The organism is Streptomyces sp. NPDC002734 (genome assembly GCF_040295685.1).
Taxonomy (GTDB): Bacteria; Actinomycetota; Actinomycetes; order Streptomycetales; family Streptomycetaceae; genus Streptomyces.
In genome coordinates, this window is sequence record NZ_JBEOVU010000004.1 from 166,491 (window position 1) to 223,793 (window position 57,303).

Annotated in this window: 49 protein-coding genes and 1 tRNA gene (2 of these 50 running past the window's edge); 17 read left to right on the forward strand and 33 right to left on the reverse strand. The window is 72.5% G+C overall.

The window, feature by feature from the left end:
- Window positions 1-1,348 carry the 5' portion of an ABC transporter permease/substrate binding protein gene (locus ABT026_RS05710; protein ID WP_351112509.1) on the reverse strand. It extends 1,283 nt beyond the left edge of the window, so the window shows 1,348 of its 2,631 coding nt (coding positions 1-1,348); its start codon is at window positions 1,346-1,348; its stop codon lies beyond the left edge, outside the window.
- Entirely contained in the window at window positions 1,348-2,448 is a 1,101-nt protein-coding gene (locus ABT026_RS05715) for a quaternary amine ABC transporter ATP-binding protein (RefSeq protein ID WP_351112511.1), read from the reverse strand. Before ABT026_RS05715 ends, ABT026_RS05710 begins: the two co-directional genes overlap by 1 nt.
- Before the next feature lie 185 nt (window positions 2,449-2,633).
- On the opposite strand from ABT026_RS05715, the gene ABT026_RS05720 reads away from it, so the two are divergent.
- From ABT026_RS05720 to ABT026_RS05730, 3 genes are all read left to right on the forward strand, one after another.
- Window positions 2,634-3,554, forward strand: a complete 921-nt coding sequence (locus ABT026_RS05720) for a 5'-3' exonuclease (RefSeq protein WP_351112513.1) — start codon at window positions 2,634-2,636, stop codon at window positions 3,552-3,554.
- A gap of 130 nt (window positions 3,555-3,684) precedes the next feature.
- On the forward strand, window positions 3,685-4,617 hold the full coding sequence (locus ABT026_RS05725; protein ID WP_351112515.1) for a siderophore-interacting protein: 933 nt from the start codon (window positions 3,685-3,687) through the stop codon (window positions 4,615-4,617).
- 103 nt (window positions 4,618-4,720) lie between these two features.
- Window positions 4,721-5,686 (forward strand): pseudouridine synthase, encoded by a 966-nt coding sequence (locus tag ABT026_RS05730; protein WP_351112517.1) that lies wholly within the window; start codon window positions 4,721-4,723, stop codon window positions 5,684-5,686.
- Here ABT026_RS05730 and ABT026_RS05735 read toward each other — a convergent pair.
- The 11 genes from ABT026_RS05735 to ABT026_RS05785 form a co-directional block, all read right to left on the reverse strand.
- Window positions 5,668-8,475 carry a DEAD/DEAH box helicase gene (locus tag ABT026_RS05735; RefSeq protein ID WP_351112519.1) on the reverse strand — a complete coding sequence of 936 codons (2,808 nt, stop codon included), beginning with the start codon at window positions 8,473-8,475 and terminating at the stop codon, window positions 5,668-5,670. The genes ABT026_RS05730 and ABT026_RS05735 overlap by 19 nt on opposite strands.
- A gap of 140 nt (window positions 8,476-8,615) precedes the next feature.
- Complete coding sequence (locus ABT026_RS05740; RefSeq protein ID WP_351112521.1) at window positions 8,616-9,509, reverse strand: diacylglycerol kinase; 894 nt, start codon at window positions 9,507-9,509, stop codon at window positions 8,616-8,618.
- A 41-nt stretch (window positions 9,510-9,550) separates the two neighbouring features.
- Window positions 9,551-10,516, reverse strand: a complete 966-nt coding sequence (gene tatC / locus ABT026_RS05745) for a twin-arginine translocase subunit TatC (RefSeq protein WP_351112522.1) — start codon at window positions 10,514-10,516, stop codon at window positions 9,551-9,553.
- A 53-nt stretch (window positions 10,517-10,569) separates the two neighbouring features.
- On the reverse strand, window positions 10,570-10,851 hold the full coding sequence (gene tatA, locus ABT026_RS05750; protein ID WP_351112524.1) for a Sec-independent protein translocase subunit TatA: 282 nt from the start codon (window positions 10,849-10,851) through the stop codon (window positions 10,570-10,572).
- 283 nt (window positions 10,852-11,134) lie between these two features.
- Window positions 11,135-11,329, reverse strand: coding sequence for a hypothetical protein (locus tag ABT026_RS05755; protein WP_351112775.1), 195 nt, complete (start codon window positions 11,327-11,329; stop codon window positions 11,135-11,137).
- Between the two features lie 21 nt (window positions 11,330-11,350).
- Window positions 11,351-12,454, reverse strand: coding sequence for a helix-turn-helix transcriptional regulator (locus ABT026_RS05760; protein ID WP_351112527.1), 1,104 nt, complete (start codon window positions 12,452-12,454; stop codon window positions 11,351-11,353).
- Window positions 12,455-12,528: 74 nt separating this feature from the next.
- On the reverse strand, window positions 12,529-13,482 hold the full coding sequence (locus ABT026_RS05765; RefSeq protein WP_351112529.1) for a helix-turn-helix transcriptional regulator: 954 nt from the start codon (window positions 13,480-13,482) through the stop codon (window positions 12,529-12,531).
- A gap of 196 nt (window positions 13,483-13,678) precedes the next feature.
- Complete coding sequence (locus ABT026_RS05770) at window positions 13,679-14,050, reverse strand: FKBP-type peptidyl-prolyl cis-trans isomerase (RefSeq protein ID WP_351112531.1); 372 nt, start codon at window positions 14,048-14,050, stop codon at window positions 13,679-13,681.
- Between the two features lie 60 nt (window positions 14,051-14,110).
- Window positions 14,111-15,109, reverse strand: coding sequence for an FKBP-type peptidyl-prolyl cis-trans isomerase (locus ABT026_RS05775; protein WP_351112534.1), 999 nt, complete (start codon window positions 15,107-15,109; stop codon window positions 14,111-14,113).
- 161 nt (window positions 15,110-15,270) lie between these two features.
- A complete protein-coding gene (gene pafA / locus ABT026_RS05780; protein ID WP_351112536.1) occupies window positions 15,271-16,632 on the reverse strand; it encodes a Pup--protein ligase in 1,362 nt (453 codons plus the stop codon).
- Between the two features lie 9 nt (window positions 16,633-16,641).
- On the reverse strand, window positions 16,642-17,907 hold the full coding sequence (locus ABT026_RS05785) for an MFS transporter (protein ID WP_351112538.1): 1,266 nt from the start codon (window positions 17,905-17,907) through the stop codon (window positions 16,642-16,644).
- An 85-nt stretch (window positions 17,908-17,992) separates the two neighbouring features.
- Between ABT026_RS05785 and ABT026_RS05790 the strand changes: the two genes are divergently transcribed.
- Window positions 17,993-19,012 carry a LacI family DNA-binding transcriptional regulator gene (locus ABT026_RS05790; protein WP_351112540.1) on the forward strand — a complete coding sequence of 340 codons (1,020 nt, stop codon included), beginning with the start codon at window positions 17,993-17,995 and terminating at the stop codon, window positions 19,010-19,012.
- 77 nt (window positions 19,013-19,089) lie between these two features.
- On the opposite strand, the gene prcA is transcribed toward ABT026_RS05790, so the two are convergent.
- The 8 genes from prcA to ABT026_RS05830 form a co-directional block, all read right to left on the reverse strand.
- Window positions 19,090-19,857 carry a proteasome subunit alpha gene (prcA, locus tag ABT026_RS05795; RefSeq protein ID WP_351112542.1) on the reverse strand — a complete coding sequence of 256 codons (768 nt, stop codon included), beginning with the start codon at window positions 19,855-19,857 and terminating at the stop codon, window positions 19,090-19,092.
- A gap of 90 nt (window positions 19,858-19,947) precedes the next feature.
- Window positions 19,948-20,796, reverse strand: a complete 849-nt coding sequence (gene prcB / locus ABT026_RS05800) for a proteasome subunit beta (protein ID WP_351112544.1) — start codon at window positions 20,794-20,796, stop codon at window positions 19,948-19,950.
- A gap of 211 nt (window positions 20,797-21,007) precedes the next feature.
- The gene (locus ABT026_RS05805; protein ID WP_108956145.1) at window positions 21,008-21,226 is read right to left on the reverse strand and encodes a ubiquitin-like protein Pup; all 219 of its coding nucleotides are present in this window, start codon (window positions 21,224-21,226) and stop codon (window positions 21,008-21,010) included.
- A 148-nt stretch (window positions 21,227-21,374) separates the two neighbouring features.
- Window positions 21,375-22,889 carry a depupylase/deamidase Dop gene (gene dop / locus ABT026_RS05810; RefSeq protein WP_351112547.1) on the reverse strand — a complete coding sequence of 505 codons (1,515 nt, stop codon included), beginning with the start codon at window positions 22,887-22,889 and terminating at the stop codon, window positions 21,375-21,377.
- Window positions 22,890-23,153: 264 nt separating this feature from the next.
- Window positions 23,154-24,920: a proteasome ATPase gene (arc, locus tag ABT026_RS05815; RefSeq protein ID WP_351112549.1), complete on the reverse strand. Its 1,767-nt coding sequence runs from the start codon at window positions 24,918-24,920 to the stop codon at window positions 23,154-23,156.
- 204 nt (window positions 24,921-25,124) lie between these two features.
- Window positions 25,125-25,721 (reverse strand): hypothetical protein, encoded by a 597-nt coding sequence (locus tag ABT026_RS05820; protein WP_351112551.1) that lies wholly within the window; start codon window positions 25,719-25,721, stop codon window positions 25,125-25,127.
- A 279-nt stretch (window positions 25,722-26,000) separates the two neighbouring features.
- Window positions 26,001-26,900 carry a tRNA (adenine-N1)-methyltransferase gene (locus ABT026_RS05825; protein WP_351112553.1) on the reverse strand — a complete coding sequence of 300 codons (900 nt, stop codon included), beginning with the start codon at window positions 26,898-26,900 and terminating at the stop codon, window positions 26,001-26,003.
- Between the two features lie 90 nt (window positions 26,901-26,990).
- Complete coding sequence (locus ABT026_RS05830; RefSeq protein ID WP_351112555.1) at window positions 26,991-28,667, reverse strand: site-2 protease family protein; 1,677 nt, start codon at window positions 28,665-28,667, stop codon at window positions 26,991-26,993.
- Between the two features lie 192 nt (window positions 28,668-28,859).
- Between ABT026_RS05830 and ABT026_RS05835 the strand changes: the two genes are divergently transcribed.
- Entirely contained in the window at window positions 28,860-29,840 is a 981-nt protein-coding gene (locus tag ABT026_RS05835) for a RecB family exonuclease (RefSeq protein ID WP_351112558.1), read from the forward strand.
- A 54-nt stretch (window positions 29,841-29,894) separates the two neighbouring features.
- On the forward strand, window positions 29,895-30,566 hold the full coding sequence (locus ABT026_RS05840; protein ID WP_351112560.1) for a response regulator: 672 nt from the start codon (window positions 29,895-29,897) through the stop codon (window positions 30,564-30,566).
- A 123-nt stretch (window positions 30,567-30,689) separates the two neighbouring features.
- On the opposite strand, the gene ABT026_RS05845 is transcribed toward ABT026_RS05840, so the two are convergent.
- The 4 genes from ABT026_RS05845 to metH all read right to left on the reverse strand — a co-directional run bounded on the left by ABT026_RS05845 (window position 30,690) and on the right by metH (window position 38,834).
- Window positions 30,690-32,279 carry an ABC transporter substrate-binding protein gene (locus ABT026_RS05845; protein WP_351112562.1) on the reverse strand — a complete coding sequence of 530 codons (1,590 nt, stop codon included), beginning with the start codon at window positions 32,277-32,279 and terminating at the stop codon, window positions 30,690-30,692.
- Between the two features lie 109 nt (window positions 32,280-32,388).
- Window positions 32,389-33,996, reverse strand: coding sequence for an ABC transporter substrate-binding protein (locus tag ABT026_RS05850; RefSeq protein ID WP_351112564.1), 1,608 nt, complete (start codon window positions 33,994-33,996; stop codon window positions 32,389-32,391).
- Between the two features lie 454 nt (window positions 33,997-34,450).
- The gene (locus ABT026_RS05855; protein WP_351112566.1) at window positions 34,451-35,149 is read right to left on the reverse strand and encodes an HAD family hydrolase; all 699 of its coding nucleotides are present in this window, start codon (window positions 35,147-35,149) and stop codon (window positions 34,451-34,453) included.
- 169 nt (window positions 35,150-35,318) lie between these two features.
- Complete coding sequence (gene metH, locus ABT026_RS05860) at window positions 35,319-38,834, reverse strand: methionine synthase (protein WP_351112568.1); 3,516 nt, start codon at window positions 38,832-38,834, stop codon at window positions 35,319-35,321.
- A 242-nt stretch (window positions 38,835-39,076) separates the two neighbouring features.
- Between metH and ABT026_RS05865 the strand changes: the two genes are divergently transcribed.
- The 3 genes from ABT026_RS05865 (at window position 39,077) to ABT026_RS05875 (ending at window position 42,652) form a co-directional block, all read left to right on the forward strand.
- Window positions 39,077-39,883 carry an MIP/aquaporin family protein gene (locus ABT026_RS05865; RefSeq protein WP_351112570.1) on the forward strand — a complete coding sequence of 269 codons (807 nt, stop codon included), beginning with the start codon at window positions 39,077-39,079 and terminating at the stop codon, window positions 39,881-39,883.
- 95 nt (window positions 39,884-39,978) lie between these two features.
- A complete protein-coding gene (gene glpK, locus ABT026_RS05870; RefSeq protein WP_351112777.1) occupies window positions 39,979-41,511 on the forward strand; it encodes a glycerol kinase GlpK in 1,533 nt (510 codons plus the stop codon).
- A 187-nt stretch (window positions 41,512-41,698) separates the two neighbouring features.
- On the forward strand, window positions 41,699-42,652 hold the full coding sequence (locus ABT026_RS05875; RefSeq protein ID WP_351112572.1) for a PAC2 family protein: 954 nt from the start codon (window positions 41,699-41,701) through the stop codon (window positions 42,650-42,652).
- A gap of 90 nt (window positions 42,653-42,742) precedes the next feature.
- On the opposite strand, the gene mshC is transcribed toward ABT026_RS05875, so the two are convergent.
- The 4 genes from mshC to ABT026_RS05895 all read right to left on the reverse strand — a co-directional run bounded on the left by mshC (window position 42,743) and on the right by ABT026_RS05895 (window position 46,314).
- A complete protein-coding gene (gene mshC, locus ABT026_RS05880; protein ID WP_351112574.1) occupies window positions 42,743-43,972 on the reverse strand; it encodes a cysteine--1-D-myo-inosityl 2-amino-2-deoxy-alpha-D-glucopyranoside ligase in 1,230 nt (409 codons plus the stop codon).
- Between the two features lie 193 nt (window positions 43,973-44,165).
- Window positions 44,166-44,996: an SCO1664 family protein gene (locus ABT026_RS05885; RefSeq protein ID WP_351112576.1), complete on the reverse strand. Its 831-nt coding sequence runs from the start codon at window positions 44,994-44,996 to the stop codon at window positions 44,166-44,168.
- Complete coding sequence (locus ABT026_RS05890) at window positions 44,966-45,550, reverse strand: DUF3090 domain-containing protein (RefSeq protein ID WP_351112578.1); 585 nt, start codon at window positions 45,548-45,550, stop codon at window positions 44,966-44,968. Before ABT026_RS05890 ends, ABT026_RS05885 begins: the two co-directional genes overlap by 31 nt.
- Before the next feature lie 65 nt (window positions 45,551-45,615).
- Entirely contained in the window at window positions 45,616-46,314 is a 699-nt protein-coding gene (locus ABT026_RS05895; RefSeq protein ID WP_351112580.1) for a histidine phosphatase family protein, read from the reverse strand.
- Between the two features lie 76 nt (window positions 46,315-46,390).
- Here ABT026_RS05895 and corA point away from each other — a divergent pair, with 76 nt between their 5' ends.
- Window positions 46,391-47,392, forward strand: a complete 1,002-nt coding sequence (gene corA, locus ABT026_RS05900; RefSeq protein ID WP_351112582.1) for a magnesium/cobalt transporter CorA — start codon at window positions 46,391-46,393, stop codon at window positions 47,390-47,392.
- Window positions 47,393-47,452: 60 nt separating this feature from the next.
- On the opposite strand, the gene ABT026_RS05905 is transcribed toward corA, so the two are convergent.
- Window positions 47,453-47,540, reverse strand: a tRNA-Leu gene (locus ABT026_RS05905).
- Window positions 47,541-47,714: 174 nt separating this feature from the next.
- On the opposite strand from ABT026_RS05905, the gene ABT026_RS05910 reads away from it, so the two are divergent.
- From ABT026_RS05910 to ABT026_RS05920, 3 genes are all read left to right on the forward strand, one after another.
- A complete protein-coding gene (locus ABT026_RS05910; protein WP_351112584.1) occupies window positions 47,715-49,025 on the forward strand; it encodes a M20/M25/M40 family metallo-hydrolase in 1,311 nt (436 codons plus the stop codon).
- A gap of 135 nt (window positions 49,026-49,160) precedes the next feature.
- A complete protein-coding gene (gene chpH, locus ABT026_RS05915) occupies window positions 49,161-49,394 on the forward strand; it encodes a chaplin ChpH (protein ID WP_351112586.1) in 234 nt (77 codons plus the stop codon).
- Window positions 49,395-49,509: 115 nt separating this feature from the next.
- Entirely contained in the window at window positions 49,510-50,319 is an 810-nt protein-coding gene (locus tag ABT026_RS05920; RefSeq protein ID WP_351112588.1) for a chaplin, read from the forward strand.
- 74 nt (window positions 50,320-50,393) lie between these two features.
- On the opposite strand, the gene ABT026_RS05925 is transcribed toward ABT026_RS05920, so the two are convergent.
- Window positions 50,394-50,582, reverse strand: coding sequence for a DUF5703 family protein (locus ABT026_RS05925; protein WP_108956220.1), 189 nt, complete (start codon window positions 50,580-50,582; stop codon window positions 50,394-50,396).
- A gap of 47 nt (window positions 50,583-50,629) precedes the next feature.
- On the opposite strand from ABT026_RS05925, the gene ABT026_RS05930 reads away from it, so the two are divergent.
- Entirely contained in the window at window positions 50,630-51,265 is a 636-nt protein-coding gene (locus ABT026_RS05930; protein ID WP_351112590.1) for a hypothetical protein, read from the forward strand.
- Between the two features lie 175 nt (window positions 51,266-51,440).
- On the opposite strand, the gene ABT026_RS05935 is transcribed toward ABT026_RS05930, so the two are convergent.
- Both ABT026_RS05935 and ABT026_RS05940 read right to left on the reverse strand, forming a co-directional pair.
- Window positions 51,441-53,777 (reverse strand): helix-hairpin-helix domain-containing protein, encoded by a 2,337-nt coding sequence (locus tag ABT026_RS05935; RefSeq protein ID WP_351112592.1) that lies wholly within the window; start codon window positions 53,775-53,777, stop codon window positions 51,441-51,443.
- Window positions 53,774-54,757 (reverse strand): aldo/keto reductase, encoded by a 984-nt coding sequence (locus tag ABT026_RS05940; RefSeq protein ID WP_351112594.1) that lies wholly within the window; start codon window positions 54,755-54,757, stop codon window positions 53,774-53,776. The genes ABT026_RS05935 and ABT026_RS05940 overlap by 4 nt, the downstream gene beginning before the upstream one ends.
- Window positions 54,758-54,940: 183 nt before the next feature.
- Between ABT026_RS05940 and ABT026_RS05945 the strand changes: the two genes are divergently transcribed.
- The 3 genes from ABT026_RS05945 to ABT026_RS05955 form a co-directional block, all read left to right on the forward strand.
- Window positions 54,941-55,996 (forward strand): LLM class F420-dependent oxidoreductase, encoded by a 1,056-nt coding sequence (locus ABT026_RS05945; RefSeq protein ID WP_351112596.1) that lies wholly within the window; start codon window positions 54,941-54,943, stop codon window positions 55,994-55,996.
- 242 nt (window positions 55,997-56,238) lie between these two features.
- The gene (locus ABT026_RS05950) at window positions 56,239-57,033 is read left to right on the forward strand and encodes a ferritin-like domain-containing protein (protein ID WP_351112598.1); all 795 of its coding nucleotides are present in this window, start codon (window positions 56,239-56,241) and stop codon (window positions 57,031-57,033) included.
- Window positions 57,034-57,114: 81 nt separating this feature from the next.
- Window positions 57,115-57,303, forward strand: partial view of a YchJ family protein gene (locus tag ABT026_RS05955; RefSeq protein WP_351112600.1) — the start only. The gene runs 198 nt beyond the window's last position; 189 of the gene's 387 nt are visible here — the first part of the coding sequence; it begins with the start codon at window positions 57,115-57,117; its stop codon lies off the right edge, out of view.

Here is a 57,303-nt window from a genome sequence, read left to right on the forward strand (position 1 = left end):
CGCCGAACTCGTCGGCGCGGCCCTTGAGATCGGCCATCGAGTCGATGCCGTCCATGTACGCGGGGACGGCCAGCTCCAGCGAGGTGGGCCCGTACCAGGCGCCCAGGTTCTCCACCTTGCCGCCGTGCTTCTTCAGGAAGGGGCCGGAGGTGGTGGGCAGCCAGGCGTCGGTCTGGAAGTCGATGTCGCCGTTCGCGAGCGCGGTGTACAGCGGCGCCACCTCGTACTGCTGCACCTCGACGTCGAAGCCGCGCTGCTCCAGCACGTTCTTCCAGACGAAGGTGGAGGCGACGGCCTCCTCCCAGGTGACGTAGCCGATGGTGACCTTCTTGCCCTTGCCGACGTCCGCGGCGTCGCCGACGGCGGTGGCGGGCGCGGTGCCCGTCCCGCCGACCGCGCCGAGCAGGCCCGCGGTGAGCGCCAGCGCGACCACGCCGGCGCCCGCGACGACCGGCCGGGGCCGGTAGGACAGCACCCGCGACAGCCCGGTGGCGCGCACGGCCGCGGCCGCGCGGCGGCCCAGCGGCGACAGCTCACGGCCCAGCGCGGAGGTCATCCGGTCGAGGTACACGGCGAGGATCACGATCGACAGGCCGGCCTCCGCGCCGAGCCCGACGTCGAGCTGCCCGATGGCCTCGTTGACCGCGCCGCCGAGGCCGCCGGTGCCGACCATGCCGGCGATGGCCGCCATGGACAGGCCCAGCATGATGACCTGGTTGACGCCCGCCATGACGGTGGGCAGCGCCAGCGGCAGCTGGACGCGCAGCAGCGTGTTGCGGCGGGTGGTGCCGAACGCCTCGGCCGCCTCGACCAGTTCGGGGTCGACCTGGCGGATGCCCAGCTCGGTGAGGCGGACGGCGGGGGCCACCGCGAAGATGAGGGTGGCGACGATGCCCGCGGGGGCGCCGGTGCCGAAGAAGATGATGGCCGGGATCAGGTAGACCATGGCCGGCAGGGTCTGCATGAAGTCCAGCACCGGGCGCACCGCGGCGCTCACCCGGTCCGAGCGGGCCGCCCAGATGCCGACCGGCACGCCCACGGCGAGCGCGATGACGGTCGCCACCAGCAGCAGCGCGAGCGTGGACATGGAGTCGGACCACAGGCCGAGCGCGTCCACGAACGCGAAGCCGAGGAAGCTGAGCAGGCCGGCCGACAGGCCGCGCAGCCGCCAGGCGACGACCGCCAGGATGCCGGTCATCAGCAGCGGCTCCGGCGCCTGCAGGACGGCGTCCAGCCCGTCCCAGGCGCCTTCGAAGACGGTCTTGCAGAGGTCGAAGAACCAGGCGAGGTGGGCGCGGAGCCATTCGACCCCGCTGTTGACCCACTCGCCGAAGGTGATGCGGGGCATCAGGCCGCCACCTCCCCGGCGCCGGCGGCCGGCCGGCCGCAGTCGGCGCTCCGCCGGGTTCCCTCGGCGTCGTCGGGGTCGACGTCGCCGATCACCGCGACCAGCCGCTCCTGCGAGACGGTGCCGACCAGGTCGCCCGCGGCGTCCACGACGGCGACGGGGTGGCCGGTGCGTGCGCCCAAGGCGCACAGCTCGTCGAACGGCGTGTCCGGGCCGGCGGCGGGGCAGTCGCAGGCGGGCTTGCCGCCGCCGGTGGCGGGGTCCATCACGGAGGCCGCGGTCAGCACCTTGGAGCGGTCGACGTCCCGGATGAAGGAGGCGACGTACTCGCCCTCGGGGCGGACCAGGATGTCCTCCGCGGTGCCGATCTGCACGATCTCGCCGTCGCGCATGACGGCGATGCGGTCGCCGAGGCGCATGGCCTCGTTGAGGTCGTGGGTGATGAAGACGATGGTCTTGTGCAGGGTCTTCTGCAGTTCGAGCAGCTGGTCCTGCATCTCGCGGCGGATCAGCGGGTCGAGGGCGCTGAAGGACTCGTCCATCAGCAGCAGGTCGGCGTCGGTGGCCAGGGCGCGGGCGAGGCCGACGCGTTGGCGCATGCCGCCGGACAGCTCGTCGGGCCAGGACTTCTCCCAGCCCTCCAGGCCGCACAGGGCGAGCGACTCGGTGGCGCGCTTCTCCCGTTCGGCGCGCGGGACGCCCTGGACCTCGAGGCCGTAGGCGGCGTTCTGCAGCACGGTGCGGTGCGGGAAGAGCGCGAAGTGCTGGAAGACCATGCTGATGCGCCGTGAGCGCAGGGTGCGCAGCTCGGCGGCGGAGAGCGCGGACAGGTCCTGCCCGTCGAAGCTGACGCTGCCGGCGGTGGGCTCGAGCAGCCCGTTGAGCATGCGCAGCAGCGTGGACTTGCCGGACCCGGACAGGCCCATGACCACGAAGATCTCGCCCGGCTCCACCGTGAAGGAGGCGTCGACGACGGCGGCGGTGATGCCGTCGGCCCTCAGTTCCTCGCGGTCGGCGCCCGCACGCAGCCGCTCCACCGCCTGCTCGGGTCTTCTTCCGAACACCTTGTAGACGTTCTCGGCCCGCAACCTGGATGACACCGTTCAGCCTCTCGTCCTGCCGTCCGTACCTCCGGGCCGTTGGCAACTGCAACGGCCCGGACAAGACCCGTGCCTGCCCGGACCCCACGGGGGCAAACACCTGTTCAGGCCGCCTACACGGCACGCTCACATTCGTGTCCCGTCCGAGACACGCCTCAACCACCGGTACGGCAAGATGGCGAACCGTGACCGGACGACTGATGCTTCTCGACACCGCCTCCCTCTACTTCCGCGCGTACTTCGGCGTGCCCGAATCGGTGAAGGCGCCGGACGGCATGCCGGTGAACGCGGTGCGCGGGCTGCTGGACTTCATCGACCGGCTGGTCAAGGACCACCGGCCCGACGCGCTGGTGGCCTGCATGGACGCGGACTGGCGGCCGGCCTGGCGGGTGGAGCTGATCCCCTCCTACAAGGCGCACCGGGTGGCCGAGGAGCGCGAGGGCGGCCCGGACGCCGAGGAGGTGCCGGACACCCTCTCCCCGCAGGTCCCGGTGATCGAGGCCGTGCTGGACGCCCTCGGCATCGCCCGGGTGGGGGTGGCGGGGTACGAGGCGGACGACGTGATCGGCACCTTCACGGCGCGCGCGAGCGGGCCGGTGGACATCGTCACCGGCGACCGCGACCTGTTCCAGCTCGTCGACGACGCGCGCGGGGTGCGGGTGCTCTATCCGGTGAAGGGCGTCGGCAACCCGCAGATCATGGACGAGGCGGCCCTGCGCGAGAAGTACGGGGTGGACGGCCGCGGCTACGTGGACCTGGCGCTGCTGCGCGGCGACCCGAGCGACGGCCTGCCCGGCGTTCCCGGCGTCGGCGAGAAGACCGCCGCCAAGCTGCTGGACCGGTTCGGGGACCTGGCGGGGATCATGGCCGCGGTGGACGACCCGGCCTCCGGCCTCACCCCGGCGCAGCGCCGTCGCCTGGACGAGTCGCGGCCGTACGTGGCGGTGGCGCCGAAGGTGGTGCGGGTGGCCTCCGACGTGCCGCTGCCCGAGGTCGACCCGACGCTGCCGAAGGGCCCGCGGGATCCGGAGATGGTCGAGGCGCTGGGCGCACGATGGAACCTGGGCGGCTCGCTCCAGCGGCTGCTGCTCACCCTGGAGGCGTGAGGGGCGCGGTCGGGGGCGGCGGGAGCGCCGTGCTCGAAGAACGCCAGCGACTTTCTCGCCACATCGGACCGTGACCACTGATTCGGTGTTAGCTTAGGGGAGCCTAAGCTAACTCGCAGGGAGGCCAGTCATGGCAGCGCGCCCCGTCCGCAAGTCTCCGCCCAAGCCGCATCTCGGGCGGGTGATCCGCACCCAGCGGCTCACGCCGCACATGCAGCGGGTGGTCTTCGGCGGCGAGGGGCTGTCCGCCTTCGAGGCGGGGACGCGTACGGACCACTACGTGAAGCTGGTGTTCCCGGCCGACGGCGTCGAGTACCCCGAGCCGTTCAGCATGGCCCAGGTCCGCGAGGAGTTCCTCCGGGAGCAGTGGCCGGTCACCCGCACCTACACGGTCCGCGCCTGGGACCCGGAACTGCGCGAGCTGACCGTCGACTTCGTGGTCCACGGCGACGAGGGCCTGGCCGGTCCCTGGGCCCTGGCCGCCCGTCCGGGCGACACGATGCTGATGCTGGGCCCCGGTGGCGCCTACGCCCCCGATCCCACGGCGGACTGGCACCTGCTGGTCGGCGACGAGAGTGCCCTGCCGGCCGTCGCGGCGGCCCTGGAGTCGCTGCCCGAGGGGGCGGAGGTCCGCGCGTTCCTCGAGGTCTCCGGACCGGAGGACGAGCAGAAGATCGACACCGACGCGGAGATCGTCTGGCTGCACCGGGGTGACGCCCCGGTGGGCTCGCTGCTGGTCGCGGCCGTGGCGTCCATGGAGTGGCCGGAGGGCCGCCCGCACGCCTTCGTGCACGGCGAGGCGGCCTTCGTGCGCGACCTGCGGCGGATGCTGCGCGTCGAGCGGCAGATCCCCCGTGAGGACCTCTCGGTGTCCGGCTACTGGCGGATCGGGCACACCGAGGACCGCTGGCAGGCCGCCAAGCCCGAGTGGAACGCCGCGGTCGAGGCCGAGCAGGAGGGTGACGCCCCCGCGGGCACGCCCGCCGCCCGCGCAGCAGCCGAGCCCGCCGACGCCGCCTCCGGGCAGGCCTCCGCCCGGGTCCTCTCCCCCGCCGCAGCCTGACGGCCCCGATCACCGTGACCGGCCCGGCCACCGCTCGACCGGTGCCGGGCCGGCGCACGATCGCCGCCTGACGGCCGGCCCCGCACCGGACGGCACCTCACCCATGGCCCGCAGAAGCTCCGCCCCGCCCTCCCCGCTGCCGCAGCGCGACGGGGTCGATCCGGTGCGCGTCCGCCTGCCCGCGGGCGGCCCCGGCTCCACGGTGGGCGAGCACCTGCGGCTACGGCTGGCGGCGGGGCCCGGGGTGATCGACGCGATGTTCGCCGAGGGGGCGATCGTCGGCGCGGACGGGCGTCCGGTGGATCCGTCCACCCCCTACCGGGCCGGTCTGCACGTCTGGTTCCACCGGGAGCCGCCGCCCGAGGAACCGGTGCCGTTCCCGGTAAAGGTGGTCTACCGCGACGAGCACGTCGTGGTCGCCGACAAGCCGCACTTCCTGGCGACGACGCCGCGCGGCGCCCATGTCGCCGAGACCGCGCTGGCCCGGCTGCGGCGCGACCTGGGCATCCCCACGCTGACCGCTGCGCACCGGCTGGACCGGCTGACCGCGGGCCTGGTGCTCTTCACCGTGCGGCCCGGGGAACGCGGCGCCTACCAGGCGCTGTTCCGCGACCGGCGGATCGCCAAGGAGTACGAGGCGATCGCTCCGTTTGATCCCTCGCTGGAGCTGCCCCGGGTGGTGCGCAGCCGTCTGGTGAAGGAGCGCGGCTCGCTGACCGCCCGGGAGGTCGAGGGCGAGCCGAACGCGGTGAGCCGGGTGGAGCTGGTGGAGCGGCGCGGGAGCCTGGGCCGGTACCGGCTGCTGCCGGAGACGGGGCAGACCCACCAGCTGCGCGTCCACCTGTGCGCGCTGGGGGTGCCGATCCTCTGGGACCCGCTGTACCCCGTGGTGGCTCCGGAGGCCGCCCGCGGCGACTTCTCCCGGCCGCTGCAGCTGCTGGCCCGCGAGCTGCGCTTCACCGACCCGGTGACAGGGCTGCGCCACGTGTTCCGCAGCGGGCGCGAGCTGGAGGGCCTGCCCTCGCAGCCCGCGCCCCCGGGGCGGGGCGGTCAGCCCACCGAGGAGTAGGCGACCACGCCGCGCAGCAGCGCGTCGACGGCTCTGCGGGCCGTCCTCGGCACGGTCGACCCCTCGGAGGGGGCCGCCGCGGCGATCTGGCCGAGCACGTCGATGACCTGCTTGCACCAGCGCACGAAGTCGCCGGCCGGCATCTCCGCCTCGCGCAGCACCTCGTCCAGCCCCTTGTCGGAGGCCCACATGTAGGCCGCCCAGGCGAAGCCGAGGTCCGGCTGGCGCTGGCCCACGCCCTCGGTCTGCCGGATGCGGAAGTCCTCCTCCAGGGCGTCGAGCCGGCCCCAGATGCGGACCGTCTCGTCCAGCGCGGCCTTGGCCTTGCCGCTGGGCACCTTGGGCGCCATGGCGTCGTCACCGGCGCGGGACTCGTAGACCAGCGCGGAGACGCAGGCCGCGAGCTCGGCCGGCTGGAGCCCCTCCCAGACGCCGGCCCGCAGGCACTCGCTGGAGAGCAGGTCCAGCTCGCCGTACAGGCGCGCCAGCCTCCTGCCGTGCTCGGTGACCTCGTTGCCGCGCAGGTAGTCCAGCTCGGTCAGCAGGGCGACGATCCGGTCGAAGGTGCGGGCGATGGTGTTGGTCCGGCCCTCGATCCGCCGCTCGAGCTGGGAGGTGTCGCGCATCAGCCGGTGGTACCGCTCGGCCCACCGGGCGTGGTCCTCGCGGTCGTCACAGCCGTGGCAGGGGTGCGCCCGCAGGGCGGTGCGCAGCCGCTTGATCTCGCGGTCGTCGGCGGCCTCGGCGCGGCGCTTGCGGTGCCGCTCGGGCGCGATGTGGCCGGCCTTGGTGCGCAGCGCGGAGGCCAGGTCACGGCGCGACTGCGGGGAGCGGGCGTTGAACGACCGGGGGATGCGCATCCGGTCCAGCGCCTCCACCGGGACCGGGAAGTCCATCTCCGCCAGCCGCTTGACCTGGCGTTCGGCGGTGAGCACCAGCGGGCGCGGCCCGTCGTGCCGGTCGATCCCGCGGTGGCCGTCGGTCCGCCCGGCGGGCAGGCCCGGGTCGAGGACGAGGGCGAGTCCGGCGTACTTGCCGGTGGGCACGTGGATGATGTCGCCGGGCTTCAGCTTCTCCAGGGAGGCGGCCGCCTCGGCGCGGCGCACGTGGGCGCCCTGCCGGGCCAGCTCGTTCTCCCGGTCCTTCAGCTCGCGGCGCAGCCGGGCGTACTCGTCGAAGTCGCCCAGGTGGCAGGTCATGGCCTCCTTGTAGCCGGAGAGGCCCTCCTCGTTCTTCTGCACCTGCCGGGAGATCCCGACCACCGACTTGTCGGCCTGGAACTGGGCGAAGGAGGTCTCCAGCAGCTCGCGCGAGCGGTGCCGCCCGAACTGCTCGACCAGGTTGACGGCCATGTTGTACGAGGGCTTGAAGCTGGAGCGCAGCGGATAGGTGCGGGTGCCCGCGAGACCGGCCAGGTGCTCGGGGTTCATCGCGCGCTGCCACAGGACCACGGCGTGGCCCTCGACGTCGATGCCGCGACGGCCGGCCCGGCCGGTGAGCTGGGTGTACTCGCCGGGGGTGATGTCGGCGTGGGTCTCGCCGTTCCACTTGACCAGCTTCTCCAGCACCACGGAACGGGCGGGCATGTTGATGCCCAGCGCCAGCGTCTCGGTGGCGAAGACCGCCTTGACCAGGCCGCGGACGAAGAGCTCCTCGACGACCTCCTTGAAGCTCGGCAGCATGCCGGCGTGGTGGGCGGCGATGCCGCGCTCGAGGCCTTCCAGCCACTCGTAGTAGCCGAGGACGTGCAGGTCCTCGGCCGGGATGGAGGCGGTGCGCTCCTCGACCAGGTCGCGGACCTTCTGGCGGGCCTCGTCGTCGTTGAGCCGCAGCCCGGCGTAGAGGCACTGCTGGACGGCGGCCTCGCAGCCGGCCCGGCTGAAGATGAAGGTGATCGCGGGGAGCAGGCCTTCGGCGTCCAGGCGCTCGATGACCTCCGCCCGGCTGGGCGTCCAGACGCGGGAGCGTGAACGCCGCTCGCGCTCCCGGTCGGCCTCGCGCATCATCTTGCCGCGGCGGCGCTCCTGGTAGGACGGGCGGGCGGCCTCCAGCCGGGCCATCCGGGTCAGGTCCGGGTTGACGGCCTTGCGGCTGCCCTCGGCCTCCTCGAACAGGTCGTACATCCGGCGGCCGGCCAGCACGTGCTGGAACAGCGGCACGGGGCGGTGCTCGGAGACGATCACCTGGGTGTCGCCGCGCACGGTGTCCAGCCAGTCGCCGAACTCCTCGGCGTTGGAGACGGTCGCGGAGAGGGAGACCAGGGTGACGGACTCCGGGAGGTGGATGATCACTTCCTCCCAGACCGCGCCGCGGAAGCGGTCGGAGAGGTAGTGCACCTCGTCCATCACCACGTAGCCGAGGCCGAGCAGGGTCTGCGACCCGGCGTACAGCATGTTCCGCAGCACCTCGGTGGTCATCACGACCACCGGGGCGTCGGAGTTCACGCTGTTGTCACCGGTGAGCAGGCCGACCTTGTCGGCGCCGTAGCGGCGGCACAGGTCGGAGTACTTCTGGTTGGAGAGCGCCTTGATGGGCGTGGTGTAGAAACACTTCTTGCCCTGTTCCAGGGCGAGGTGGACGGCGAACTCGCCGACGATCGTCTTGCCGGAGCCGGTGGGGGCCGCGACCAGCACGCCCTTGCCGGCCTCCAGCGCCGTGCAGGCCTCTATCTGGAACGGGTCGAGGCCGAAGTCGTACATCTCGCGGAACGCGCCGAGTGCCGTGGCTTGCTCCGAGGCGCGCCTGCGGGCTGCCGCGTACCGCTCGGCGGGAGAGAGATCCTCTGTCATCGTACGTTCGAGCGTACCCGTCGGCGCCGACAACCGAACGATCTTTTGCGGGGCCCTTCGGCGACCCGGCGCGCGCGGCGCGTCATGTCCGGCCTTCGGCGGCCGCCGCCCGCACGGCCGCCGCCCGCCTCGGGCAGGCGTCAGGCGGCTCCCGCCACCCGCACCGCGCCGGGGACGCACTCCGCGGTGATCGGCAGCGGGCCGAGCCGCTCGCCGTCGACGTAGGCGGTCAGCCCCGGCGCCGTCAACTCGACCCGCGAGGCGCGGTAGGTGGTGACGACGGGGTGGTCGACGTGCGTCCCCTTGTAGACGCGGGGGAAGACCTTGAGCAGTGTGGTGCGGCTGCAGCCGCCGACGACGGTGACGTCGAAGAGCCCGTCGCGCAGGTCGGCGCCGGGGCAGATGCGCATGCCGCCGCCGTAGGAGGAGCCGTTGCCGACGGCGACCAGGGTCGCCTCGACGTCGCGCGTCGCGCCCCCGTCAAGGGTGAGCCGGTAGGGCAGCGGCTTGAAGGCGGCGAGTTCGGCGACGATCGCCAGGTCGTAGCGGAAACGGCCGACCGGAAGCCTCATCCGGTTGCCGCGGTCGTTGACCCGCGAGTCGAACCCGGTGGCGATCACGGTGCCGAACCAGCGTCCGTTCACCCGGCCCAGGTCGACCGCGGTGAACCGGGACTCCTTCAGCGCGCCGGCGATCCGCCGCGCCGCTGCCGCCGGGTCGCGCAGCGGGAGGCCGAGGGCGCCCGCGAAGTCGTTGCCGGTGCCGACCGCCACCACGCCGAGGGGGGTGTCGGTGCCGGCCACGGCCTGCAGGGCGAGGTGGACCAGCCCGTCGCCGCCGACGGCCACCAGGGCGCCCGTGCCGCCGGCCACGGCCTCGCGGGCCCGGGCCAGCGCGTCGTCGGCGTCGAGGCCGACGATGGTGCGGACGGAGAATCCCGCGTCCCGGAACGCCGACGCGGCCGGCTGCGCCGCGTGGGCGCCCCGGCCGCGTCCCGCGGTGGGGTTGACGAAGAGCACTATCTCGCTGGTCACGGCGGCACCTTACGAGGTCCGCGTACCGGAGGGGAGCCCGGTCAGGTCACGTCGTCGTAACCGTTGATCCGGTCGGGCCGGTCCGTGCGCCCGCCGTCGGCCTGCTCGGGGAGCATCGGCGCCGCGGCGACCGGTTCCACCGCCTCGACCGGCTCGGGCGTCAGGTCCAGCTCGGAGGCCTCGTCGTCCGCCGGTCCCAGCGCGTCGCGGCGCGTGCGGCGCCGGTCGTTGACCAGGGCGATCCCGGACGCGGCGAAGTACAGGACCCAGATGGGACCCGCGAGCGCCAGCATGGAGATCGGGTCGGTGCTGGGCGTGGCGATCGCCGCGAAGAGCGTGATGCCGAGGATCATGCCCCGCCACCAGCCGGCGATCTTCTTGCCGGAGAGCACCCCGCCGAAGTTGAGCATCACCAGCAGGAGCGGCAGCTCGAAGGAGAGGCCGAACACGATGACCATGCGCATGATCAGCTGGAGGAGGTCGTCCAGCGGCAGCTGGTTGTCGCTGCCGATGATCGAGAACTCCAGCATGACCGACGCCATCTTGGGCAGCGACCAGTAGGCGAAGTAGCCGCCCATGGTGAAGAGCGGGAACCCGGCCGCCACGAAGGCGTACGCGTACCGCTTCTCGTGGCGGTGCAGGCCCGGGGCGAGGAAGCCCCAGAGCTGGTACAGCCACACCGGCGAGGCGAGCACCACACCGGACGTCAGGGCGACCGTGAGGGCGAGCGTGAACGGGCTCAGCAGACCGTTCTGCACGATCCGCGCGCACGTCGTCTCGTTGGTGTTCTCCGCGAGCTCCGCGAAGCTGTAGTCGCAGCCGACCGCGTCGAGGACAGGATCCGTGAAGAACTGGATGATGTCCTTGTAGAAGAAGGCGGCGACGACCGTGGCGACGACGATGGCCAGCAGGGACTTGACGAGCCGGTTGCGCAGCTCACGGAGGTGTTCCGCGAGGGGCATCCGCCCCTCGGGGTCCCTCTCCTGTTTGCGGGCAGACTTGAGCAACCCACGTCCTCATCTCGTGCGGCGGACCGGAGCCTCGGGCTCCGGTCCGGACGTCAGCGCTTGGTCGTGTCGGTCGGCTCGGCCACCGGACGCGAGCTGGTCACGTCACCGGGGGCGGCCTGGATGACACGCGGCGCCGGCTCCTCGGAGGCGGGCGGACCTGCGGGGGCCGCCTCGTCCTTCTTGCCCTCTTCCTTCATCGCCTTGGCCTCGCTCTTGAGGATGCGGGCGGACTTGCCGAGGGACCGAGCCATGTCCGGCAGCTTCTTGGCGCCGAACAGCAGCAGGATGACGACGAGGATCAGAATGATCTCGGTAGGTCCGAGCCGTCCCATAAGTCTTTACCTTCTCACCGAGGCCAGTGGGGGTGTGTGGCTTTCGGGGCGGACGCGCGTCCTGCCTCCGTAAGCGATCGTAACGTCCGGGCATGAACGACAGGCGTCCCGCGGACGTACTCCCGGTCACACGAGCCGATGCCTCGTTCCCCGGCCCGCGAAGATGCAGCGTACCTGGCGCCGCCCCCGCTCGAACAGGGTCGGTCAGGTCGGTCACACCGGGTTTCCGGACCGTCGGCGCTCACCGGGACGGGGGTTCCCACAGGTGAGCGCCGCGACCGGTTCACAGGTTCCCGGCCGCCCGGGCGGTGCGTTCCGCGGCCTGTTCGAGGTCCGCCGAGGCCAGGGCGATCCGGCGGGCCGAGGCCTCGACCTGCGTCCCCAGCCGCCGGGCCTCGACGAACACCCGTACGGCCAGCACGCCGAGCACGGCGGTGCCGAGGAAACCGAGGGCGACGGCGAGCATCGCCCAGAACATCGCACCGGACATGGCAGGAGCCTACGCGCCCGCCGGCGCGGCGCCCGCACCGGCGGGGTCGGCCGGTGCGGCAGGACCACCGGCAACGGCGGAACCGGCCGCGCCCAGCGCCTGCGCGGCGTCGAACAGGCCCTCGCCGCCGCCCTCGCCGTAGGCGGCCAGCGCCTCGCCGGCCGCGCGACGCGCGCTCTCCGCGAGCTCCACCGGGGCGACGATCCGCCCGTCGGGGCCCAGCCGCAGCGCCAGGCGGCGCAGCGACTCGGGCGCGGGGGTGCGGATGGTGACCCGCAGCCCGCCGTCGGGCAGCTCCTCGGCGGCCTCGTGCGGGTAGTACTCGGCGACCCAGCGGCCGGCCGGGCCGACCTCGACCACGACCTCCGGGTCGTCGGCGGAGGGCTGGACCAGTCCGGCGGACAGGTCGCGCGGCTCGATCCGCGGCGGCTCGGAGGGCTCGTCGAGGATGCGGATCTCGGCGACCCGGTCCAGCCGGAAGGTGCGGCGCGCCTCGGAGCGGCGGCACCACGCCTCGACGTAGGTGTGGCCGACGCTGACCAGGCGGATCGGGTCGATCTCCCGCTCGCTGACCTCGTCGCGGGCGGGCGACCAGTAGCGGATCCACAGCCGGCGGCCCTCGGAGATGGCCCGGTCGACGTCGGCGAAGACGCCGCCCTCGGACTCGAAGGTCACCGACAGGCGGGAGCTGGCCTCAGCGCTCTCGCCGGCGGCTGCCTCCACCTTGGCGGTGGCGCGCAGCAGTGCCTGCCGGTCGCCCTCCCGCAGACCGGGCAGGGTGGCGACGGCGCGCGCGGCGACCAGCAGGGCGGTGGCCTCGTCGGAGGCGAGCCGCAGGGGCTGCGCGGCCTCGGCGCCCAGCGCGGCCGGGTTGTGCCACCAGATGCGCTCGCCGTCGGTGTCGATGTCGAGCAGGTCGCCGCCGCGGAAGCTGGTGCCGCACATGGGCAGCAGCTCGAGGTCGGCGATCAGCTCGTCCCCGCTGACGCCGAAGGCGCGGGCCACGTCGGCGACCCGGGCGCCGGGGCGCTCGCGCAGGTAGGTGACCAGGGAGAGCATCCGGCGGGTCTGGTCGATGGCGTTGGCGGGACGGTTCCCCCGGCTGGTCGTCATGCTCGCCTTCCCCTCGTCGATACGGCCCGCGTCGATGTCGTCGATGTCTGCGTCTCGCTCATCGCCGGCGCCCCTCAGCCCTTGGCCACGGCGCGCAGCCGGTCGATCACGTCGGCCCGCAGCTCGGCCGGCTCCAGGGCCACCACGTCGGGCCCGAACTCGACCAGCAGGGCGTCGAGGCCGTGACCGTACGGGATCTCGACCTCGTCCCAGTCGCCGTCGAGCGGGCGGACGGCGGTGGCGCGGGCGCGCAGCGGGTAGCCGCAGCCGGCCCGGAGCCGGATCAGCGCGGAGCGCTCGGCGCTCTCCCCCGCCCAGCGGGCCACCGTCTCGCGGACGCGGACGACGTCGGGGACCTCGGCGGTGAACGCTCCGGCGCGGGTGCGGACCTTGCCGGTGATGCGGGAGAGGCGGAAGACCCGCTCGGCGCCGCGGTCGCGGTCCCAGCCGGCCAGGTACCAGTGGCCGCGCCAGCATTCGAGCGCCCAGGGCTCGACCTGACGTGGCTCGGGGGCCGCGGCGGTGGCCTTGCGGTAGTCGAAGACGACCGGGCGGCGGTCGCGGCAGGCCAGCATCAGCGGCTCGAAGGCGGCCTCGTGGACGGGGATGCGCGGCTCGAGGGCGCCGTGGGCGGCGTACGGGTCGACGTCCTCGGGCAGTCCGGCGGCGCGCAGCTTCTGCAGGGCGCCGCTGGCCGCGCCGGCGAGCCGGGCCTGCTGCCAGACGCTGGCGGCCAGGCCGAGGGCGGCGGCCTCCTCGGCGTCCAGTGTGATCGGCGGCAGCTGGTTGGAGTCGTGGCGGGCGAGGTAGCCGACCTCGCCGTCGAGGTTCTCGACGGTCTCGATGACCAGTCCGAGCTCCCGCAGGTCGTCCTTGTCCCGCTCGAACATCCGGTTGAACGACTCGTCGGTGGTGGCCTCCATGTAGGCCTCCAGGGACGCGCGCAGTTCACGCTTGCTGAGCGGGCGCCGGGTGCCCAGCAGGCACAGTGCCAGGTTCATCAGCCGCTCTGCCTTGGCAATCGCCATCGACGACCTACGCCCTCTCCCTCGTCACTTCAGACGGACGACCGTACCGCTCCGGAGGGCCGGTGGGGAAATTCCGCGGGCCTGCGGAAGGGCCCGCGGAATCGGCACAGGGTCCGCGCCCTGACGGACGCGGACCCTGCGGAACCCACTGTGATCGTTTCCGATCACGCACCGACCGCCCGAGGGCGGCCGCGGATCAGACCGAGACCAGGTCGCAGACGAAGATCAGCGTCTCGCCGGGGCCGATGGCGCGGCCCGCGCCGCGGTCGCCGTACGCCAGGTGCGGCGGGATGATCAGCTGGCGGCGGCCGCCGACCTTCATGCCCTGCACGCCCTTGTCCCAGCCGCTGATGACCTGACCGATGCCGAGCTGGAAGCGCAGCGGGGTGCCGCGGTTCCAGGAGGAGTCGAACTCCTCGCCGGAGGAGAAGGACACGCCGACGTAGTGGACGGAGACGACGTCGCCCGCCTTGGCCTCCTCGCCGTCGCCCTCCCAGATGTCCTTGATCTCGAGGTCCGCCGGCGGCTCGCCGCCCGGGAAGTCGACCTCGGGCTTCTCGATGCTCACGAATCTGTCTCCTGCTGATGGACGAAAAGATGCAACCGGATCAGTCTCCCATCCCGGGCGTCACATCTTCGCCAGCAGGTCCACGGTGAAGACGAGCGTCGAGTCCTTCTTGATGGGGCTGCCCTGCGGCGGGTTGTCGCCGTAGCCGAGGTCCGGCGGGATGACGATCAGGACGCGGCTGCCGACCTTCTTGCCGGCCAGGCCCTGCGCCCAGCCGGGCACGACCTGCTGAAGCGAGAACGAGGTCAGCTCGCCGCGGCTGTAGGTGGAGTCGAACTCCTTGCCGTCGGCCCACAGCACGCCCTTGTACTGGACGAGGACGGTGCTGTCCTGGGCCACCTCGGGGCCGTCGCCCTCGAGGACGTACTCGGAGACCAGCTTCTTCGGCGGGTCGCTCTTGGGAACCTCGAGCGAGGGGGCCTTGCCGTCGGTGTTGGTGCCGACCTTCGGCAGCGCGGCGTCGGAGGAGGCCACCTTCTTCCCGTCGGCGGAGCTGCGGGAGTTGAAGGTGTTCTCGATGTCCACCACGAACACCAGGGTGTCGTCGCCCTTGATGCCGGCCTGCTCGTTGCCCTGCTCCCCGTAGCCCCAGGTGGGCGGGACGGCCATCATCACGCGGCTGCCGGTCTTCTTGCCGGCCAGCCCGTAACGCCAGCCGTCGATGATGCCGCCCTGCGCGAGCTGGATGAGGATCGGCGTCCTGCGGTCGTAGGAGTTGTCGAAGACCTTGGCGTCGTCCCAGGTCTGGCCGAGGTACTGCGCCTGGATGAAGTCCTTCTCGGCGACCGTGCGGCCGTTGCCGGCGATCAGCGTGCGCACGGCGAGGTCCTTCGACGGCTCCCCGTTGCCCTTGGCCACCGTCGGCTTCTCCCCGAAGGCCGTGCCGCTGGTGATCTTCGGGAGCGGACCGTCGACGATCTTCGGCGACGGCGCCGGGGTGGGGGACTGCGGGGACGGCTTGCCGGACGGGTCCGCCTCCTTGTCCGACGAGTCGGAGCCACAGGCGGAGAGGGTGGCCAGTCCCGCGGGAACGGCCAGGAGGAGTGAGCGTCGGCGCACGATGGGGGCCTCTATCGATCGATCTTCGAGTTGGCTTCGCGCGTCACTCTACGGCGTTCGGGCCCCACGGCCCCCGAACGAGCACGCGGGGGCCGCGGATCGGATCCGCGGCCCCCGCGTGCGGTGCGGCCGTCGCTCGCCGGTGCGGCCGCACCCGGCGCTCACATGCCGGCGATCAGCTTCTCCACCCGGTCGTCGACCGAGCGGAACGGGTCCTTGCACAGGACCGTCCGCTGGGCCTGGTCGTTGAGCTTGAGGTGGACCCAGTCCACCGTGAAGTCGCGGCGCTGTTCCTGGGCCCGCTTGATGAAGTCACCGCGCAGCCGGGCCCGCGTGGTCTGCGGCGGCACCGACTTGCCCTCGAAGATCTTGACGTCGTTGCAGATCCGCTTGGCCTGGCCGTTGCGCTCCAGCAGGTAGTAGAGGCCGCGGCGGCGGTGGATGTCGTGGTAGGCGAGGTCTATCTGGGCGACCCGCGGGTTCGACATGGTCATGTTGTGCTTGGCGCGGTAGCGCTCCAGCAGCTTGTACTTGATCACCCAGTCGATCTCGGTGGCGACCCGGTCCAGGTCCTCCTCCTCGATCGCGTCCAGGGTGCGGCCCCACAGCTCCAGGACCTGCTCGACGACGCCGGTGCGGATGCCCCGCCGGTCGACGAACTCGCAGGCCTTCTCGTAGTACTCGCGCTGCACCTCGAGGGCCGAGGCCTCCCGGCCGCTGGCCAGGCGCACCTTGCGGCGGCCGGTGAGGTCGTGGCTGACCTCGCGGATGGCCCGGATCGGGTTCTCCAGGGTGAGGTCGCGCATGACCGTGCCGGCCTCGATCATGCGCAGCACCAGGTCGGTGGCCCCGACCTTGAGCAGCATGGTCGTCTCCGACATGTTGGAGTCGCCGACGATCACGTGGAGCCGGCGGTAGCGCTCGGCGTCCGCGTGCGGCTCGTCCCGGGTGTTGATGATGGGCCTCGAGCGGGTGGTCGCCGAGGAGACGCCCTCCCAGATGTGCTCGGCGCGCTGGCTGACGCAGTACACCGCGCCGCGCGGGGTCTGGAGGACCTTGCCCGCGCCGCAGAGCAGCTGCCGGGTGACCAGGAACGGGATGAGGATGTCCGCCAGCCGGGAGAACTCGCCGTGCCGGGCCACCAGATAGTTCTCGTGGCAGCCGTACGAGTTGCCGGCCGAATCGGTGTTGTTCTTGAAGAGATAGACGTCGCCCGCGATTCCCTCCTCGTGCAGGCGGCGTTCCGCGTCGACGAGAAGTCCTTCGAGAATGCGCTCGCCGGCCTTGTCGTGGGTGACGAGCTCCGTCACGTTGTCGCATTCGGGTGTTGCGTATTCCGGATGCGAACCCACGTCGAGATAGAGGCGGGCGCCGTTTCGCAGAAACACGTTGCTGCTGCGGCCCCATGACACGACACGCCGGAAGAGGTACCGCGCCACCTCGTCAGGCGACAGACGGCGCTGTCCCCTGAACGTGCACGTGACGCCGTACTCGTTCTCCAGCCCGAAAATGCGGCGGTCCATGTCTGAACATTACGCCCGATCACCCGAGCTGAAACGGGGTTCGACGGTCCGATTCGGATCATTTTCCGATCCGGCGGCGACTCTCCCGAGATTTCGCGGCCTGGCGAGGACGCCGCGGGAGGCGAGCAGGACCACCAGCGACACCGTTCCGGCGACGGCCGGGACGGCGAAACCGGCGCGGGTGCCCAGCCTCTCCAGGACCGGTCCGGCCACGCCGGTGCCGACCGAGGAGCCGACGGTGAAGGTGGTGACCAGCCAGGAGAACGCCTCGGTGACCGTGCCGCGCGGGGCGTGCCGGTCCACCAGGACGAAGGCGCAGGCGATGGTGGGCGCCAGGAACACGCCGGCCAGCGCGGCCAGCAGGGTCATCGGCGTGGGGCCGGGCATGGCGATCAGCGGGGCGTAGCCGAGGGCGAGGGCGGCCACCAGGCCCTTCAGGCGGCGCTCGGGGGCCCCGGCCCACTCACGGGCGCCGTAGAGCCCGCCTCCGACCAGCGCGCCGAAGCCGAGGGCGGCGAGCAGGACGGCGTACACGACGTCGCCGTCGGGTCCGGTGCGGTCGGCGTAGGCGGCCGCGGCGACGGTGATGGAGCCCAGGGCGATGCCGACGAAGAACAGCGCGCCCAGCAGGACCAGCAGCCCGCCCGAGCGCAGGGCGCCCAGCCAGTGCGCCTCACGGGGTGCGGACCGCCAGGCCCGCGAGGGCGGCGAGAGGACCACGGACAGGGCGCCGAGCACGCCGATCGCGTTCAGCGCCAGCAGCGCGGCCATCGGCGACCACACGGCCACGAAGAGGGAGACCAGCAGGGGGCCGACGGTGAACATCACCTCCTGGGCCACCGCGTCCATGGCGTAGGCGGTGTGGATCTGGTCGTCGCGGCGCAGCACGGAGGGCCACAGCGCGCGCAGCCCGCCCTCGAGCGGCGGGGTGAACAGGCCGGCGCCGGCCGTGGCCAGGTAGGCGACGGGCAGCGGGTCGAGGCCGGTGACGGCGAAGACGGCCATCGACGCGGCGGCCAGCACGGCGGCGGGCAACTGTACCCGCGGCTGGCCGTGCAGGTCGACCAGGCGGCCGAGCACCGGCTGGCCGACCGCGTTGGCGAGGCCGTACACGGCGGCCAGCACGCCGGCCAGGCTGTAGGAGCCGCCCTCGGCCCGGACGAACAGGACGATGGCGATGGCCGAGGTGGCGTTGGGCAGCCGGCCCACCAGGGTTCCGGTCAGCAGACGCGCGGCATGCCGGGCCTTGAGGATCTCCAGGTACCGCGAAAACATGCAGCGCCCTCCGTTTTACGTATAACTTGGATGTCATACGTAGCATGTTCGACGTCCTGTAGTCCAGACCGGAGAAGCGCCGACGATGCCCTCACCAGGCAAGACCCGCCCCACGAGCCGGGACGTGGCCCGAGTCGCCGGCGTCTCGCAGGCCTCCGTCTCCCTCGTCCTGGGCGACAAGTGGCACGGCCGGATCTCCGCGCCCACCGCGGAGCGGGTCCGCGAGGCGGCCCGCACCCTCGGCTACCGGCCCAACCTGGCGGCGCGCAACCTGCGCACCGGCAGCGCCCGGACGGTCCTGCTGGTGGTCCCCTCGCTGACCACGCACTTCTTCGCGGGGGTGCACACCGGCGCCGCCCGGGTGGCCGCCGCGCACGGGTTCTCCATCGTGCTGTACCCGTCCCCGGCCGGCGTGGGCACGGCGCGCGACCCCTTCGCCTCGGCCCCGGCGGCGCTGGACGGCGTGCTGGCCTCCTCCATGGCCGCCCCGGCGCTCACCGTGCTGCGCGGCGACCGGCTGCCGCTGGTGATGCTGGACAGCGAGCCCGACGCCGCCCCGGGCACCGCGACGGTCAACCTGGACATCGCCGACGGCGTCCGCCAGGTGGCCGACCACCTGCTGGGCCTGGGCCACCGGCGCATCCTGCACCTGCGGGCCGACGTGCCCTCCTGGACCTTCGCGCAGCGGGCCCACGCGCTCCGGGAGCGGCTCGCCGCCGTGCCGGGCGCCACGCTGGTGACCGCGGCCTCCTCGATCACCGCCGACCACGGCCGCGCCGCCGTGGAGAGCGCGCTGACCGCCCCCGGGCCCCGGCCGACCGCGGTGGTCTGCGACGACGACATGCTCGCGGTGGGCGCCTACAAGGCGGCCCGCCGGCTGGGACTGCGGGTGCCGCGCGACCTCTCGGTCACCGGGGTGGACGACCAGGTGCTCGCCAGGGCGCTGGAACCGGAGCTCACCACCGTGCGGCTGGACGCGGAGCTGACCGGCGAGCGCGGCATGGAGGCCCTGCTGTCGGTGATCGAGGGCCGCGCCCCGGTGACCCACGACATCCCGGTGGAGCTGGTCGTCCGCGGCTCGACGGCGCCCCCGCCCCGGACATGACGGTGCCGCGCGGTCACGGCGCACTGCCGTCACCACGCGGCACGGTCACATCCTCCGGCCGGGCCACCCGGACCGGGTCACTCCTCGGAGGCGTCCTCCGGGTCCTCGCTCTTCCCGGCGTCCGTCGCCGTGGTGCCGCCCTCGCCGGCGCCGGTGAGCAGCCGCTCCAGGCGCGGTCCGGTGATCCGGCGGAACTTCCTGCGCTGCGGCCGGGTGCGGTCCAGCACGGCCACCTCGAGGCGCTCGGCGGGGATCTCCCGCTCCGAGCCGCTGGTGTCCCGGGAGAGGGCCTGCACGGCCAGCTTGAGCGCCTCGGCGAGAGTCATGCCCTCCCGGTGGCGCTGGTCCAGGTAGGAGCTGATCTGCTCGGCGTTGCCGCCGACCGCGACCGAGCCGTGCTCGTCCACGATCGAGCCGTCGTGCGGCAGCCGGTAGATCTGGTCGCCCTCGGGGACCTCCCCGACCTCGGCCACCACCAGCTCGACCTCGTAGGGCTTCTCCCCCGCGCTGGAGAAGATGGTGCCCAGCGTCTGCGCGTACACGTTGGCCAGGCCGCGCGCGGTCACGTCGCCCCGGTCGTAGGTGTAGCCGCGCAGGTCCGCGTAGCGGACGCCGCCGATGCGGAGGTTCTCGTACTCGTTGTACTTGCCCGCCGCGGCGAAACCGATCCGGTCGTAGATCTCGCTGAACTTGTGCAGCGCGCGGGACGGGTTCTCACCGACGAAGACGATGCCGTCGGCGTACTGCAGCACGACCAGACTGCGGCCGCGCGCGATGCCCTTGCGGGCGTATTCCGCCCGGTCCGCCATCGCCTGCTGGGGTGAGACATAGAACGGCGTCGACACCGGTTATCCGTCCCTTTCCGTCGATTCCGTCGAAGAGTCTGTAGGGGTCACAGGGCTCGTCCTGATGGTCCGTGGGTTCGCGACGGGCCGTCAGAGCAGCGCGGCGCGGGGGCCGTCGGGCTCCTCGAGCCGGCGGTCCAGGACCGCGCGGGCGATGCCCGAGGACTCCTGGTCCGTCAGACGACGGAACCCGTCCTCGGTGATCACCGTGACGATCGGGAAGATCCGGCGGGCCATGTCGGGGCCGCCGGTCGCCGAGTCGTCGTCGGCCGCGTCGTACAGGGCCTGGACGACCAGGGTGGTGGCCTGTTCCTCCGTCAGGTCCTCGCGGTAGAGCTTCTTCATCGAGCCGCGCGCGAACAGCGAGCCGGAGCCGGTGGCCGCGAAGCCCGCCTGCTCGTCGGAGCGGCCGCCCGTGACGTCGTACGAGAAGATCCGGCCCTTGCGGCGGTCGAGGTCGTACCCCGCGAACAGCGGCACCACGGCCAGGCCCTGCATGGCCATGCCGAGGTTGGAACGGATCATCGTCGACAGCCGGTTGGCCTTGCCCTCCAGCGAGAGCTGGGCGCCCTCGACCTTCTCGAAGTGCTCCAGCTCCAGCTGGAACAGCTTCACCATCTCCACGGCGAGACCGGCGGTGCCGGCGATGCCCACCGCGGAGTACTCGTCGGCCGGGAACACCTTCTCGATGTCGCGCTGCGCGATCACGTTGCCCATGGTGGCGCGCCGGTCACCGGCCAGCACGACGCCGCCGGGGAACGTCGCGGCCACGATGGTGGTGCCGTGCGGCGCCTCGATCACGCCCTGGGTGGGCGGCAACTGCCGCATCCCGGGCAGCATGTCCGGCTGGTGTCCCGCCAGGAAGTCCATGAAGGAGGAGGATCCCGGAGTCAGGAAGGCGGCCGGCAGTCGCCCGGTGTCACGAGTGTTGGCTTCCACGCAATTCCTTCCGAAGAACACGGCTTCAGAACGCGGCTTCCGCGCCGCGGTCGCCTCACACCTGCGCGGTCGGCAAGCTGAAGCACAGTTGTGTCACGGACCCTACCCGCACGGCGGCGATGATCCACCTCCGAACGGCGAAGCACGGGGGCCACCCAGGAGCAGTCCCCGTGCTTCGGCACTGTGCCTTCGCTTCGAAGGCCTGGCGGCCTTACTGGCCGCCCTTCTGGACGAACGAACGCACGAATTCCTCGGCATTGGACTCGAGCACGTCGTCGATCTCGTCGAGGACGGAGTCGACGTCGTCGCTCAGCGCCTCCTGCCGTTCCTTCAGGTCCTCGCTCGCCTGCGCGTCCTGCGCCTGCTCGTCGACCTCCTCGGTCGATCGCGTGGCCTTCTGCTGTCCGCCGCCGGTGTCCTTGGTCGCCATAACCCTCACCCCGCTCGGTTCGACGTTCTCGATCAGACCCTACAAGCAGGGTCCGACATCGACCCCACAGTTCCCACACACGGAGAAACCATCCCGATGATTCCCCCTCGGGACCCCTCCCACCCCGAAAACGGGGGTGGAAGATCACTCAGTTGTTGCCGCTCAGCACCTTGACCAGGTCCTCGGCCGTCCGGCAGCGGTCCAGGAGCTCCTTGACGTGCGCCCGGGTGCCGCGCAGCGGCTCCAGGGTGGGCACCCGTTGCAGCGAGTCACGGCCCGGCAGGTCGAAGATCACCGAGTCCCAGGAGGCGGCCGCCACGTCGTCCGCGTACTGCTCCAGGCAGCGGCCGCGGAAGTAGGCCCTGGTGTCCTCAGGGGGCTGCGTGACGGCCCTGAGGACCTCCTGCTCGTCGAGCAGCCGCTTCATCCGGCCGCGGGCCGCCAGACGGTTGTACAGGCCCTTGTCGGGCCGCACGTCGGCGTACTGCAGGTCGACCAGGTGGAGCCGGGGGGCGTCCCAGTCCAGGGAGTCCCTGCGGCGGTAGCCCTCCATGAGCTCCCGCTTGGCTACCCAGTCCAGCTCGCCGGCCAGGCTCATCGGGTCCCGCTCGAGCCGCCCCAGGACGTCCTCCCAGCGGGTGAGCACGTCCTTGGTCTGGTCGTCGGCATCGGCCCCGAAACGTTCCTCGACGTACTTGCGGGCCAGCTCGTAGTACTCCATCTGGAGCTGCACCGCGGTCAGCCTGCGCCCGCTGCGCAACTCGACCAGCCGCTTGAGCGAGGGGTCGTGCGAGACCTGGTGCAGGGTGCGCACCGGCTGGTCCACGGCCAGGTCGACGGCGATGAAGCCGTCCTCGATCATGGACAGGACCAGGGAGGTGGTGCCGAGCTTGAGGTAGGTGGAGATCTCGGACAGGTTGGCGTCGCCGATGATCACGTGCAGGCGGCGGTACCTCTCCGCGTCCGCGTGCGGCTCGTCGCGGGTGTTGATGATGGGCCGCTTGAGGGTGGTCTCCAGCCCCACCTCGACCTCGAAGTAGTCCGCCCGCTGGCTCAGCTGGAAGCCGTGCTCGTTGCCGTCCTGGCCGATGCCGACCCGGCCGGCGCCCGCGAAGACCTGGCGGGAGACGAAGAAGGGCGTCAGGTGGCGCACGATGTCCGAGAAGGCGGTCTCCCGCTTCATCAGGTAGTTCTCGTGCGTCCCGTAGGAGGCGCCCTTGTTGTCGGTGTTGTTCTTGTAGAGGTGGATGGGCTGCGCGCCGGGCAGCTGGGCGGCCCGCTCGGCCGCCTCGGCCATGATCCGCTCGCCGGCCTTGTCCCACAGCACGGCGTCCAGCGGGTTGGTGACCTCCGGGGAGCTGTACTCGGGGTGGGCGTGGTCCACGTAGAGCCGGGCGCCGTTGGTCAGGATCACGTTGGCGAGGCCGATGTCCTCGTCGGTGAGCTGGCTGGAGTCGGCGACCTCCCGCGCCAGGTCGAAGCCTCGCGCGTCCCGCAGCGGGTTCTCCTCCTCGAAGTCCCAGCGGGCCCGGCGGGCCCGGTGCATCGCCGCCGCGTAGGCGTTGACGATCTGGGACGAGGTGAGCATGGCATTGGCGTTGGGGTGGCCGGGAACGGAGATCCCGTACTCCGTCTCGATCCCCATCACTCGCCGTACGGTCATGCGGCCCTCCTTGCCCGGCGGCGCCCTCGGTCGGGGGCGGCCCTGAAGTACCACCCGTGCTCCGGCGCAGGTCGCGTTCCGGTCGGCCCGCTGCGGCGGAGCGGCGGTACCGGAAAGCCTAGAACGCCACCGCGCCGGCGGGGAGATCATTTGCCTCTTCGCCACGCCCGCCGCGCCCGGCCGGGCGAGTGCCCGGCGGGACGCGGCGGGAGTGAAAGGCGGCCGCGGACGCCCCTACGGGCACCCGCGGCCGCCCCCTTCTCGCTACAGGTACTGACCGGTGTTGGCCACCGTGTCGATGGACCGTCCGGTGTCCGCGCCCTGCTTCCCGGTGATCAGGGTGCGGATGTACACGATCCGCTCGCCCTTCTTGCCGGAGATCCGGGCCCAGTCGTCCGGGTTGGTCGTGTTGGGCAGGTCCTCGTTCTCCTTGAACTCGTCCACGCACGCCTGGAGGAGGTGGGAGACCCGAAGGCCCTTCTGGTTCTTGTCCAGGAAGTCCTTGATCGCCATCTTCTTGGCCCGGCCCACGATGTTCTCGATCATGGCTCCGGAGTTGAAGTCCTTGAAGTACAGGACCTCCTTGTCGCCGTTGGCGTAGGTGACCTCCAGGAAGCGGTTCTCCTCGGACTCCGCGTACATGTGCTCCACCGCGGACTGGATCATGGCCTGGACCGTGGCGGACCTGTCGCTGCCGTGCTCGGTCAGGTCGTCCCCGTGCAGCGGCAGGCGCTCGGTGAGGTACTTGCCGAAGATGTCCTTGGCCGCCTCGGCGTCCGGACGCTCGATCTTGATCTTCACGTCGAGCCGGCCGGGACGCAGGATGGCCGGGTCGATCATGTCCTCGCGGTTGGAGGCGCCGATCACGACCACGTTCTGCAGGCCCTCGACGCCGTCGATCTCGGCGAGGAGCTGCGGGACGATGGTGTTCTCCACGTCCGAGCTGACGCCGGAACCACGGGTGCGGAAGAGGGACTCCATCTCGTCGAAGAAGACGATGACGGGCGTGCCCTCGCTGGCCTTCTCCCGGGCCCGCTGGAAGACCAGGCGGATCTGCCGCTCGGTCTCGCCGACGTACTTGTTGAGCAGCTCGGGGCCCTTGATGTTGAGGAAGAAGCTCTTGCCCGCCGCCTGGCCGGTGACCTCGGCGACCTTCTTGGCCAGCGAGTTCGCCACCGCCTTGGCGATGAGCGTCTTGCCGCATCCGGGCGGGCCGTAGAGCAGGACGCCCTTGGGCGGGCGCAGCTCGTGCTCCTTGAACAGGTCGGGGTAGAGGTAGGGGAGCTCGACCGCGTCCCGGATCGCCTCGATCTGGCCGCCGAGGCCGCCGATCTGGTCGTAGCCGATGTCGGGGACCTCTTCGAGGACCAGCTCCTCGACCTCGCTCTTGGGCACGACCTCGTAGACGTACCCGGAGCGGGGCTCGAGCAGCAGGGCGTCGCCGGCCCGGATGGTGACGTCGAGCAGCGGTTCGGCGAGCCGGACCACCTTCTCCTCGTCGGTGTGCCCGATCACCAGGGCCCGCTCGCCGTCCTCCAGGACCTCCTTGAGGGTGACGATCTCGCCGACGCGCTCGAACTGCATGGCCTCGACCACGTTGAGCGCCTCGTTGAGCATCACCTCCTGGCCGCGCCGGAGTTCTTCGAGGTCGATGCTGGGACTGACGTTCACCCGGAGCTTGCGGCCGCCGGTGAAGATGTCGGCGGTGCCGTCCTCGTTCGCCGCGAGGAACACTCCGAACCCGGCCGGCGGCTGCGCGAGCCGGTCGACCTCCTCCTTGAGGGCCACGATCTGGTCGCGGGCCTCACGAAGGGTGCCGGCCAGCCGCTCGTTCTGCGCGGACACGCCGGCCAGATTGGTCTGCAGCTCGACGATCCGCTCTTCGAGAAGCCTCGTGTGTCGCGGAGAGTCGGCGAGCTTGCGTCGCAGGACGGCGATCTCCTGCTCAAGGTAGGCGATCTGCCCGGCCGGGTCCTCGGACCCTCGACCCGGGCGGATGCCGCGGTTCATGTCGTCGTCGTGGGCTGCCACGGTCCTCACCTCCTCCAAGGGGAGCTGGACGCTTCCAGACCCTACCTGGGCGGGTGTCGATTGAAACCCTAGATCACAAACACCGTCGTAAGGTGTCCGATCTTCACCCTTGCGCTCTCCCTCACTGCCAGGGAGATACCCAAGGAACACGGATCGAAAGCAGTGAACATCAACGGCTGTGACCGGGCGGCGGACCGGCGGGGCTCAGACCTGTTCGGTCGCCTCCGGCGACCCGCGGTGGAACGCGCCGTCGGCCCAGCGCCAGTTGACGTCCTCCTCGACGTCCGGGCAGCAACTGGGCACCTCCGCCGAGGAGTACCCGAGCGCGGTGGCCTCGACCTGTCCGTCCCGCACCGTGAGGGCGGTGACGGTGCGGCGCTCCTTGGGCTCCACCAGCGTGGCGACCAGCCGCGGCTTGCCGGTGTCGGCCGCACGGGTGATGACGTAGACGGCGTCGGGCGGCGTCCCCATCGCGCTGTCGCAGTGCACCGCGGCGACGGTCTCCGGGCTGCCGTCGCCGTCGAGGTCGCCGGCCGCCTTCCGGGCCACCACGGGCTCGGCGACCTCGCCGCACTCGAGCGGGAAGGACACGGCGTCCGCGTCGGGCGCGGGGCGGGCCGGGGCGGCGGGCGCGGCGGCCACCGCCTTGCCGTCCCGGGGCTGCGCCGCGGTGGCGTGGCCGGGCTGCACCAGGGAGGACAGGGCCATCACGCCGGCCACGGCGGTGGCCGTGGCGAGCCAGTGGATGGGGCGGGGGGAGGCGTGCGCGTGTGCCAGTTCCGGGACGTCGGGATGCTGCACGAGTGGGTGTCTCCCGTGAGGGACGGTGCCGGTGGGATGGCTTGCATCGTGCCACACGTCACAGCCGCGCGGAACCGCGGGGGCGCCGTGTGCGCAGGTCTTCCACGGGGCGGCCACCCCGCGTCGACGTGCGGCGACGCACGACGGCGCCGCTCGGGGGGCCGCCAACAGCAGGGCGCACCTGTCGGGTTGCCGTGCGGGGCGCGGCAACCCGACAGGTGCGCCGGGGAGTTGCGGGGGCGTGCGGGCGAGGCCCGTGCGCCGGGGTGGGAGGTACGGCTAGCGGGAGCCGCCGTCGGCGTTGGGGCCGGCGTAGTCCTCGCCGTAGGCGCCCTTGGCGGGGCGGCGGCGGCGCATGGGCGGCTCGACGCCGTCCGCGAGTCGGCGGGCGGTGAGCAGGAAGCCGGTGTGGCCGATCATCCGGTGGTCCGGGCGGACCGCGAGGCCCTCGATGTGCCAGTTGCGGATCATCGACTCCCAGGCGGTCGGCTCGTTGAAGCAGCCGATCTCACGGATGGACTCGACGGTGCGGGCCAGCTGGGTGGTGGTGGCCACGTAGCAGCAGAGGATGCCGCCGGGGACGAGCGCCTTGGAGACGGCCTCCAGGCACTCCCAGGGGGCCAGCATGTCGAGGATGACCCGGTCGACCTCGGTGTCGCTGAGGTTGTCCTGGAGGTCGCCCACGGTGAGCTGCCAGGCGGGGTGCTCGCCTCCGAAGTAGCGCTCCACGTTCTGCTTCGCGATCTCGGCGAAGTCCTCGCGGCGCTCGTAGGAGTGGAGCATGCCCTGGTCGCCGATGGCGCGCAGCAGGAAGGAGCTGAGCGATCCCGAGCCGACGCCGGCCTCCACGACGCGGGCGCCGGGGAAGATGTCGGCGAAGGCGAGAATCTGCCCCGCGTCCTTGGGGTAGACCACGGCGGCGCCGCGGGGCATGGACAGGACGTAGTCGGGGAGCAGGGGGCGCAGCGCCAGATAGGCGACGTTCCCCGTGGTGCGGACAACGCTGCCCTCGGGGGCGCCGATCAGCTCGTCGTGCGGGAAGGAACCCTTGTGGGTGTGGAAGTTCTTTCCCGCTTCCAGCGTGAACGTGTAGTGGCGGCCCTTGGGGTCGGTCAGCTGAACCTGGTCCCCGACCTTGAAGGGCCCGCGCCTGCGGGCGGCACCGGTCGGTTCGGACATGTGACCAGCCTACCGGTCCGTGAAGGGTGTCCCGACCGGCCCGGTCGGCCGCGGCGGGACGGGCCGGTCGGCCGCGGCGGGACGGGCCGGTCAGCCGCGGCGGGCCATCGCCTTCACGAAGGCGTTCTCGACGTCGGCGGCGGACAGGACGCCGTAGATCGCGCCGGACTCCTCCACCACCAGGTACTCGGTGGCGGGGGCGGCGCGCAGGGTCTCCAGCAGCTCCTCGCCGCCCAGCTCGGCGGAGACCCGCATGCCCTCGGTGAGGTCGGTGGCCAGGGTGCTCACCGCGACCCAGGGGCGCCGGTGCTCGGGGACGCCGGCGATGCCGGTCTCGCGCACCAGGGACAGCGGCTCGCCCGCGGCGTCCACCACGACCAGGGCCCGGGCGCCGGCCTCGTTGGCGCGGCGCAGCGCCTCGGAGACGGGGGTGTCCGGCTGCACGGGGACGGCCCGGCGGGTCAGCGTGCGGGCGCGCAGCTCGGGCAGGCGCTCGCGCAGCCGGGCCATGCGCAGGCTGTTGCCCGCGCCGGTCCACATGATCGCGGCGACGATGGCGGCGAGCAGCGCGTCCAGGACGGTGTCCATGCCGTCGGTCTCGGCCTGGCCGACGGCGCCGGAACGGGTGAGCAGCGGGAAGCCGATGAGCACGGCGACGGCCAGCGCCCGGCCGGCCCAGGCCGCGGCGACGGTGCCGGCCATGGGCCTGCCGGTGATCTTCCAGACCACGGCGCGGAGCATCCGGCCGCCGTCCAGGGGCAGGCCGGGGAGCAGGTTGAAGGCGGCCACGATCAGGTTGGAGATCATCAGGCCGGCCAGCAGCACGCCGGGCACGGTGCCGGGCTCCACGGCGAACAGGGACAGGTAGAAGACGCCGGCCAGCACCAGGGAGAGCAGCGGGCCGACGAAGGCCAGCACGAACTCGCGGCCGGGGGTCTCGGACTCCTTGCCGATGTCGGAGTAACCGCCGAAGAACTGGAGCTGGATGCGGCGCACCGGCAGCTGGAAGCGGAGGGCGGCGACGGTGTGCGCCAGCTCGTGCACCAGCACGGAGGCGTAGAGGGCGACGGCGAAGAACAGCGAGACCAGGTACCGGGCGGCGCCGAGGTCGGGGAGGATCCGTTCGAGCTGGTTGCCGAAGACCCAGGTGATCAGCGCGGCGACGAGGAACCAGCTGGGCGAGACGTACACGGGTACGCCGAACGGGCGCCCCATCAGCAGTCCGCCGCGGGTCTCCTTCTCGTGGTCGTCCGGTCCGCCCTGCCGGCCCGCTCCCTCGGGGGCGGGGCCGTGGCCCTGGGCGAGCGTGCGGCCCGAGGGAGTGACCGGAGCCTCCGTGGGCGGCTCCTCCACCTTCGGCACCGCCCGCTCCTCCTCGCCGGACCGTTCCTTCCCGTCCGGGGTCACAGGCTCGGACTCGGCGTCGCGGGGCTGCGCGGGCTCGGCATCGCCCGACCCGGGTTCCTCGGGCCGGACATCTCCGGGGTCGGCCGGGGGCTGTTCCGGTGACGGATGCCCGGCGCCACCGGGCGTGTCCGCGCCGCCAGGCGTGTCCGCTCCGCCGGGCGTGTCCGCGCCACCGGGCGTGTCCGCGCCGCCGTCGGAGCCGTCGCGCTGCGCGGAGCCCTCCGCCTCACCCGTGTCCCGCGCGGTCGCGCCGGCGTCGGGCTCCTCGGGCAGCGGCGTGGGGGCGGGCTTCGCGGGCGGGACGGGCGGCGTGGCGTCGCCCTCGGGCCGCGGATCCTCGCTCGCGCCGCTCTGCTCCACGCCGTCAGTCCCCTCGATCGAAAAAGCGTCGCCCTCCACGCGCCCGCGTGCGGTGGAGCGGCTCGAGGTCGATGGTATGCGGCGGAGCCCGCTTCGCACGCCTTGGCACCCCCCTGAGCCTTTCCCCCTGTGACCGTGCCCATGTCCGTTCCGTGCCCCCGCTGTCCGCGCGGGGCCGTAAGGTCTGAGGCCATGGAGACCAGCACCGCCGACCCCGCCGGGACCCCGGACGACACCCCGGACGCCGCACCGGCGGCCACCCCGGACGCCGCGGCGGGGGCCGCCCCGGGGAACACGCCGGGCGCCGCCCCGGACGCCCCGGCCGGCCCCCGCGCCCCCGCGCCCCCGCGGTCGCTGTCCCCCTCGCGCGCCGCGGACTTCATGCGGTGCCCGCTGCTCTACCGCTTCCGGGTGATCGACCGGCTGCCGGAGAAGCCCAGCGAGGCGGCCACCCGCGGCACGCTGGTGCACGCGGTGCTGGAGCGCCTCTTCGACGCGCCCGCCGCCGAGCGGACCGCGCCCCGCGCCCGTGACCTGCTGCCCGGACAGTGGCAGCGGCTGCGCGAGAGCCGCCCCGAGGTCGCCGAGCTGTTCGCCGACGACCCCGACGGCGTCCGCCTCGCCCGCTGGCTGGAGGAGGCCGAGCGGCTGGTGGAGCGCTGGTTCACGCTGGAGGACCCGACCCGTCTGGAGCCGGTGGAGCGCGAGTTCACGGTGGAGACGGAGCTGGAGTCCGGTCTGCGGCTGCGCGGCATCATCGACCGGGTCGACGTGGCGCCCACCGGCGAGGTGCGGATCGTCGACTACAAGACCGGCAAGGCCCCCCGCCCGCAGTACGCGGAGGAGGCCCTGTTCCAGATGAAGTTCTACGCCCTGGTGGTGTGGCGGCTGAAGCGGGTGCTGCCGCGCCGGCTCCAGCTGGTCTACCTCGGCAGCGGCGACGTGGTGACGTACGACCCGGCCCCCGAGGATCTGCGGCGGGTGGAGCGCAAGCTGCTCGCGCTGTGGGAGGCGATCGCGCAGGCGACCGCGACCGGTGACTGGCGGCCGCGCCGCGGGAAACTGTGCGACTGGTGCGACCACCAGGCGCACTGCCCCGAGTTCGGCGGCACTCCCCCGCCGTACCCGCTGCCGGTCACCCTGCCCGCGCCCCGGCCGGGCACGGCAGAATGAGCCGGGCCGGCCGCCGGGGGACGCGCGCCGGGCGATGAACGAGGGAGATCTCAGGTGGCGATCCGTGTCCTGCTGGTGGACGACCAGCCTCTGCTGCGCACCGGCTTCCGGATGATCCTGGAGGCCGAACAGGACATCGCCGTCGTCGGCGAGGCCGGTGACGGCCGGCAGGCGGTGGAGCAGGTCCGGGCGCTGCAGCCGGACGTGGTGCTGATGGACATCCGGATGCCGCGGATGGACGGCGTGGAGGCGACCCGCCGCATCACCGGACCGGAGCGGGACGGGCCGGCCAGGGTGCTGGTGCTGACCACCTTCGACCTGGACGAGTACGTGGTGGAGGCGCTGCGCGCGGGCGCCGGCGGCTTCCTGCTGAAGGACGCCCCGGCACACGAACTGGTGCAGGCGATCCGGGTGGTGGCAGCGGGCGAGGCGATGCTGGCGCCGAGCGTCACCCGGCGGCTGCTCGACAAGTACGCCACCCATCTGCCGTCCGGCGAGGAGACCGTGCCGGACGCGCTGCGCACGCTGACCGAGCGCGAGGTGGAGGTGCTGAAGCTGGTGGCGCGCGGGCTGTCCAACGCGGAGATCGCCGCGGACCTGTTCGTCGGCGAGACCACGGTGAAGACCCACGTCGGCCACGTGCTGACCAAGCTGGGGCTGCGGGACCGGGTGCAGGCGGCGGTCTACGCGTACGAGAGCGGCCTGGTGCGTCCCGGCGGCCGCTGAACCGGCCGGGACCGCACGCGGGGCCCGCACGACGACGCACGACGACGGCGCCCCCGCCGCCCGGGAGACCGGGTGGCGGGGGCGCCGTCGTACCACGTGCCGCTTACCGCGTGCCGCGTGCGGTCAGCTGCCGTCCTTGCTGATCTCCCAGAACCGGAAGACCGTCGAGGCGTCCAGGCACTTCTCCAGGCCGTACACGCCGTCGCGGACGACCGCGTACTGCTTGGCCTGCCAGATCGGCAGGAGCGGAAGCTCCTCGGCGACGATGTCCTGGAGCTCCCCGTAGTCGCGGGTGGTGGAGGCCCGCTCCCGCTGGGCGCCGGTCGACGGGATCAGGTCCTCGGTGATGGTCTTGTTCTCGTAGTTGTTGCTGAGGACGTTGCCCTCGCCGAAGAACGGGGCGGTGAAGTTCTCCGGGTCCGGGTAGTCCGGCACCCAGCCCTTGACGTACACGCCGTACTTGCCGTCGGCGATGTCCTTCTCGTACCTGTCGAACTTCACCGACTTCACGTCGGCCTGGAACAGCCCGCTGTCGTTGAGCTGCTTGGCGATCGCCTCGAACTCCTGGTCCGTGGACGGGCCGTAGCGGTCCGGGGTGGACCACAGCGTCAGCTTCACCTTGCTGGTGACGCCCGCCTCGGTCAGCGCCTGCCGGGCGGCGGCCTTGGAGGGCTTGCCGCCGTAGGTGTCGAAGAAGGCGGTGTTGTGGCCGTTGATGCCCGCCGGGACGATCGAGTAGAGCGGCGTGGCCGTCTGCTCGTAGACCTGGTCGATCAGGGCCTCGCGGTCGAGCAGGTAGGCGATGGCCTTGCGGACGCCCGGGTTGCCGACGACCGGGTCCTTGACGTTGAAGACCAGGTGCTGGACCTCGGCGCTGGATCCCTCGAGGACCGATATCTCCTCGTGGCGGTCGGCGCTCTCCTCGATGTCCGCGATGTCGCCGGCGGACAGGCCTCGGTAGGCCACGTCCACCTCGCCCTTGGTCAGGGCGTCCTTCAGGTGCGTGCGGTCGCCGTGGAAGAGCTTGAGGGTGACGCCCTCGTTGCGCGTCTGCGCGGTGCCCTTGTACCCCTCGTTGAGGGAGAAGACGGCCTCGTCGTCGTCGAAGGAGTCGAGCCGGTAGGGGCCCGAGCCGACGGCCTTGCCGTCCTCACGCAGCTTGTCGGCCGGGTACTCGCCCCGCGGGACGATCGATCCGGCGCCCGAGGCGATCTTGCTGGGGAAGGTCGCGTCCGGGAACTTCAGGCGGAAGACCACCTTCGTCTCCTCCGGCGCCTCGACCTCGTCCAGCGAGGCGAACATGACGGCGGGGCCGGACGGGTCGTCGATCTTCAGCATGCGGTCGAAGGTGAACTTCACGTCCTCGGACGTGAACGGGTCGCCGTTGCTGAACTCCAGGCCCTCACGCAGGGTGCACTGGAAGACCTGCGCCTTCTGGTCGGCGAAGTGACACTCCTCCGCCGCCTCCGGCTCCGGCTCGATGGCGCCGCGAGGGAAGGAGAGGAGCGACTGGAAGACGTTGTTGAACAACAGCCAGGAACCCGGGTCGTAGCCCGAGGCCGGGTCGGTGGCGAGCACGTCGTCGGTCATGCCGACGACGACCTCGGAGTCGGTGCTCTGCGCCGACTCCTCCCCCGTACCGCAGCCCGCGAGCAGGACCGCCGCCAGTGCGGCCGACGCGGGCCTCACCGGCCACCGATGATGTCTCTTCACGTGATGTGCCTTGTCGTGCGTTCGGAACGGAAACCGGGCTCGGCCGAGCCCGTCCGCGGTGCGGAGGGACGACTCCCGCCGGTCCTCGTGGGGCCGACGGGAGGGTGGATCACTGGGAGCCGACGCCTCGGCTCAGTTCCCACAACTGGAGGTTGGAGGAACTGTTGAGCGCGTAGGCCGTGCCGGTGACACCGTCGCGGGCGGCGATGTACTGCTTGCCCTGCCACAGCGGCAGCACCGGGACGTCCTCGGCGACGATCTCCTGCATCTCGGTCAGGCTCAGCACGGCGTCGGCCCGGTCGCGCTCGCGGCGCGACTGGGGGATCAGCACCTGCTGGGCCTTGCGGTTGGAGTAGGGGGAACCGAGGAAGTTCTTCTTCTCGAGGAACGGGGCGAGGTAGTTGTCCGCGTCCGGGAAGTCGGGGAACCAGCCCATGCCCCAGACCTCGTACCGGCCCTTCATGGACGCGGGGCGGAACTCCTTCCACTGCGCGCCCTTGGGCTCGCCGACCTTGAACAGTCCGCTGTCGCGGAGCTGTTCGGCCAGCACCTCGAACTCCTTCGCCGTGGCGGAGCCGTAGTGGTCCACCGTGTAGTGGAGGTCGATCGGCACCGGGGTGCTGATGCCGGCCTCGGCGAGGATCTTGGCGGCCTTGGCGGCGCTGGGCTCGCCGTACTTGTTGAAGAAGCTGTTGGAGTGCCCGGTGAGGGTGGCCGGCACCAGCGAGTAGAGCGGCTCGGCCTGGGCTCCGTACACCCGGGCGACCAGCTCGCTGCGGTCCACGACCTGGGCGACCGCCTGGCGGACCGCCTTGTTCTGGACGGCCGGGGCGTCGGTGTCGAAGGCCAGGTAGCGGATGTCGAGCCCGGACATCTCGACGAGCTCGATGCCGTCGTCCTTCGTGGCGTCCAGCTTCGTTACCTGCTGGGGCGTCAGGGTGCGGGACATGACGTCGATCTCGCCGTCCGCCATCGCGGCGTTCATCGCCTCGGCGTCGGCGAAGGCGATCAGCTCCGCCTCCTCGTTGGCCACCTCGAGGGAGCCCCGGTAGTCCGGGTTGCGGGTGAAGACCGCCTTCGTCAGGGCGCCGTCCTCGACCGTCGACTCGAGGGTGTACGGGCCGGAGCCGCTGACGCCGAAGCCCTCGCGGAGCTCGGAGGCGGGGTACTCGTCCGGGTCGACGATGGAGGCGACCGGCGTGGAGAGCTTGTACGGGAAGGTGGCGTCGGCGGCCTTCAGGTGGAAGACCACCTCGCGGTCGCCCCGGGTCTCCACGGCGTCCACGCCGTTCAGCAGACCGGCCACGCCGCTGTCCGAGTCGATCCGCAGCACCCGCTCGACGGAGTACTTCACGTCCTCGGCGGTGACGGTGTCCCCGTCGGCGAACCGCAGGCCCTTGCGCAGGGTGCAGGAGTAGCGCTCGTTGCCGGTGTCGGTGAAGCGGCAGTTCTCGGCGGCCTCGGGCTGCGGGTCGCCGCCGCCCCTCGGCTGCACCAGGAGGGTCTGCAGCGACTGGCGCAGGACGTTCCAGGAGCCGACGTCGTAGGCGTAGGCGGGGTCGAGCGGTGCGGGGGCGTCCGCCGATGAGGCGACCTGGTCCGTGGTGCCGACTCTGACCGGCGCGCCGTCCGAACCGCTGTCGGATCCGCCGCAGGCGGCCATCAGCGGAGCGACCAGACCGATCACGGCCGGCAGCACCAGAGTCTTGCGGTTCATGCTCGGACGTCTCCAGGCTGTCTATTTCCGCGGGTCCCGCCGGCCGGGGGTGTGGCGCGTCGGGCCGCGGGAGGGGGGAATGTTTCTCGCGGCCGACATTAGCCGCCGCCGCCCGGGCCCTTCGAAGCGACCGGTTCCGAATTGCCGTCACGCTTCGGAACCGGCCGTGGACGCTGCGGCAAGCGCCCCGGGGAAGGATTCGTGCGGCAGTTCCCCAAATCGGGCGCGAACACCCCGCGCGGGCAGGCATATCGAGCCCATCTGTCCGGATCACCGCAGGTGCCCGACCACCTCGACGTGGCGAAGGTCACAGGAATGAACGACGGAAAAGAGGGCCTTCCGCGAAGGCGTCACCGCTTTCCGGTATTCCGCGGAAGCGACGCCCGTCATTGCCCCGCCGAAGGAGGGTGAACAATTGGTGGACGGGCTGCGCCTATTCCGTGGGAGCGGTCCTTCAGCAGGGGCGGATCAGCGAGCGCAGGAATCCCAGGTCGACTTCTTCCAGCGACTTCACGACGGTGCGCCGCGGTCCCGGGCGCATGGCGGCGACGGAGGGCACCGCGACCACCTGGCAGCCCGCCGCCTCCGCGGCGGCGACCCCGGTGGCGGTGTCCTCGACGACCGCGCAGCGGGCCGGATCGGCGGCCAGTCCGGCCGCGGCCCGCAGGTACGGGTCGGGGTGCGGCTTGGTGCGCGGCACCTCGTCGCCGGCCACGGTGAGGCGGAAGTGGTGGGCGCCCAGCGCGGTGAGCACACGGTCGATGACGCGGCGGTGGGAGGCGGAGACCAGTGCGGTCGGGACGTCGTGGGCGTGCAGTTCGGCGAGCAGGCGGGCCGCGCCGGGCATCAGCGGCAGGTGCTCCTCGATGCGCGCCTCGAAGCCCTGGTTGAGCAGCACGGACAGCTCCTCCAGCCCGATGGTCGCGCCGGTGGCCTGGATGAGGAAGCCGGCGCTGCGGCTCATCGGCCCGCCGACCACCACCTCACGCCAGGACTCGTCCAGCCGGTGCCCCAGCGCTCCGAAGACCTCTCTCTCCACGTCCCACCAGAAACCCTCCGTGTCGACGAGGGTGCCGTCCATGTCGAGCAGTACCGCCTGGAGGCCCGACTCCTCGGCCGTCCGGGTCGTGGTGGCGGGGACCGTACTGGTCATCCGTGGGGACCTCCTCGCGAAAGAGCCTGCTGCGGGCGGGGGGGGGGGCCGACAGGCCGGCCGCCCTCCCCGGGAGGGGAGAGGCGACCGGCCTGCGGCGGATCGACCAGTGTACGACCGGTTCGCGCCGTTCGCCCGCCGGAAACGGCGGCGCGACGGCGCGAGCGGCTCAGCGGGCGTTGAAGTACTTCGCCTCGGGGTGGTGGATGACGATGGCGTCGGTGGACTGCTCCGGGTGGAGCTGGAACTCCTCGGAGAGGTGGACGCCGATGCGCTCCGGCTTCAGCAGCTCCGCGATCTTGGCCCGGTCCTCCAGGTCGGGGCAGGCCCCGTAGCCGAGGGAGAAGCGGGCGCCGCGGTACTTCAGCTCGAACATGCCGCTCATCTCGTCCGGGTCCTCACCGGCGTAGCCGAGCTCGGAGCGGACCCGGGCGTGCCAGTACTCGGCGAGCGCCTCGGCGAGCTGCACGGACAGACCGTGCAGCTCCAGGTACTCGCGGTAGGAGTCGGCGGCGAACAGGCGGGCGGTCTCCTCGCCGATCCGCGAGCCGACGGTGACGACCTGAAGGCCGACCACGTCCGTCTCGCCGGACTCCTGGGGGCGGAAGAAGTCCGCCAGGCAGAGCCGGCGGCCGCGGCGCTGGCGGGGGAAGGTGAAGCGGGTGCGCTCGCCGCCGTCCTCGTCCAGCAGGATCAGGTCGTCGCCCTTGGAGACGCAGGGGAAGTAGCCGTACACGACGGCGGCCTCCAGCAGGTTCTCCGTCTGGAGCCGGTCCAGCAGGCCGCGCAGCCGCGGCCGGCCCTCGGTCTCGACGAGCTCCTCGTAGGAGGGGCCGTCGCCGGTGCGGGCCTGCTTCAGGCCCCACTGGCCCTTGAACAGGGCGCCCTCGTCGAGCCAGGAGGCGTACTCCTTGAGCTGGATGCCCTTGACCACGCGGGTGCCCCGGAAGGGCGGGGTCGGGACGGGGTTGTCGGTGGCCACGTCGGAGCGCACCGGTCCCTCGTCCTGGCGCTCCTCCACCTGGAGGGCGGGGGCCGCCTTCACCCGGCGCTGGCGCAGCTCGGGGAGCTTGGCGCCGGGCACGCCGCGCTTGATCCCGATCAGCGCGTCCATCAGGCGCAGGCCCTCGAAGGCGTCCCGGGCGTAGCGGACCTCGCCCTGGTAGATCTCGTGCAGGTCCTGCTCGACGTAGGCGCGGGTGAGGGCGGCACCGCCGAGGATCACCGGGAAGCGGGCGGCCAGCTCGCGCTGGTTCAGCTCCTCCAGGTTCTCCTTCATGATCACCGTGGACTTCACCAGCAGACCGGACATGCCGATGACGTCGGCCTTGTGCTCCTCGGCCGCGTCCAGGATCGCCGAGACCGGCTGCTTGATGCCGAGGTTGACGACGTTGTAGCCGTTGTTGGAGAGGATGATGTCGACCAGGTTCTTGCCGATGTCGTGCACGTCGCCGCGGACGGTGGCCAGCACGATGGTGCCCTTGCCCGCCTCGTCCGTCTTCTCCATGTGCGGCTCCAGGTGCGCCACAGCGGTCTTCATGACCTCGGCGGACTGGAGGACGAACGGCAGCTGCATCTGGCCGGAGCCGAACAGCTCGCCGACCACCTTCATGCCGTCCAGCAGGGTGTCGTTGACGATGTCGAGGGCCTTGCGGGTGGTCAGCGCCTCGTCGAGGTCGGCCTCCAGGCCGTTCTTCTCGCCGTCGATGATCCGCCGCTTGAGCCGCTCGTCCAGCGGCAGCGCGGCCAGTTCCTCGGCCCTGCCCGCCTTGAGCGACTTGGCGGTGGCGCCCTCGAAGAGCTGCATCAGCTTCTGCAGCGGGTCGTAGCCCTCGCTGCGGCGGTCGTACACCAGGTCCAGGGCGGTGGCGACCTCCTCCTCGCTGAACCGGGCGATCGGGAGGATCTTGCTGGCGTGCACGATCGCCGAGTCCAGGCCCGCCTTGACGCACTCGTCCAGGAAGACGGAGTTCAGCAGGATCCGGGCGGCCGGGTTGAGGCCGAAGGAGATGTTGGACAGGCCGAGGGTGGTCTGCACGTCCGGGCGGCGGCGCTTGAGCTCGCGGATCGCCTCGATGGTGGCGACGCCGTCCTTACGGGACTCCTCCTGGCCGGTACAGATGGTGAAGGTCAGGCAGTCGACCAGGATGTCCGACTCGTGGATGCCGTAGTGGGCGGTCAGGTCGTCGATCAGCCGCTCGGCGATCTCGACCTTCTTCTCCACGGTGCGGGCCTGGCCCTCCTCGTCGATGGTCAGCGCGATCAGCGCGGCGCCGTGCTCCCGGGCCAGCTCGGTGACTTTGGCGAACCGCGACTCGGGTCCGGCCCCGTCCTCGTAGTTGACGGAGTTCAGCACGGCACGGCCGCCGAGCTTCTCCAGACCGGCCCGCAGCACGTCCACCTCGGTGGAGTCCAGCACGATCGGCAGGGTGGAGGCGGTCGCGAACCGGCCCGCCAGCTCGGCCATGTCGGCGACGCCGTCGCGGCCCACGTAGTCCACGCACAGGTCGAGCATGTGCGCGCCCTCGCGGATCTGCTCACGGGCCATCTCGACGCAGTCGTCCCAGCGGCCCTCCAGCATGGCCTCGCGGAACTTCTTGGAGCCGTTGGCGTTGGTGCGCTCGCCGATGGCGAGGTACGAGGTGTCCTGACGGAACGGCACCGTCTGGTAGAGCGAGGCGGCGCCTGCCTCGGGGCGCGGGTCACGCTCGACCGGGGCGGCGTCCTGGACGCGCTCGACCAGCTGCCGCAGGTGTTCCGGCGTGGTGCCGCAGCAGCCGCCGACCAGGGAGAGGCCGTAGTCGCGGACGAAGTCCTGCTGGGCGTCGGCCAGGCCCTCGGCGTCCAGCGGGAAGTGCGCGCCGTCCTTGGTGAGGACGGGCAGGCCGGCGTTGGGCATGCACAGCAGCGGGATGCGGGAGTGGCGGGCCAGGTAGCGCAGGTGCTCGGTCATCTCGGCGGGGCCGGTCGAGCAGTTCAGGCCGATCATGTCGATGCCGAGCGGCTCCAACGCGGTGAGCGCGGCGCCGATCTCGGAGCCGAGCAGCATGGTGCCGGTGGTCTCGAACGCCATCGACACCATCAGCGGCACCTGGACGCCGGTGGCCTCCATGGCGCGGCGGGCGCCCACGACGGCGGCCTTGGTCTGCAGCAGGTCCTGGGTGGTCTCCACGATCAGCGCGTCGGCGCCGCCGCCGAGCAGGCCCTCGGCGTTGGCCTGGAAGCCGTCGCGGACGACGCCGTAGCCGATGTGGCCCAGGGTGGGCAGCTTGGTGCCGGGGCCCATGGAGCCCAGCACCCAGCGCTGCCGGCCGGTGCGCGCGGTGAAGTCGTCGGCCGCCTCACGGGCGATGCGGGCGCCCGCCTCGGACAGCTCGTGGATCCGGTCGGCGATCTCGTACTCGGCGGCGGCCGAGTGGTTGGCGCCGAAGGTGTTGGTCTCGACGCAGTCGACGCCCACCTCGAGGTAGGCGTCGTGGACCGAACGGACGATGTCGGGGCGGGTGACGTTCAGGATCTCGTTGCAGCCCTCGAGGTCCTGGAAGTCCTCCAGGGTCGGGTCCTGCGCCTGGAGCATCGTGCCCATCGCCCCGTCGGCGACCACCACGCGGGTGGCCAGGGCCTCTCGGAGGGCGGACACGCGGGCACGGGCGTCTGCTGTGGACGGGGACGGCGACGAGGCCATGGAGGAGCTCCCTGGGATGCGACGGCTGTCGGCTTTGCGCGGTCGCGGACCGATTCCGCGGGGTGCGCACCAGATCAGCCTAGCCGGGGTGTCCGCACAGTGGCGCTCCGGTCCACTGTGCGGACGCCGCCGGACGGCCGTACGGCGGACGGGCGAGGGGCCGCCGGAGGGTGTGATCTTGGCGTAATCACGCCATCACACTCCGGTATCGCCCCTCGGGTCTCGTCGTTACCATGCGAAGGATGACGAGCTCCCAGATCTTCATCGGCGAGACAGTAGGGACGGCTCTTCTCATCCTCCTCGGCGGCGGCGTGTGCGCCGCCGTCACACTCAAGGCGTCCAAGGCCCGCAACGCCGGATGGCTCTCCATCGCCTTCGGCTGGGGCCTGGCCGTGATGGTCGCGGTCTACGCCACGGGACCCGTGTCCGGGGCCCACCTCAATCCGGCGGTCACCCTGGCCCTGGCCCTGAACGGGGGCACCGCCTGGGCGGACCTGCCGCTGTACTGGGCCGGGCAGATGCTCGGCGCGATGATCGGCGCGGCCCTCGTCTGGGTCGCCTACTACGGGCAGTTCCACGCCCATCTGACCGACCACGAGATCGTCGGCGGCCCCGGCGCGCAGAAGACGCCCACCGCCGAGGGCAAGTCGGTCGAGGCGCGGGAACCGGCCGCCGGACCGGTGCTGGGCATCTTCTCCACCGGCCCGGAGATCCGCAAACCGCTGCAGAACCTGCTCACCGAGATCATCGGCACGGTGGTGCTGCTGCTCGGCGTGCTCACCCAGGGCCTCAACGCCGACGGCGACGGCCTGGGCCCGCTGGGCGGTCTGGTCACCGCCCTGCTCGTGGTCGCGATCGGCCTGTCGCTGGGCGGACCGACCGGTTACGCCATCAACCCGGCCCGCGACCTGGGCCCCCGGGTGACGCACGCGCTCCTGCCCCTGCCGAACAAGGGCGGCTCCGACTGGGGGTACGCCTGGGTGCCGGTCGCCGGTCCGCTGATCGGCGCGGTGGTCGCGGCGGGTCTCTACCGGTGGCTGTTCCCCTGAGAGACCATGCGCAGGCCGCGGTGGAGCAGACGCGTCGACCCGCACGTACCACGTCCGCAGACCTCGAAGGGTGACCAGTGACCGACCAGCAGCCAGTGACCGAAGGACGCAGCGCAGGCCCGTTCATCGCGGCCATCGACCAGGGCACCACGTCGACCCGCTGCATCGTCTTCGACCGGGACGGCCGGATCGTCGCGGTGGACCAGAAGGAGCACGAACAGATCCTCCCGAAGCCGGGCTGGGTCGAGCACGACGCCATGGAGATCTGGGCCAACCTGGAGGAGGTGGTCGCCGGGGCGATCACCGCCGCGGGTGTCACCCGGGACGACATCGTGGCCATCGGCATCACCAACCAGCGCGAGACGACCGTGCTGTGGGACCGGCACACCGGCCGGCCGGTGCACAACGCGATCGTCTGGCAGGACACCCGCACCGACGCGCTCTGCCGCGAACTGGGCCGCAACGTGGGCCAGGACCGCTTCCGCCGGGAGACCGGCCTGCCGCTGGCGTCCTACTTCGCCGGGCCCAAGGCGCGCTGGCTGCTGGATCAGGTGGACGGCCTGCGCGAGCGGGCGGAGGCCGGGGACATCCTCTTCGGCACGATGGACAGCTGGGTGATCTGGAACCTGACGGGCGGCGTGGACGGCGGCCGGCACGTCACCGACGTCACCAACGCCTCCCGCACCCTGCTGATGAACCTGCGCACCCTCGACTGGGACGAGCGGATCTGCGAGTCGATCGGCGTCCCCGCCGCGATGCTCCCGGAGATCCGCTCCTCCGCCGAGGAGTACGGGAAGATCCGGGGCGGACGGCTGGGCGACCTGCTGGGCGGCATCCCGGTCGCCTCGGCGCTGGGCGACCAGCAGGCCGCGCTGTTCGGCCAGACCTGCTTCGCCGAGGGCGAGGGCAAGTCGACCTACGGCACCGGCACCTTCCTGCTGATGAACACCGGCGAGAAGATCATCAACTCCTACAGCGGCCTGATCACGACGGTCGGCTACCGGATCGGCGGGCAGAAGCCGGTCTACGCGCTGGAGGGGTCGATCGCGGTCACCGGTTCGCTGGTGCAGTGGATGCGCGACCAGATGGGGATGATCTCCAGCGCGGCCGAGATCGAGCCGCTGGCCGCCTCGGTGGAGGACAACGGCGGCGCGTACTTCGTGCCGGCGTTCTCCGGCCTGTTCGCCCCCTACTGGCGTTCCGACGCCCGCGGGGTGATCGCCGGGCTCACCCGGTACGTCACCAAGGCGCACCTGGCGCGCGCGGTGCTGGAGGCCACGGCCTGGCAGACCCGGGAGATCACCGACGCCATGGCCAAGGACTCCGGGGTCCAGCTGGCGACGCTGCGGGTGGACGGCGGCATGACCGCCAACGACCTGCTGATGCAGATCCTCGCGGACTGTCTGGACGTGCCGGTGGTGCGGCCCGAGGTGTCCGAGACGACCTGTCTGGGCGCGGCCTACGCGGCGGGCCTGGCGGTCGGCTTCTGGAAGAGCGTGGACGAGCTGCGCGCCAACTGGCGCCAGGACGCGGAGTGGACGCCCACCATGGACCCGGCGGTCCGCGACAGCGAGTACCACAACTGGCACAAGGCGGTCCGGCGGACGATGGACTGGGTCGAGGAGTGAGCCGCTGACGCCCCGGCGGCCCCGGCGCGCGGGAGAGCTGTCCGCGCCCGGGGCCGCCGGGGCGTGTGTGCACCCCTTCCCGGCGGGGCAGTGATCGCTCACGGGCCGTTCGAGGGGGCTGCGGGCAGTGCCCCCGAACGCCGTAAGGTTGTGGCGTACGCGAGGACTCGTCGGAAGGAGGCGCTGGGTGATCGAGCTCGAGGGGGTTCCCGAGCTGATCGACCCGGTCATGGTGGCCGCGTTCGAAGGCTGGAACGATGCCGGTGACGCCGCCTCCGCCGCGGTCGCGCATCTCGAGAAGGAGTGGAAGGGCGAGGTGTTCGCGGCGCTGGACGCCGAGGACTACTACGACTTCCAGGTCAACCGGCCCACCGTGTGGCTGGACAACGGGGTCCGCAAGATCACCTGGCCGACGACCCGGCTCTCGGTGGTGCGCGTGGGCGGGGACAAGCCGCGCGACCTGGTGCTGGTCCGCGGTATCGAGCCGTCGATGCGCTGGCGCACCTTCTGCAACGAGCTGCTCGGTTTCGCCCACGAGCTGGGCGTGGAGCTGGTGGTGATCCTGGGCGCGCTGCTCGGCGACACCCCGCACACCCGGCCGGTGCCCATCAGCGGGACCACCTCCGACGCCGACCTGGCGCGGCGGATGGACCTGGAGGAGACCAAGTACGAGGGCCCCACCGGCATCGTGGGCGTGCTCCAGGAGGCCTGCACGCACGCCGGGGTGCCGGCGGTGAGCCTGTGGGCGGCGGTGCCCCACTACGTGTCGCAGCCGCCGAACCCGAAGGCCACGCTGGCGCTGCTGAACCGGCTGGAGGACCTGATCGACATCCGCGTCCCGCTGGGCGAGCTCCCGGAGGACGCGCGCGCCTGGCAGGTCGGTGTCGACCAGCTGGCCGCCGAGGACAGCGAGGTCGCCGAGTACGTGCAGACCCTGGAGGAGGCGCGGGACACCGCGGACCTCCCGGAGGCCTCCGGCGAGGCGATCGCCCGCGAGTTCGAGCGCTACCTGCGCCGCCGGGACAGCCCGGGCGGCCGCTCCCGCCCCGGGAAGCCGCCGCGGGCCGGGGACGACGACGATCCGCCGCAGGGCCCCGGCGCGGGGCCGGGCCCCGGTCCGGGCGCGGGCTCGGAGGACTGACCGGATCGCGGCCGTGCGGCCGCCGGAACGAAGGGGAGGGCCCCACGCCGATCGGCGTGGGGCCCTCCCCTCGTTCGTGTCCGCCGGTCCCTACAGCGCGACGCCGAGCAGGGCGTCGACCGCGCGGGTGACCACGCCGGGGGCGCCGATGTCCTGGCCGCCGGTGCTCTGCTGGACGGCGGCCCAGCGGTCCACCGCGACCAGCGCGGCGGGGGCGTCGAGGTCGTCGGCGAGGGCGTCGCGGATCTCCTCGACCAGCGCGTCGGCGGGCGGGCCGTCCGGCCGGGAGACGGCGGCGCGCCAGCGGTTCAGGCGCTCGACGGCGTCCCGCAGGACCTGGTCGGTCCACTCCCAGTCGCTGCGGTAGTGGTGGGCGAGCAGGGCCAGCCGTATGGCGGCCGGGTCGACGCCGTCCTGGCGCAGCCGGGAGACGAAGACCAGGTTGCCCCTGGACTTCGACATCTTCTCGCCGTCCAGGCCGACCATGCCGGCGTGGACGTACGCCTTGGCCATGGGGTATTCGCCGGTCAGCACCTGGGCGTGCGAGGCGCCCATCTCGTGGTGCGGGAAGGCGAGGTCGGAGCCGCCGCCCTGCACGTCGAAGCCCATGCCGAGGTGGTCCAGGGCGATGGCGACGCACTCGATGTGCCAGCCCGGGCGGCCGCGGCCGAGGCTGCCGCCGTCCCAGCTGGGCTCGCCCTCGCGGGCGGCCATCCACAGCATCGGGTCGAGGGGGTTCTTCTTGCCGGGGCGCTCCGGGTCGCCGCCGCGCTCGGCGGACAGCAGCCGCATCGCGGCCGCGTCCAGGTTCGACACCTGGCCGAAGTGCGGGTCGGACTCGACGGAGAAGTAGACGTCGCCCTCGAGCTCGTAGGCCGCGCCGGCCGTGAGCAGGCGCTCCACCAGCGGGACGATGCCGGGGATGGCCTCCACGGCGCCGATGTAGTGCTTCGGCGGCAGCATCCGCAGGGCGGTCATGTCCTCGCGGAACAGGGCCGTCTCGCGCTCGGCGAGGGCCACCCAGTCGACGTCGTCGCGCTGGGCGCGCTCGAGCAGGGGGTCGTCCACGTCGGTGACGTTCTGGACGTAGTGGACCTGGCGCTTGGTGTCCAGCCAGACGCGCTGGACGAGGTCGAACGCGTTGTAGGTCGCCGCGTGACCCATATGGGTGGCGTCGTAGGGCGTGATGCCGCAGACGTAGATGCGGGCGACGGGGCCGGGGGTGAGGGTGACGCGACCGCCGGTGGCGGTGTCGTGGATCCTCAGGTCGCGGCCCTGACCGGGCAGGGCGGGGACGTCGGAAGCGGGCCAGGCATGCATGTCATGAGCCTAACCGGACAGGTGTTCCGGCCACGAACCGGTCCGCGCCACACGGCCCGCACGTGACCGAACACGCACTCTTGCGCGATCACGCCTTCCGTGCAGCGATCGCCCTCGCCGCGCGGCGGCGTCCGTCGCGCGACAACCGGCCGCCGCGCGATGCCGGCCGTCGCGCGGCGGCCGGCCCGCGTCGTCAGATCGGGGGCCACGGGAGGGCGGGCCACTCGCCGCCCGGCAGCGGGTGCGTCCCGCTCTCCAGGAGGGCGGTGATCCGCGCCCGGGTGGCGTCCAGCTCCGCCGCGGTGATCAGGGGGGTCAGGCGCGCGGTGAGAGGGCCGTCGTCGGCCAGCGCGGCCGTCAGACGGCGCAGGGCCTCCAGCGCCTCCTGCGGGAGCGGCTCGCCGGCCCAGCCCCACAGCAGGGTCCGCAGCTTGTCCTCGGTGTGGAAGGTGACCCCGTGGTCGATGCCGTACAGCCGCCCGTCCGGCGCGGTCAGCAGGTGGCCGCCCTTGCGGTCGGCGTTGTTGATCACCGCGTCCAGTACGGCGAGCCGCCGCAGCCGCGCGTCGTCGGCGTGCACCAGCAGGGCGGTGCGCCCCTCCCCCACCTCGGCGAGGCCGATCTCCTTCCAGCCGGGTCCGGGGTTCTCCGGGTCGACCAGGGCGAGCAGTTCGGCGCCGGGCTCCGGCTCCCGCGGCTGCTCGATCCACAGCTGGCACATGCCCTCGCCGTGGGGGCCCTCACGCAGCACGGTGGGCGGGACGAGCCCCCAGCCGGCGGCCTCGGACACCTCGTAGGCGGCCACCTCGCGGCGGGCGAGGTTCCCGTCGGGGAAGTCCCACAGCGGGCGCTCCCCCGCCACCGGCTTGTAGACGCACGCCGCCTCCTGCCCGTCCAGCGCGACGGTGCAGTACAGCGCGGCGTTGGACGCCTCCGGGATCCGGCCGCGCACGGTGAGCTCGCCGCGGGCCAGCAGTTCGGCGGGCGGCAGGCTCAGCGCCGGTATCCGTTCTGGCGCGGACATACGTGTCCCTCCGGGTCGAGCGGCAGGCTGCACAGGGGGCACGGCGGGCGCCCCGCGTCGACGACCTCCATGGCGCGCTTGGCGAACGATCTCGCCTGCGCCCCGGTGAGCCGCACCCGCAGCACGGGTGGGCCGTTCTCCTCGTCCTGGAGCATCTGCTCCTCCGCTGCGGCCAGGTCCTCGTCGGTCTCCGCCTCCAGCTCGACCAGGGCCTGCGCCTCGACGATCATGCGCTGGTCGGAGCCGTCCCAGGCCAGGGCCATGGTGCCGACCCGGAACTCCTCGTCCACCGGCGTCTGCAGGGGCTCGGTGTCCAGCACGTCGGCGGGGGTGACCGCGGGGACGGAGGCGCTGCCGCCGCTGCGGCGCACCACCTCGTCCAGCAGCTCGTCCATCCGTTCGGCGAGCGCGGCGACCTGGGTCTTCTCCAGCGCGACGCTGGTCACCCGGGCCCCGGCGCTGGCCTGGAGGTAGAACGTGCGGCGCCCGGGCAGCCCGACCGTGCCGGCCACGAAGCGGTCCGGCGGATCGTAGAGGAACACCTGACGTGACACGTCCTGTCTCCTGGGAGTCGTCGTCGGGGTACGGGCTGACGCGCTTCACCCTACTGCGGGGACGATCACGGTGCCCCGGCGCCGCCCCCGACCGTGGCGTCGCCGCCGGCCCCCTCCGGAACCCGGTCCGGACGCGGGATCAGCGAGGCGAGGTCGCCGGTGTCGCCGAGGCGCAGCAGGAAGGGCCGGGTGCGGGTGTAGCGCACCACGGTGACCGAGCAGGGCTCGACCTGGAGGCGCTGGAACTGGTCGAGGTGCAGCCCCAGGGCGTCCGCGGCCAGCGACTTGATGATGTCGCCGTGGGAGCACATCAGGTAGACCGCGTCGGGCCCGTGCTCCTTCTCGATCCGCAGGTTCCACTCCCGGACCGCCTCGGCGGCCCGGTGCTGCATGGTGCGCATCGACTCCCCGCCGGGGAAGGCGGCGGCGGTGGGGTGGGCCTGCACGACCTCCATCAGCGGCTCGCCGGACAGCTCGTCCAGCTTGCGGCCGGTCCAGTCGCCGTAGTCGCACTCGGTGATGCCGTCCTCGGTGTGGACGGGCAGCCCCGGGCGGGCCGCCAGCAGCGGCTGGACCGTCTCCCGGCAACGGCGCAGCGGGCTGGTGACGACCTCGGCCAGCGGCACCCCCTCCAGCCGGGCCGGGAGGGCGGCGGCCTGCGCGGCGCCGCGTTCGTCGAGCGTCACACCGGGCATGCGTCCGGCGAGCAGTCCCGCGGTGTTGGCGGTGGAACGTCCGTGCCGGACCAGGATGAGCGTGGGCATGTCGCCCAGGGTAGGGGTACCAGGGACTGTGGGGACCTCACCGTGGGGTCCGTCGGGACGAGGGAGAACGCACCAGGTGATCGTCGACTGCGCCGTGTACCGGAACGGGAAGAGGGTCGCGGCCGAGGAGGACTATTCCGACGCCCTGGCACAGGCGCGCGCCGCGCGAAGCGACTCGTCGTTCGTCTGGATCGGGCTCCACCAGCCCACGCCGGAGGAGTTCGACCTGGTGGCCAGCGAGTTCGGGCTCCATCCGCTGGCCGTCGAGGACGCCCTCAAGGCGCACCAGAGGCCCAAGCTGGAGGTCTACGACGACTCGCTGTTCGTGGTCCTCAAGCCGGTGATCTACGAACCGCGCAGCGACGAGGTCTCCACCGGCGAGATCATGATCTTCCTGGGCGACGCCTTCGTGGTCACCGTCCGGCACGGCGACACGCCGCTGCACGCGGTGCGCGACCGGCTGGAGCGGGAGCCGGAGACCCTGGAGCGCGGTCCGACGGCGGTGCTGTACGCCATCGCCGACACCGTGGTCGACCACTACCTGGAGGTGGGGCGCGAGCTGCACACCGACCTGGAGGAGGTCGAGGCGGAGGTCTTCTCGCCGTCCGCGGGCGGCACCCGGAACACCGCGGAGCGGATCTACACCTTCAAGCGGCAGGTCCTGGAGTTCCGCCGGGCCACCGGCCCGCTGACCGCTCCCATGCTGCGGCTCGCGGAGAACGGCCGCGGCGGCAGCAGGGTGCCGTTCGTCGACGACGAGGCCCGGCCGTTCTTCCGTGACGTCGGCGACCACCTGATGCGGGTCAACGAGTCGGTGGAGGGGCTGGACCGCCTGATCTCCGACATCCTCTCGGCGCACCTGGCGCAGATGAGCGTCCGGCAGAACGACGACATGCGGAAGATCTCCGCCTGGGCGGCCATGGCGGCGGTGCCGACGATGATCGCCGGCATCTACGGGATGAACTTCGAGCACATGCCGGAGCTGACCTGGACCTGGTCGTACCCCACGGTGATCGCGGTGATGGCGGTCCTGGAGTACTTCCTGTTCCGGCTCTTCAAGAACCGCGACTGGCTCTGACCGTCCGTGACGGGAGCGGCAACGCCGAAGGGCCGCGGTCGTCGACCGCGGCCCTTCGTGTGGTGTCCGAGGGGGGACTTGAACCCCCACGCCCGATAAAGGGCACTAGCACCTCAAGCTAGCGCGTCTGCCATTCCGCCACCCGGACAAGGTGTCTGTCGCTGCTGAGGGATTTCTCTGTTCCCCTCGCGGCGACAGGAGAAACATTACCAGGCTTTCCGGGGTGCCCGATCACGCCCCCTCTCGTCCGTGCGGGCCATGAGGGGGAGGATGTGACAGCACCACAGCAGGACCACATCCGGACGACAGCGGGAGGTAGCGCGTGAGCGAGAAGGTCACCGGGGAGGACGAGGTCGTCGACCTCTGCCGGGAGCTGATCCGGATCGACACCAGCAACTACGGCGACGGTTCCGGGCCCGGTGAGCGCAAGGCCGCCGAGTACGTGGCCGAGAAGCTCGCCGAGGTGGGCCTGGACCCGAAGATCATCGAGTCGCGTCCCGGGCGGGCCTCCACCGTGGCGCGCATCGAGGGCGAGGACCGCTCCCGGCCCGCGCTGCTCATCCACGGCCACACCGACGTCGTCCCCGCCAACGCCGACGACTGGACGCACCACCCCTTCGCCGGCGAGATCGCCGACGGCTGCGTCTGGGGACGCGGCGCGGTCGACATGCAGGACATGAACGCCATGACCCTGGCCGTGGTCCGCGAGCGGCTGCGCACCGGCCGCAAGCCCCCGCGGGACGTCGTGCTGGCGTTCCTGGCCGACGAGGAGGCCGGCGGCACCTACGGCGCCCGGCACCTCGTGGACAACCACCGCGACCTCTTCGAGGGCGTCACGGAGGCCATCGGCGAGGTCGGCGGGTTCTCCTTCACGGTCAACGAGAAGCTGCGGCTCTACCTCGTCGAGACGGCCCAGAAGGGCATGCACTGGATGCGGCTGACCGTGGACGGCACGGCCGGCCACGGCTCGATGACCAACCACGACAACGCGGTCACCGAACTGTGCGAGGCGGTCGGGCGGCTGGGCCGGCACACCTGGCCGGTGCGGGTGACCAAGACGGTCCGCTCCTTCCTGGACGAGCTCTCGGACGCCCTGGGCACCGAACTGGACCCCGAGAACATGGAGGAGACGCTGGCCAAGCTGGGCGGCATCGCCAAGATGGTCGGCGCCACCCTGCGCAACTCGGCCGCGCCCACCATGCTCGGCGCCGGCTACAAGGTGAACGTCATCCCCGGCCAGGCCACCGCCCACGTCGACGGCCGCTTCCTGCCGGGCTACGAGGAGGAGTTCCTCGCCGATCTGGACCGCCTCCTGGGTCCCCGGGTACGCCGGGAGGACGTGCACGCGGACAAGGCCCTGGAGACGGACTTCGACGGCCGGCTGGTCGACGCCATGCAGAGCTCGCTGGTGGCGGAGGACCCCATCGCCCGGGCGGTGCCGTACATGCTCTCCGGCGGCACCGACGCCAAGTCCTTCGACGACCTGGGCATCCGCTGCTTCGGCTTCGCGCCGCTGAAGCTGCCCCCGGAGCTGGACTTCGCCGGGATGTTCCACGGCGTGGACGAGCGCGTGCCGGTCGACGGCCTGAAGTTCGGGGTGCGGGTGCTGGACCGCTTCCTCGACGCCTGCTGACCGGGTAATCGCTCAGGCGTCCAGCAGCCTCCCGGGACGAGTGAATGCGCTCATAGGCTCGTAGCCCTATTAGCCCGTCCTCGTTACAGGTGATGCGACCGCAACTGGGTCGCGTTTGCCTTTCCAGGAGGAATCATGATCAAGAAGATCGTCGCCGCCGCTGCTGCCACCGGTGGACTTGTGCTGGCCGGCGCGGGCATGGCCGCCGCCGACGCGGGGGCCGAGGGCGCCGCCGTCGGCTCCCCCGGTGTCGTCTCCGGCAACGTCATCCAGGTGCCCGTTCACGTGCCGGTGAACGTCTGCGGCAACACGATCAGCGTCATCGGCCTGCTGAACCCGGCCTTCGGCAACGCCTGCGTCAACGGCTGACACTCGCTCCGTTCCACACGGCGCCGAGACGGCCGGCCCCGGGTTTCCCCCGGGGCCGGCCCGTCGGCCGCCCCTCTCAGGTACCAGACAAGGTCGAAGGCAGGAAGTTCTCAGAATGCGACACGTCACCCGTAAGGGCCTGATGACCGTGGCGGCGGCGACCGGTGTCATCGCCGCGGCCGGAGGTCAGGCTCACGCCGACGCCCACGCCGGCGGCTCCACGGCCAACTCCCCCGGCGTGCTGTCGGGGAACACCGTCCAGGTGCCGGTGAACATCGGCGTCGACGTCTGCGGCAACACCGTGAACGTCGTGGGTCTGCTCAACCCCGCGGCCGGCAACGGCTGCGCGATCGGCGGCGGCAGCCACGGCTCCGGGAAGCACGGCGGCGGAAAGCACGGTGGCCAGCAGGGCGGTGGCCAGCACGGCGGTGGCAAGCACCGCGGCGGTCACGACGGTCACGGCGGCGCGCACGCCGACGGCCGCAGCAGCGGCTCGCCCGGCGTGGGGTCGGGCAACACCGTCCAGGTGCCGGTGGACGTTCCGGTGAACGTCTGCGGCAACAGCGTGAACGTGGTCGGCCTCGGCAACGCCGCCGTGGGCAACGACTGCGTCAACGAGGGCACCGGCCGTCACCGCAAGCCCCCGGCCACGCCGGAGCGTCCCGACGAGCCGGGCAGGCCCGGAAAGCCGGACACCCCCGACACGCCGGGCAAGCCCGGGAAGCCGGAGACCCCGGACAGGCCCGACACGCCCGGCACCCCCGGGACTCCGGACACCCCCGACGGACCCGCCCCGCACGGCGGCACCCCGCCGCAGCTCGCCGAGACCGGCGCGGGCGTCCCGGCCGGATCGGTGCTGCCGATCGGCGCGGGCGCGCTGCTGGCCGGCGTGATGCTCTTCCGCCGGGCTCGCTCCGCGGCGTGAGATAAGTCTCCCCGCCGGAGACGTCCGAAGACGGGTGAAGCGGGCTCCGCCGAGGCGGAGCCCGCTTCACCCGTTCACCATGTCGCGCGTACCTGTCGGATGATCCGTCTGCGGAGCCGCACCCTGCGGCTGCCGTCCCGCATCAGGCTGAGGCGGTACAACTCCCAGTGCCCGTACTCCGCGTGGTCCGTCAGCAGGCGTGCCGTGTCCTTGCGGGAGACCCCGCGCGGTACGTACACGTCGACAAATTCGTATTCGGCCATCGCATCCATTGTGCGGGCACCCGCCCGGTACGGATAGCGTCTGCACCATGTCTGATGCTGCGCAGCCCACCGCTGCCGAGGTCCGTGCCGCCGTCGAGGCGGTCAAGGTCGCGCTCGACCGTCACCTTGCGGCGGTCGAACGGCGGTCGGGGGAGGACGACCCGGCCGTCCACGAGGCGTTCAACCAGTTGGCCGCGGCGGCCGAGGTCTACGACGAGCTGCTGTACACGGTGCACGACGAGGTGACGCCGTTCGAGATCCCGGGGATCGAGGAGTCCCTCCCTCCGTACGAGGGACCGGCCGAGCCGCAGGCGGTCGGCGTGCTGATCCGGCGGGACTACACCGTCACCGAGCCGCAGCGGCTGCTGGCCGCCGCGCGCCGGATCGAGGAGGCGGACGAGGACGCGGCGGACGACCTCGGCGACGACGCGTTCTCCCGGACGACGCACGGTGCGCTGGGGCTGCTCTTCGGCGAGTACGAGCCGGACGAGATCGCCTCGCGGCACCGGGAGTTCGGGCTGGAGGAGGGCGACTCCACGCTCTGGGTGACGGCTCAGGAGGAGCCCGCCGAGGCCGGTGAGTGGCTCGCCGCCCCCTTCGAGGCCGCGGACCCGGCCCAGGTCGTCTGCCGCTTCGACGTCTCCGCGGTCTTCGACGACGACTCCGACGACGACCTGGGCTGACGGACCGGGGCGCGGGGCCCGCGCGAAGCCAGGCGGGGCCCGCGCGAAGCCCACGCGGTTCGGGCGTCGCGCGTGTCGCATACGTCGCCCCCTGCGCCCCGCAGGACCCCACGGACGTCACGGACCCCGTGGGCGACCCGGACCGGCCGGGCCGCCCGCGGGGTCTCCGCTTCCGTCAGGCCTGGCGGGCGGCCCGCAGGAGGGCCGGGAGGCGGGTGGTGCGGGGCCGGGGCGCACCGGAGGCGACCGCTTCGGCGAGGGCCGGGCCGACGCCCTGGACGACGGACAGGTGCCGCTCCGCCCGGCCGAAGGCGGTGTACACCCACGCCCGGTCGAGCGCGGCCCCGGCATCGCCGGGCAGCACCGCGACGACGGCGGGCCAGCGCTGCCCGACCGCCTGGTGGGCCGTCACCGCCCAGCCGTGGCGCAGGGTGCGCTCGACGGCGTCCGGCGGCACGACGACCGTCGCGCCGGCCAGGTCGAGGTGGAGTCCTTCGGCGTCCCCCTTGGCGACGCGGCCCAGGACCGTGCGCCCGGGCTCCGGCGACCAGGCGACCCGGTCCCCGGGGTCGAAGCCGCCGAAGCGGCCGGGGCCGGGGTTGAACCGCTCCTTGAGCGCGGCGTTCAGCACCCGGGTGCCGACCGCGCCGCCGTGGCCGGGGGTGAGGACCTGGGTCTGCTCGGGCGGCACGCCGATCGCCCGGGGCACCGAGTCCGCGATCAGCTGCACCGTCCGGTGCACCGCCTCGCGGGGGTCCCGGACGGGCACGACGGCGACCTCGTGACCGGGCGACTCGACCGTGATCAGCTCGCCCACCCCGATCGCGGAGACCAACTCCCCGACCGGCCCGGGGTCGGGCGTCCGGGAGGCGACCTGCGGGCAGACCTTGGCGGCCAGCAGGTCGGCGAAGACCCGGCCGGGCCCGGCCGACCACAGCACTGCCGGGTCGCCGCCGAGCACCAGCCGGGCGCCGTCCGGCAGCGACTCCACCAGGACGGCGGCGCTCTCCACGCCGAGCTGGGGCGCGTCGAGCACCACCAGCAGGTCGAGGCCGAGCGCCCCGTCGGCGTCCCGGGCCGGGCCCTGGACCCCGGAGAGCAGCCCGGCGGTGGTGACGACGGCCCGCTCGTCCACGGGGCTCCCGGCCAGCGCGGCGCGCAGCCGGCGGCGGCCGTCCGCGGTGTGGGTGACGGCGCACACCCGCAGCCCCAGGGAGGCCGCGGCGGCGAGCAGGGCGGCGGGTTCGGCGCGGGCCGCCTCGCCGCCGGTGTGCAGTACCAGCGCGTGGCCGGCGACGGCGCGGACCAGGTCCGCCGCGGAGCCGCGCAGCCGCGCGGCGGCCGCCTCCCAGTCCTCCGCCGACCCCGTGGGCGTGGTGTTGACGAGGCGGGCCAGGCCGTCGGCGAGGCTCTCCTCGGCCATGGCGTAGCGCTCGAGTCCGACGAGCACCCGCACGGGGCGCTCCTCCTCGGCCTCGTCGCCCTCCTCCGCGGATGCGGCCGGAGCGGGGGCGGGGGCCGCGGCGGGGACGTCGTCCAGCGCGTCCTGGAACACCAGCACGTCGCCCTCGGCCACGGCGCTCTGCACGGCGGCGTCCGGGTCGGGCACGCCTTGGGCGCCGAGGGCGGCGGCCAGGGCGGGCGCCTCCAGCGCGGTGTGCCCGGACAGCGCCGCCCGCTCCAGCGCCCGCACGGTGAGCGCGCGGCCGCGGCGCTCGTCGTCGGGGCGGACCTCGGGGCCCAGCAGGGCGCGGGCAAAGGCGTCCGCGTGCTCCGGCCGGACGCCCTCGACCCGCAGCAGCTGCCAGGGGTCCTCACGCAGCAGCACGTCGGCGCCCTCGCCGAGCACGGCGGCGGCGGACGGCGCGAGGGCCTCAGGGGCTCCGCCGGCCGCCAGGACGGCACGGACGGCCTCCACGGCGGCCGGATCGGGCCCGGCGGGGGCAGCGGCGGGCGGCGGGGTGGGGCGGGGCCGCTCGGGCTCCGGCACGGCGGGCCGGCGCGGCGCGGGCGGCTCGCTGAACACGCTGCCGGCGGGCTTCTCGCCCTTCTCGACGGCGCGCACCGCGGCGAGCAGTTCGGCGGCGGTGCCGGACAGCTTCCCGCCGGCCTCCACCGGGCCCTGCTTGGCCGCCTTGCGGCGCTCGATCCGCTCGCGCTCCGTCTTCTGCGCCAGCAGCTCCGCCTCCGCCTCGGACATCTCCGCCGCGGACTTCCCGTCGGCCTCCGCGGCCACGGGCTCCTCGCCGTCGGTCTCCCCGGCCCCAGGACCGTCGCCGGCGGCCGTGGGCCCGTCGCCGTCGGTCCCAGGACCGTCTCCGGCGTCCTCCGCGGCCTTCTCGGCAGGTCCCTCGGCGGCTGCCGCGGAAGCCTCCTCCGCGCCCTCGGCGGTGGTCCGCTCCGCGGTCCCGTCGGCGGGCCCGGCGGGCCGGCGGTCGGCAGCGGTCCGGTCGGCGCCCTCGTCCCGCGGCCCCGGCTCGGGTTGCTCCGTGGTCTCGGGGTCCGTCGTCACAGCGTGCTCCAGTCGTGATCGGGATAGCGGTGCTCGGGCGCCGACACGTCGTCGAGAGCCCTGCAGATCTCGTCCGGAAGCGTAAGCGTCTCCACCGACAGTGCCGCCTCCAGCTGCTGCGGGGTGCGCGCCCCGACGACCGGGGCGGTGACCCCGGGCCGGTCGCGGATCCAGGCCAGCGACACCTGGAGCGGCGTGACGGCCAGCCCGTCGGCGGCGGTGGCCACCGCGTCGACGATGCGCGCGGCGGCGTCGTCGAGGTACGGGGCGACGAAGGGGGCGAGGTGCTCGGAGCCGCCGCGCGAGTCGGAGGGGGTGCCCGTGCGGTACTTGCCGGTGAGCACGCCGCGCCCCAGCGGCGAGGACGGCAGCAGGCCGACGCCCAGCTCGCGCGCGGCGGGCAGCACCTCCCGCTCGACGCCGCGCTGGAGCAGCGAGTACTCCATCTGGGTGCCGGCCAGCGCGGTCCGCGCGCCCGGCACGGCGAGCTGCCAGGTGGCGGCCCGGGCGAGCTGCCAGCCGCAGAAGTTGGAGACCCCGACGTAGCGGGCGCGGCCGCTGGTCACGGCGATGTCGAGGGCCTGCAGCGTCTCCTCGAGCGGGGTGCGGTCGTCGTACGCGTGCACCTGCCACAGGTCGACGTGGTCGGTACCGAGGCGGGCGAGCGAGGCGTCGAGGGCGGCCAGCAGGTGGCCGCGCGAGCCGTCGACGCGGCGCTCGGGGTCGGGCACGCTGCCCGCCTTGGTGGAGATGACCAGGTCCTCCCGCGGCACCAGGTCGGCGATCAGCCTGCCCAGCAGGTACTCGGCCTCGCCGCCGCCGTATATGTCGGCGGTGTCGACGAGGGTGCCGCCGGCCTCCCAGAACGTCCGCAACAGGTCGGCGGCCTCGTGCTCCTCGGTGTCCCGGCCCCAGGTGAGGGTGCCGAGCCCGATGCGGGACACGCGCAGGCCGGTCCGGCCGAGATGCCTCTGCTTCATGGACGCGCACATTACTGGCCGGATTCGTGTCCCGGGGAACCCTGTGGACAACCCGGGCCGGCCCCTTACCGCCAGTCACCCTCCGACGTGACCCGCGTCGCCCCCTCCCCCGCTCCCCACCGGGCCCTTCGCGCGCTAGGGTCCTGCTGGACAGGGACGTTACTGATCGGTAAGGGGTGCGGTATGCGGCTCGGGATCAACCTCGGCTACTGGGGCGCCGGAATGGACTCGGACAACCTGGAGGTGGCCAAGGAGGCCGACCGCCTGGGGTACTCCGTCTGCTGGGCCGCGGAGGCCTACGGCTCCGACGCCGCCACGGTGCTCAGCTGGGTCGCGGCCCAGACGGAGCGCATCGACGTCGGTTCGGCGATCTTCCAGATCCCGGCCCGTCAGCCCGCGATGACGGCGATGACCGCGGCCACCCTGGACTCCCTCTCCGGCGGCCGTTTCCGCCTGGGCCTGGGCGTCTCGGGCCCGCAGGTCTCCGAGGGCTGGTACGGCGTCAAGTTCGACAAGCCGCTCGCCCGTACGCGTGAGTACGTGGAGATCATCCGCAAGGCGATGACCCGCGAGCGCCTGTCCTACGAGGGCCAGCACTGGACGCTGCCGCTGCCGGGCGGCCCGGGCAAGCCGCTGAAGCTGACCGTGCACCCGGAGCGCGAGCACATCCCGGTCTACATCGCGGCGATCGGCCCGAAGAACCTGGAGCAGACCGGCGAGATCGCGGACGGCGCCCTGCTGATCTTCCCGTCGGCCGACCACCTCGAGGAGACCGCGGTCCGGCACATCCGCGCGGGCCGCGAGAAGGTGGGGAAGACGCTGGAGGGCTTCGACATCGTCCCCACGCTGCCGCTGGCCGTGGGCGAGGACAAGGACGTCCCGGCGCTGGCCGACGCCTTCCGCCCCTACACCGCGCTGTACGTGGGCGGCATGGGCAGCCGGAAGCAGAACTTCTACAACCAGCTCGCCCAGCGCATGGGCTACGAGCAGGCCGCCGCCGAGATCCAGGACAAGTACCTGGCCGGCGACAAGGACGGCGCGGCCGCCGCGGTCCCGCAGGACCTGATCGACAGCACCACCCTGCTGGGCTCCGTGGACCGGATCGCCGACCGGATGAAGGCCTACGCCGCCGCCGGCGTCACCACCCTGACGCTGGCCCCGGCCGGTTTCACGCTCGAGGAGCGGATCACCGCGCTGCGCGCCGGCATGGAGGCCCTGGAGCGCGCCGACCTCGCCTGAGGCCTGGTGCCGGATCCCGGCACGTAAGGAAGCTTTGCGGCCGTGGTGGGGGCTCGGGGGTCCTCCCCGCCACGGCCGTCACGGGGAACAACGCGCCGGCGGCGCGCCGGTTACGTGCCGGCGCCGTCCGGCGGTCCTCCGATCGGCCCATCGGCCGCCCGGAGCTGTTGCGCCGCCCGGGGCACGGCCGTTGACTCGGTCTCCGGAGATCCGCGTCCGTGTCCTCGGAAGAGGGGTGCCCCATGCTTTCCGCCAGGAGTCTGTTCCAGGAGATCTTCGACAACGACGAGGCGTTCCGCCTGTTCTGCTCCGTCGCCGCCGGCGGTGAGGCGCAGGGCGGCTGGGAGAACGCCCGGATCGCGGCGCTGGTGCCGGCCGAGGAGCGCGAGATGGGGCCGCGGATCGCCCGCCACGGAGCGGACGAGGACAAGCACGGGCGGATCTTCACCGCGCTGATGCGCAAGCGCGGACTGGAACCGGTGGAGGTCCCGACGGACGTCGACTACACGATGCTGCTGGAGCGCGACGGCATCGGACTCCCGCACCACAAGCTGCGCCGCGAGGAGCAGTTGAGCGTCCGCGACCTGGTCGTGTACCTCGCGCACAGCCGGGTCACCGAACAGCGGGCGTCGGAGCAGATGCGGCTGCTGTGCGCCGTCTTCGGCGACCACCCGGACGTCGGGCGTGCGGTGCGGATGATCTCCTCCGACGAGGACCACCACCTGGCCTACTGCCACGAGGAGCTGCTGCGGCTGTCGGCGGCCGGGTACGGGCGGCTGATCCGGCGGACGCTGCGCGAGACGGCGCTGGCCGAGATCGCGGTCTACCGGGACGTCAGCATCGCGGTGATGGCCCGCATGGGCCGGATCCTCGGCTGGCCCGCGCCGAAGCGTGCCGCGCTGGCCGCGGGCATCCACGCGATGTACGCCGTCGAGCGCGCGGGCGGCTGGCGGCGCATGGTCACCCTGCGGATGCCGGAGCCGGCGATGCGCGACGCCCTGGGCGGCCCCGCCGTCCCGGCCCCCGAGTTCGCCTGAGCCCCCGCACGACCCGTCCCGGGCCCCGGCGGCGAGGGGACCGAGGACGGCTGAGCCCCCGGGGCCGGGCAGAATGGGCGCATGTCCACCGCGCGTTCCTGCCCCTGCGGGCTGCCCCGGCCGTACGACGCCTGCTGCGGGCGGTTCCACTCCGGTTCCGCCGTCGCGGCCACCGCCGAGCAGCTGATGCGCTCCCGGTACAGCGCCTTCGTGAAGCTGGAGGCGGGGTACCTGCTGCGCACCTGGCACCCGCGGACCCGTCCGGCGGAG

Coding starts and splice junctions, on each gene's coding strand:
- ABT026_RS05725 (WP_351112515.1), top strand. CDS start 3,685: ATGGCAGCGCGCCCCGTCCGCAAGTCTCCGCCCAAGCCGCATCTCGGG.
- ABT026_RS05730 (WP_351112517.1), top strand. CDS start 4,721: ATGGCCCGCAGAAGCTCCGCCCCGCCCTCCCCGCTGCCGCAGCGCGAC.
- ABT026_RS05735 (WP_351112519.1), bottom strand. CDS start 8,475: ATGACAGAGGATCTCTCTCCCGCCGAGCGGTACGCGGCAGCCCGCAGG.
- tatA (WP_351112524.1), bottom strand. CDS start 10,851: ATGGGACGGCTCGGACCTACCGAGATCATTCTGATCCTCGTCGTCATC.
- ABT026_RS05755 (WP_351112775.1), bottom strand. CDS start 11,329: ATGTTCTGGGCGATGCTCGCCGTCGCCCTCGGTTTCCTCGGCACCGCC.
- ABT026_RS05760 (WP_351112527.1), bottom strand. CDS start 12,454: ATGACGACCAGCCGGGGGAACCGTCCCGCCAACGCCATCGACCAGACC.
- ABT026_RS05765 (WP_351112529.1), bottom strand. CDS start 13,482: ATGGCGATTGCCAAGGCAGAGCGGCTGATGAACCTGGCACTGTGCCTG.
- pafA (WP_351112536.1), bottom strand. CDS start 16,632: ATGGACCGCCGCATTTTCGGGCTGGAGAACGAGTACGGCGTCACGTGC.
- ABT026_RS05785 (WP_351112538.1), bottom strand. CDS start 17,907: ATGTTTTCGCGGTACCTGGAGATCCTCAAGGCCCGGCATGCCGCGCGT.
- ABT026_RS05790 (WP_351112540.1), top strand. CDS start 17,993: ATGCCCTCACCAGGCAAGACCCGCCCCACGAGCCGGGACGTGGCCCGA.
- ABT026_RS05805 (WP_108956145.1), bottom strand. CDS start 21,226: ATGGCGACCAAGGACACCGGCGGCGGACAGCAGAAGGCCACGCGATCG.
- dop (WP_351112547.1), bottom strand. CDS start 22,889: ATGACCGTACGGCGAGTGATGGGGATCGAGACGGAGTACGGGATCTCC.
- ABT026_RS05825 (WP_351112553.1), bottom strand. CDS start 26,900: ATGTCCGAACCGACCGGTGCCGCCCGCAGGCGCGGGCCCTTCAAGGTC.
- ABT026_RS05835 (WP_351112558.1), top strand. CDS start 28,860: ATGGAGACCAGCACCGCCGACCCCGCCGGGACCCCGGACGACACCCCG.
- ABT026_RS05850 (WP_351112564.1), bottom strand. CDS start 33,996: ATGAACCGCAAGACTCTGGTGCTGCCGGCCGTGATCGGTCTGGTCGCT.
- ABT026_RS05855 (WP_351112566.1), bottom strand. CDS start 35,149: ATGACCAGTACGGTCCCCGCCACCACGACCCGGACGGCCGAGGAGTCG.
- metH (WP_351112568.1), bottom strand. CDS start 38,834: ATGGCCTCGTCGCCGTCCCCGTCCACAGCAGACGCCCGTGCCCGCGTG.
- ABT026_RS05865 (WP_351112570.1), top strand. CDS start 39,077: ATGACGAGCTCCCAGATCTTCATCGGCGAGACAGTAGGGACGGCTCTT.
- mshC (WP_351112574.1), bottom strand. CDS start 43,972: ATGCATGCCTGGCCCGCTTCCGACGTCCCCGCCCTGCCCGGTCAGGGC.
- ABT026_RS05885 (WP_351112576.1), bottom strand. CDS start 44,996: ATGTCCGCGCCAGAACGGATACCGGCGCTGAGCCTGCCGCCCGCCGAA.
- ABT026_RS05895 (WP_351112580.1), bottom strand. CDS start 46,314: ATGCCCACGCTCATCCTGGTCCGGCACGGACGTTCCACCGCCAACACC.
- chpH (WP_351112586.1), top strand. CDS start 49,161: ATGATCAAGAAGATCGTCGCCGCCGCTGCTGCCACCGGTGGACTTGTG.
- ABT026_RS05920 (WP_351112588.1), top strand. CDS start 49,510: ATGCGACACGTCACCCGTAAGGGCCTGATGACCGTGGCGGCGGCGACC.
- ABT026_RS05925 (WP_108956220.1), bottom strand. CDS start 50,582: ATGGCCGAATACGAATTTGTCGACGTGTACGTACCGCGCGGGGTCTCC.
- ABT026_RS05930 (WP_351112590.1), top strand. CDS start 50,630: ATGTCTGATGCTGCGCAGCCCACCGCTGCCGAGGTCCGTGCCGCCGTC.
- ABT026_RS05940 (WP_351112594.1), bottom strand. CDS start 54,757: ATGAAGCAGAGGCATCTCGGCCGGACCGGCCTGCGCGTGTCCCGCATC.
- ABT026_RS05945 (WP_351112596.1), top strand. CDS start 54,941: ATGCGGCTCGGGATCAACCTCGGCTACTGGGGCGCCGGAATGGACTCG.
- ABT026_RS05950 (WP_351112598.1), top strand. CDS start 56,239: ATGCTTTCCGCCAGGAGTCTGTTCCAGGAGATCTTCGACAACGACGAG.